This window comes from Microcoleus sp. D2_18a_B4 (assembly GCF_036702475.1).
In the GTDB taxonomy this organism is placed as follows: Bacteria; Cyanobacteriota; Cyanobacteriia; order Cyanobacteriales; family Microcoleaceae; genus Microcoleus.
Window position 1 is genome coordinate 1 of sequence record NZ_JAUBTL010000058.1, and the last position, 44867, is coordinate 44867.

Consider the following 44867-nt stretch of genomic DNA (forward strand, 5'->3'; position numbering starts at 1 on the left):
TTCCACAATAAAATTCACTCTTTGTGGAACAGGCATCTTGCCTGTTCATAAAAAGCTTATTGAGAATGGTGCAACATTTGAGTTTAAAGCAATCCGATCGAGTGTAGCGGGCCCTGACCCGTAATTAACTCTAGCAATAGTGCCACAAAACCAATCATCGCCACACGACCGTTCCAGACTTCCGCCCCCGTGGTCAAGCCCCACTCCCACTGCTCTTGAGGGTACATTTTCACTTTTTTGGAAGGGCGTATCACATCAGAGAATTTAACGCTGGGAGATTCGATCGACTCGATGACTAAATCAGCCAAGGCTTCAATAAACACCGGATGAGTATTCAGGGCGGGCACTCGGTAGAAATTTTCAATCCCCGATTCTTCGGCTAATTCTCGATACTCCATGTCAATTTCTTGTAGAGTCTCGATGTGTTCGGAAACAAAACTAATCGGAACTACCAACAAATCTTGGACTCCATTTTCTGCCAATTCGGTAATGGCGTCTTCGGTGTAAGGCTTGAGCCATTCCACCGGGCCAACCCGACTTTGATAAGCTAGAGTGTGTTCGTTCGATCGATCTAAATGTTCCATAATCAGACGAGTGCAATCTTCAATCTCGCGCTGATAGGGGTCTCCAGCCTCTTCTACGTAGCTGAGGGGGACGCCGTGGGCGCTGAAAAAGATGTGAACTCGATCGGGATTCGGATTGTGGTCTAGTTGTTGGGCTATCAATTCCGACATTGCCTGAATGTAACCAGGCCGCTGATACCAAGAAGGAATCGCGGTATATTGTATATCCTTGAGGGCAGGATCTTTGCCCCACATTTCTTCTAACTGCCGGAAGCTAGAACCGCTGGTGCTGATGGAAAATTGAGGATACAGCGGCAATATTGTCAAATGTTCGATGCGATCGCGCTTAATTTTGGCTATCGCTTCTTCGGTAAAAGGATGCCAGTAGCGCATCCCCACGTATACTCGAGCATCTTGTCCCTTGGACTGCAATCGTTCTTGCAGGGCTAGGGCTTGTTCCTCGGTAATTCGCCGCAAAGGAGAGCCGCCACCGATTTGGCGGTAGTTTTCCTGGGATTTTTGAAAGCGCAGGGTCGAAATCAACCAGGCGAGCGGTTTTTGCATCCACGGAAACGGAATGCGAATGATTTCCGGGTCAGCAAACAAGTTGAACAGGAAAGGACGGACATCCTCGATTTGATCTGGCCCGCCCAAGTTTAATAGCAATACTCCCACACGACCCATAGCGGTTACAGCTCTCCCATCGTCTCAGTTCTGTTACTTATCTTTATGATATAACTTAATAATATCTTAAGTCGATAGCAAGGTATACATAATTTTGACTATAGCAACAATTTTTAGAGATTTAAGTTATCGGTTTCAGTGTCTCTAGGATTGCGATCGCGTGTCTAGCTGCTTTGAGCGTAGGCGGCCATCCTCGTTTCGGTCACAACTGCCCACGAAAAATGTACCATCAGCCAATTATTATTTTGAAGATTTTGCCGACTGTCAGTTTGACAGGAGTACACAGCAGCGTTGTGATGCACGAAATGCAACGGGCGCAATTGCGACAAATCTTTCAGGAAGTATACCGCGTGCTTAAGCCCGGTGGTCTATTCATTTTGGTAGATATTCATCGACCCACAAATTCGGTATTTAGGCCAGGGTTGGCTGTATTTTTGTGGTTGTTGGAGACTGAAACTGACTTGGGGAGTTTGTTGATAGAGGGGGGATGGCGATCGTACAATTCCGAAGTAACTCCACAACCCAAACTTTATGCTGGCTGCTGCATTCAAGTAATCCAAGTTCAAAAGTCATTAGTCAGCAGTCATTAGTCATTAGTCATTAGTCATTAGTCATTAGTCATTAGTCATTAGTCATTAGTCATTAGTCATTAGTCAGTAGTCATTAGTCAGTAGTCATGAAGGATTAGCGATGAGTAGACCTTCTTGATTTTAAAAGTAAGAAGTCAGCAGTTATTTGTCACTAATTGGCGCGTCCATTACTAATGACTAATGACTGCTGACTAATGACTAATGACTGCTGACTAATGACTAAACAAACTTTTTCGCTTCTGCCAAAGCTGCCTCAAACTTGAGCAATACATCCTTTTCGGTGTGAATAGCTTTCTCTTGTTCCAGCAGCGGGCGGCCAAAGCGAAAAATGCCGTCCTGTTCTACGTGGTCTACATAAGGTAGCGTTTCTGGATGCGGCAAAAATTTTCTGCCGATTGGGTACGGCGTGTGGAAAGAAAAACTAAAATCGGGAAACTTGTCGCTCTTGATTTCTAGGTAGTAAAGGGAGTAATAATCTTTGGTTTCGCAGTACACACATTCGCGGCACTTATTTACAAGTTTGCGGTTCTGATAGAAAAAATCCCACTTATCCCAAAAGTAGCCATCTTTCATCATTTCCTGGTGGTCGTCGCACAGTTCGAGATATAATTTGTCAGAATCCGCCGGACGGTAGAAGTAAAGCATGGCGTAGGGCATTTCAATCAGTAACTTGACTGCTTGATTTTTTCGCTGATACCATTCCTGCTGGTGAGTTTCGTAGACTTCCTTATATTTAATTGCTTTAAAGCTGTTGAGCTGATTTTCTTTGGCCCAGCGCGACGCCCAAACAGTCCAGTAAGCTAGCTGGAAGGTTGCTGAAATTTCCGCCGAACCTTGTTCTTTCCAGTCGGCAATGATTTTTTCCCAAGCTGAACTAAAAGCTACCCGTGATTGTTCGTTTTCTTCAGGCTTTTCTGTATTGATTGGGGTGGGTATTTGGTGATTATTTTTAATCAGCCCTTTGGGTTCTTTGCGCCAATTATTAATATCGGTTGGCGTTAGACTTAAGATGAATCTTCTGTCGTGAACGGGATATTCTAAATGGATTCCTGATTTGCGGAAAGAGCGGTATTCTAAAATAGGGAGTTTGTCTTGTTCAATCCACTGCTGGCGTTCTGCTGGCGAACACTTGAGTATTGTTTCTAATTCAACGGGATCGACGGCTAATTCACTTTTGAAAGTCTCCCAAAATCTTTCTTGTTCGGCTGGATTTTCTTCCAGCAGGGATACAATTCGGTTGACGAGATGATCTGTTTGGTCTTGGCAATTTTCGGGAAGTCCTAAGAAGTCGAGGAGTTTGGTCTTGAGTATTCGTCTGGCTGAGATTAGCTCGGCTAACATGAGAAGCTCCAGTAGAGTCATGACTTGCGCCCTTGAACTGGCAAGATTTGCACAAGTCTTATATATCTTAATAGATTCTCTTGGGTTGTCGGCAATTGAAATGTCTGCGCGAGGGAAGCTATCCCCAACGCGCCTGCGGGCCCGTTGCGGTAGGGTATCGCCCAACCTCCGCCCCCTCCCTAAGCTAAAATACTCAAAACCAGGGCAAAAGACCGATCGACCTTTTGGCCTGATTGGCTAAAACTCATATGTTGCACCATTCTCAATTACTTGTTTGGGAACAGGCTTTTCGGCCTGTTCCACAAAATATAAATTTTCTTGTGGAACAGGCCGAAAAGCCTGTTACTGACAAGGGTGGGAGATATCAGCTAAAATCGATAATTGCGATCGGCAGTTAGATGTCAAAGCCGCTGGTACTGTCAACTTTAATCAATATTCAAGAACCAGCCCCCTTTCTATGAAGATTTGATGTAGATTGGGGCGATCGAGCCAATACTGGGTGACAACAGCTATGTTGGTTTTGCTATGGTTGTTAAGGCAAGTCGATCTGGCTGAGCACAACTCTTGCAAAACTCTACAGTCGGCTAACCAGTCCCCGCAGGTGGGCTTCGGTTTTAACTATATATTAGTTAATCTCAAAAAACAACGTCGTTTACCAAAGGATTCAGCAAGGAATCCTCAAGGAGTGAAAATCATGGTTCAGATTCAAGAAATTTCTCAAGTATCTACCCTGCACGCACCTGCAGCACCCAACGGAGTAGCCGCTACAGAATTGCGGCCTTGGGGCTCATTTACGACTCTAGAAGAAGGCCCAGGATATAAAATTAAGCGGATCGAAGTTAAGTCTGGACACCGCCTCAGCCTGCAAATGCACCACCACCGAAGCGAACACTGGATTGTCGTTTCTGGTACTGCAAAAGTTACTTGTGGCGAAACTGAACAAGTTCTGTTTACAAATCAGTCTACCTACGTTCCTCAGTGCACTTCTCACCGCCTGGAAAATCCGGGAGTTATCCCCCTGGTTTTAATTGAGGTGCAGAATGGCGAATATCTCGGAGAAGATGATATTATCCGCTTTCAAGACGATTATGCTCGTAATGAAAAGGCCAAGTAACTCAAGTTGCTAAAGATATAGCGGTAAGGTGCGCTGCGGCGCACCCTACATTCTCCGGGTAAAGTACAGGCCTAGGCGCACTCTACATTTTCAAAACTCAACATTACTTCCAAATTACCAATTACCAATTACCAATTACTGATAATGATTCATCTGAGCAAAACAGCAGCAACAGAAGTAACGCGCCTCAAGTCGAAGCATCCGAACCCCAATGCTTTATTTCGTCTGGGCGTGGAATCGAGTGGCTGCTCCGGTTTGTCTTATACAATGGCATTTGACGATGCGCCAGCCCCAGAAGACGCTGTATGCGAGTCGGAGGGAATTGAAGTTGCGATCGACCCCCAGCACTTAAAATATCTCAATGAGCTCACCTTGGATTATTCAGAAGACTTGATGGGCGGAGGTTTCCGATTTCACAATCCCAATGCCGCCCAAAGCTGTAGCTGTGGCAACTCCTTTTCGGCTAAGGAATAATCAATATGATGACACTCAAAGACTTAGAAAAAGTCCAAAAAACCTTCAAAGAAGCCGGTCAAGACTATCAAGTTGAACTAGAAAGCGGGAAGATTATCATTGTGGGCCCGTCAGACATTGTATCTAGTGAAATTGGCATTCGCTTGAGTGCCTTTCTCTTCGTTTGGGTGAATCCCCGCCGTTTGGGTCGAGTTTTTGACTCCGCAGGCGGCTTTATTTTACCTGATGCTAACCTTACAGCACCTGATGTTTCTTTTGTCCGAGCCGCACGTCTCAGGCAAAGTCCCCGTTATTTTGGAGAATTAGTCCCCGACTTGGTAGTAGAAATTAAATCACAGAGCGATCGCATTAAACCGCTAGAAAAAAAGATTCATAATTTCCTAGAACTCGGAGCGCAAGTAGGAATTTTGATCGATCCAGATGAAGAAACTGTAACAGTTTATCGTCAGGAAGGTGAACCAATTGTGTTAGGAAATCAAGATATTTTGACTGTCCCCGAACTTTTCCCTGGTTGGGAATTGCCAATTGCTGAACTGTGGCCGCCAATTTTTACTGAAGCAGAAACTCAAACTGAAGCCTAATAAAGTTTATGCAGGTTTTACATAGCCAGAAATGCGAAAAGCCTCTCTTCTCTTCCTCTGTGTCCTCTGCGCTCTCTGCGGTTAAATAATTCCTATGCAACCGTAAACGATATCAGTGCAATGGAAAAGCTTTCAATCAAGCTGGCGTACCGAGAATAATCCACTGCATTAACTGCTGCCACTCAGGAGATTGAGCTAATAAATCTGCATCGAATTCATTTCCCGCATCCTGCGAAAACTCGGCGAAAGCTTCCGCCCAATTAATTACTGTTTCCACAGGCAAATAAGGCGTATAATTCCAAGAACGCTGCAAAAACTCTACCATCTCAACAGAATGACCGGTGCGGTACAAATACCAAGCAATCCAAACTAAGGTACTGTACTTGATTTGCTTTTCCAACAAACGTATTTTATCCGGCAACTCGGGGCGGGCAAAAAAATTGTCCATGACTGCGGCGAGGGATTTAGCCTGCGGTAAACCTTTGTACATGGCGCTTTGTTCGTGCTGGCGGTAGCAAACAGTTACTTGCTGCAACCACTCTGCTTCGCATCCCATTAAGGCTAAACGCAGCACTAAATCTGTATCTTCCGCCGGGGGAAATCGAGGATCAAATCCGCCGGCGCGCTCTAACCACTGACGGCGAAATACCATCGCGCTCGGTAATACTGGTTTCCACCGCAGCCACATTTCTAAGTCTAATTTAGGTACGTTTTGCCAGGGTTTGACATCTTTTAGCGGTTCACCTATACTATTAACTAGACGCCAGCCGCTGTGAACTATTCCGAGATTGGGTCGCGCGGCAAATACAGCCATTTGTGCTGATAATTTGTCGGGAAAAAAGTAGTCGTCAGCATCGAGAAAGGCGATAAATTCTCCTCGCGCTAGCTGGATGCCGTGATTTCTGGCAATCGAAACTCCTTGATTTTGTTGGTAAATGTAGCGAATTCGATCGCCATATTTCTCTAAAACTAATCTAGTGTCATCTTTGGAACCGTCGTCTACGACAATAATTTCCCAGTTAGTATAGGTTTGGTGCAGAACGCTATCGACGGCTTGGCCGACGTAAGCTGCACAGTTGTAAGCCGGAATTACTACGCTTACCTGCGGGGTGCGATCGATCGTAACATTGCTCATAATTAATTATCTTAAATTCTATTGCGTCTTTATTTTACAATGAGCGTAGGGTGCGTCAGGAACTGACGCACCCAGCAAGGGGTTATTGTGTTCATTAATTTGGGTTCAAGAATTGGCCAGGGTAAGTTGTCGTGAATGGAGTAAATCTTGGGGGCGAATTGCTGAAGGGTGGCGATCGCCTTTTACCTTCAAATACTTGTCAGCTATTTGTAAAACCTGTTCGGGATTGGGCGGCTTGCTCAAAAAATCGGAAGCACCTGTCAATTTCGCTCGCGTGCGGTCAATTATACTGTCTTGACCTGTCAAAAACACGATCGGAGTTTCCCGAAAAGCCGATGTTTTTCGCAAAAAATTGCACAAAGCAAAGCCACTTGTCTTCGGCATCACCACGTCCATAAAAATTAAAGCAGGCTTCTGTTTGGAGATGATGCCCACTCCCTGCATCGGGTCTTGAATTTTTAGGACTCGATACCCCGCCGGCAATAAAATTTGCTCTAAAAATTCGCATACTGTCGGACTGTCATCGATACAAGCAATCAAAGGGCGACCCGGCCCTGCGATCGCCGCGGCCAGGCGCCACTGTTCTATAGGCGACGGCAAGTCTGGGACTGTTCGGAAATTTACTAAACCCTGCTTGATGTAATTAACTAAAGCGCGAGTTGCTACTGTCACGCACTGCTTTTTCTTAAATGCAATATCCCAAAGAGTATTCTCGCCGTTGAATACGTTAGCTAATGCGATCAAAGAATTAGAACTAAATCGATTTTCCTGTAAATGGGCCGACGCTTTTAAAAGTGGTGCTTGTTCTGGATCTACCAGCCACAAACCCATTGCTTTCCACTTCTGCCAAATTTCTTCTGTACAACACAGAACTTTCTCTACTTCTGTTAAAGACAGCAGCAAAGAAGAGGTAATTGTAGAAAAATATTTCTGGGACGGACGCCACTCCCGGCGCAAACCCGATTGACCGATCAGAGCAAATAACACTTCCGAAAGGCTGGTGTGGACGATCGCCCTAGCTTGTTCCAGACTCATTTCGCTGGCTGCTATCCCTCGCTGAAGCAGTTGATATTCCCACAGTTCTCCAGCATCGAGGTCTCTGAGATCCACTTGAAAGTTTCGACAGTGTTGCCCGATCGCCCTATACCAGCGCCTCGCTCTGTGCGCTCCTCCTGTGGCATAAACCAAACTACCCTGAAAAAAGTAAAGTTGCCACTGTTGTTCCCCTTGCTCTAACACCAGTTTCCCCGTTGCTTGTTTCTGGCTGAGTACAGCCAGAGTATGGGACAACATTTTGTATCCGATTGCGGTAGCAGACATATCAACTCGCATCCCCTGTACTCTGTTTGTACCATTATAGAGCTGCTGAGTTTTGAAAGATAACAGTAATATTACTGAATTTGGGTTAAGAAACACCACTAATTGTGCGAATTTAACCCTCTTAGGGAGTGATTCCCCTCGGTAGTTTTAGCCATGAGGATGTAACGCCTATTTGCACTATTAACTAATAACTAAAATACTATTTTTGACTAATAACTAATCGCCCTCGCTATCTGTGGGAGGTACTGGATCGTAACCCCCTGGATGAAAAGGATGACATCGCAAAATCCGCTTAACTGCCAACGAGCTGCCGCGGGCGGGCCCAAATCTTTCTATTGCTTCGATCGCGTATTGCGAACAAGTTGGTTGAAACCTACAGGCGTTAGGCAGGTAAGGAGAAATCCCCATTTTGTAGCCTCGGATTAATCCGATCAGCAATATTTTCACAATTTTTACCTCAGCGATTGATTAGATTTATAGGCCAATCTCGTCCCATACCGCTGTAAGCTAGGTGAATCGAGAGCATTCCCAGCGGTTAGAGTTCCGCCAACTTTTCCCGTACCAATTATACCTTTTTTCATTTTTATTTTAGATACTTAAAGCACAATTTGAGGAGATAATATGGTACTTGTCTCTGAGTTCGCTACTTGACCGATACCTAAAAAATTACCGTCTCGATCGTAAACCTGCAAGGGATAGGGAGGTTGGGGTATTGGGTTGCTACTTTCCTCCTCCGATCCGATCGGCGTTTCGGGAATCGGGAGGCGCTGTCCTTGAAACCAGCGTTTGGTATATTCAGGGGAAAGGACGATCGCACCTAAATGTCGCAAAACCGCCGATGGCAAAATCGGGCAGAATTTATTCTCCTGCAATTGCAGTTCCAATTCTTCAAAACTGAGACTTTCCTCGATCGAGAAACCGCTACTTTCGGTGCGAGTCAAACAAGCCAAAGTACCGCCTGCATTCAACATAGCGCCCAAATCCCGTGCGATCGCCCGAATGTAAGTACCCGCCCCGCAGGCGATCGACAAATCCAATTCAGGAAAATCCCCCGGCCGCCAATCCAAGATTTCCAGCCGAAAAACCTCGACATTCCTAGCAGCAACTTCGACAGTTTCGCCTTTTCTAGCTAACTCATAAAGGCGTTTTCCTCCCACCTGTACCGCACTAAAACTCGGCGGAAATTGCTCGATTTTTCCTAGGAATTTTGGGAGTGCAGCTTGCACTTGTTCCAAACTCAACTCCGGCACCGGTCGAGAATGGAGAATTTCTCCTTCTAAATCGTCAGTAGCAGTAGTTAAGCCAAAGCGAATTGTGCCTCGGTAAGCTTTATTGTGTTGGAGATATTGCAGCAGTCTGGTTGCTTTGCCCAGGGCGATCGGCAAAACGCCCGTCACAGCAGGATCGAGGGTTCCTCCGTGTCCGACTCGCTTGAGTTTCAATAGCCGGCGCACTCGCCCCACGCAGTCGTGAGATGTCATGCCCGCAGGTTTGTTGAGATTGAGAAAACCGTCAGTAGTCATTAGGAAGAAGGAAGAGGGAAGAAGGAAGAAGGAAGAGGGAAGAAGGAAGAAGGAAGAGGGAAGAAGGAAGAGGGAAGTTCGGCAACGGATTCGCTCGACGGATGTAACGGATGTAACGGATGTCAGGAAGAAGGAAGAAGGAAGAGGGAAGAAGGAAGAATGCAACGGGCAATTTATGTTATTTAACTGATAGAAGGAAGAGGGAAGATGGAGATGAAAAGTTTTGAGATTGCTTACCTTCGCCTTGCGAAAGCTAACGTTACTCGCAGCGCGGAAGCGGTTTTGAGTTAAAAAGTTCAGCATTAAAAACTTAAAACTAAAAACTACCCGCAAGCGGAATTATCAATTCCCCATTCCCCATTCCCCATTACCCATTAAAGAATAAAGTCTGCCTGACTGATAGAAGCGCGGGCAACTCCGAATAAAGTAGCGAGAGTTTCCTTGGTGTTTGTAAGCTGAATAATTGTACTCGGCGAAGTTCCGGCCCCAGCGGAAATGGTGAGTTCGGCAAAAGTAAGGCCGGCAGCCAAGCGAATTTGATCCGTACCATCAGTAAAATCTGTAATCAGATCCCCGTCTGCCAAACGCCCGATCGCAAAAGTATCATTCCCGGCGCCGCCAGTTAAAGTATCTGCGCCGCGATCGCCCGATAAACAGTCATTGCCGATGCCACCAAACAGCGAGTCATCGCCGGCACCCCCAAAAAGCGAGTCATCGCCCGCGCCTCCCAACAAAGTATCGGTGTCTTGGTTGCCAAACAGCAAATCATTACCCTCGTCGCCCAGCATTGAGTCAGCACCTTTGCCGCCGTAGAAAGTATCGTCGCCGGCGCCGCCCAAAACGCTGTCACGCCCTGCACCGCCGAACAGCAAATCATTGCCAACGTCGCCCAGCAGTGAGTCATCGCCGTCGCCGCCGTAGAGGGAATCGTCTGCGCCTAAGCCCAAAATGCTGTCAGGGCCACCCAAACCAAATATCAAGTTAGCGCCCGCAGTACCTCTGAGGGAGTCGGGGCCGCTGGTGCCGCGAGTGCCGCCAGGTGCCCCTCCGGGACTGGTACCGCCAGGTGCCCCTCCGGGACTGGTACCGCCGCTGGGGGTTGGGGTTGTGACGGGAATTGGTCGAATTGGCACTGCTGGTGGCATGATTCTGAAGATGGGTAGAAATTTGCAATTCTAACTTAACTTAAAAGCGGAAGCTATAAGCTCGCCAACCGCCGAGATGAGAAATATCGATCGCATCCGCCACAGCATAAGGTTCGCACAAAAAGCCCTGCACCGTGGAGCCGTCCTCCAACACCAGCGTACCAATTCCCAAGGGCGGGGGGATTTTAGCGACAAATCCGCCGAAAGCCGCGATCGACAACTCCCAAACTTCCACCTCGATCGCGCTACCGCCCTCTATCTGACGCACCAATCCCGGCTTGCCCAGAGCAGTACCCGTCAAAGCGTACAGCTTGTAAATCTGGCTGGTACGGCAGGCGCGAACCAAAATGCCTCCGAGTTCGATTAGTTGATAATTCAGCGGCTCACCGCTCAAATGAGCGCCAACCACGGCTATTTTGACTCGTTCTTCTGAGGGAGGTTTGGCTGCGATGGCGGGTTCCGGGACGGTTGGCAGCGGCAGACCGGTTGCGCCCAAAGTTCCCCCCAAGCGATCGTGGAAAGCAGATCCCAGGCTGCAGAGCGATAAATCGTGCCACGCAGGAGCCATCAGTGTCAATCCTGCGGGCAATCCGCTGCTTTGAAAGCCGCTGGGAACTGCGATCGCGCACAAATCGAGCAAATTCGCAAAGTTCGTGTAGCGGCCGAGATTGGTGTTGAGCGCGATCGGCTCGGCTGCAACTTCTGCCACAGTATAAATCGTGCCTGTCGTGGGAACAGCCAAAACATCCATTGACTCCCACTGAATTTCTGCTTGCTGGCGGAGTTCGGCCAATCGGTACGACGCGCGGTAGGCTGAGACGGCATCGTAGCGTTTGCCACCGCTGATAATTTGGTAGACGATCGGATCGATATCCTCTGGGTGCGCGTCGAGGAAATCGCCGATCGCGGCCAACCTTTCTGCTACCCAAGGCCCGCCGTAGAGAAGTTCGGCAGCATCTGCAAAGGGTTTGAAGTCAATAGGTGCGATCGTGCAGCCCAAAGATTGCAAGCGCGCGATCGCCTCCAGGTAGCGCTGTTCGGCTTCTGCATTCCCAAAAAATTCGAGTTCGCCGTCTCCGGGAACTCCCACCCGTAACCTGGATAAATCCGGCAAAACCTTCGTTTCAGGGTGGCGAGAAAACGCATCCTCAGCGTCAAAACCGCTGGCTACTTGCAGCACGGAGGCTGCATCCGCACAGGTGAGAGCGAACACAGAAACGCAATCGAGCGATCGCACTGCTGGCAGTAAGCCGCGAGTGCCGATCGAGCCGCAACTTGGCTTCAGCCCGACAATGTTGGTAAAAGCAGCGGGAACCCGCCCCGATCCTGCGGTATCGGTACCCAGAGCAAAACTCACCAATCCGGCCGAGACTGCTGCTGCGGAACCGGAACTCGATCCGCCCGGAATGTAGCGCCGATCGAACGGATTGCGGCAAACTCCATAAGGCGTGCGCGTTCCCACTAATCCTGTGGCAAACTGATCCATGTTTGTTTTGCCGATGGCGATCGCACCTGCCGCGCACAGGCGCTCTACGACTGCGGACGATCGCGCTGGAGTGCTAGCAAACGGAGGACATCCCGCCGTAGTTGGAACGCCCGCCCAATCGAGATTATCTTTGATCGCAAAAGGTATTCCGTAGAGTGGCAATTGTTGCGGGTCTAGGTTTTCCAAGGCTTTGGCGCGTTCGAGGGTTTCCGCCTGCGGTGCTAAATAAATCCATACTGCCGGATCTGCATAGCGTTCGATCCGATCGTACACGCTGGCGATCGCATCTGCAGGCGCGATCGAGCCGGTGCGGTAGCGATCGAGCAGTGAATGAATGTCGAGACTCTGACTGTAGTTAACTTTTTCCATAATGCACTATCAATTTCATCTAATATCAATTCCGGTTAGATCGGAATGATTAAACCACAGAGGGCACAGAGGACACAGAGAAAGAGAAGAGAGAGATGCATAATTCCGATGTCAACGGATTTGATATAACTCGATTTTCGATTTTCGATTTTCGATTGAACAAATGACTTCACAGGCTGCGTTTGGCGAGCGTTCGATTTTCGATTTTCGATTTTCGATTGAACAAATGACTCCAAAGGCTGCGTTTGGCGAGCGTTATTACAAATACAAGGTTAGTTTACCGCATTGTCGATCGTACTCGCATCCAGTTAGCGGGCAATCGAAGTATTTCTCAATAAATCTTCAACCCTGGCCTTGCGGGTTTCGTCTTTTTGTGCGACTAAACTTCGCGATTTCCAAGCGCCCGGTTTAATCTTCCCAAAACTTTAATTTGACAAATCTGAGAAAAACGGTTTTTTGTAACATTTTACACATTTTCGCATCAAGTTTGCTGTTAGGGTTTGAAACAGAGCAATCTAGTAAGATTGCACGCTACAGTATGCTTACCTTTAAAAAAGCTAAGTGCATTGCTGTTACCAACAGTCTTGAATAACTCCTTGGGTTGCAAACAGGACTTATAAAGACAAAAAACGAAAAATTTAACCGCTTCTAGGGTTCCGATTTGAATCAGTTTCTAAGTCAGCTTAGACAGTTCAAGTGCTGGTCCGAGAGAAGCAGACTGGTTGTCCCAATATTTTATTAATTTGAGGAGAACACTAGCCAGTTACACGGCGGGATAAAAGCCCGGGAGAAACGCGATCGGTCATCAAGACTCGGTTCGTTAGCTCTCGGGCTTTATCCTTGTATATCAGGGGGGTTTGCAGAAGCTAAGGAAGCCAAAGAAGGTGCAAAAGCTCGATCGACATATTCACCTCTAACCAGCAACCAGAATGTGCTATGAATATCCGATATTGCTCCCCAAAAATAACGCGATCGCCCTTATCCTACTGCGCCATATTTTTCATCACCTTGTTTTTCGCTGTCGGCTGCGTCAACCCGGCAATTTATATCAAAACCACCACAGAAAGCGAAGCAGCTTCTTCAGTAAGTGCTAACGCAGTTCGCCTCGGATTCAGCGCGTGGCCCGGCTGGTTTCCTTGGCAAATTGCCAAAGAGCAAAAGATATTTGAAGCTAACAATGTTGCTGTAGACTTAAAATGGTTTGACGGCTACTTAGAATCGATCAGCACCCTCACAGCAGGACAGATAGATGCTAACAGCCAAACCCTCGGCGATACAGTAAACTCTATATCGGGCGGTGCTGACCAAGTAATTGTTTTAGTCAACGACAACTCGACGGGAAATGACAAAGTGATTGTCGCCGAAGGCATCAATTCCGTTGCCGATTTAAAAGGTAAAAAAGTTGCAGCCGAAGAAGGTACAGTCGATCACTTTCTATTACTGTTAGGGCTGAGAAGAGCAGGTTTATCAGTGCAGGACATTCAATTTATACCGCTGGAAACTGGCAAAGCTGCGGCGGCTTTCGTAGGAGGACAAGTCGATGCGGTGGCAGTATTTGCGCCGTTTACCACGCAGGCATTAAAACGCTCGAACAGCAAGGAACTTTTTAGTTCAAAAGATTTTCCGGGGGCGATTTCCGACCATTTGGTATTCACGCGAAAGTTTATCGGCGAACACCCCGATCGAGTGCAAGCCCTGGTCAATTCATGGTTTGCAACATTGGAATACATGAAAGCAAATAAAGAGAAATCTTACGAGATTCTAGCCAACCGCGCCGGAGTTAGCGTCGAGGAATACAAAGAATATGAAAATGGCACTAAGATATTTACGATCGAGGAAAACTTGAAAGCCTTTCAACCGGGAAATGACATGACATCATTGCAGTTTGCGGCGGCCGAAATGACTAAATTTCTCGTCGATGTAAATTTAGCAAAAACCCAACCAGATATCAGCACATTATTTGACGATCGTTTTATAAAAGCTTATGCCGAAGGTAAAAGCTAAAAGGCATAATTTAGGATGGTGCAGACACAAACAACCGTAAAAAAAATACTTTTTATAATCCCCAAAATCTACTCCAATTACTCGACAAACCGTCCCGCAATTAAATCATGCCACCAAATCCCGATCCGCGATCGATCCAATCCCACCTCAAGCAAAAAAGCCTAAATCCCACCGTTTTCTGGCGGATTGCGGAAGAGATACCACAACCCCTCAATATTGGGTTAACGGTAACATCGATCGCACTGCCGCTGCTGGTGTGGTGGCTAGTAACAACCTTCGCCAACGTAGACCCCAAATTTTTGCCTTCCCCCGGCAAAGTTTTAGAGGCATTTGGTCGGCTGTGGAACACTCGCGAACTTTTGAAAGACACGGTAGCTAGTTTGTGGCGGGTGGGAGTGGGCTTTCTGTTCGCTTTGGTTTTTTCCATACCAATTGGCGTGCTGATGGGCAGTTTTGCCAGTATTCGTGCCTTGCTGGAACCCATGTTCGGCTTGATGCGATATATGCCCGCACCAGCATTCATTCCCCTATTAATTCTCTACTTGGGAATCGGCGAAGAACCCAAAATAATGCTGATATTTATCGGCGTCTTTTTCTTCAATTCGCTGATGGTAATGGATACAGTCAAGTTTGTTCCAAAAGACTTGATCGAATCTACTTATATGTTGGGCGGTAATCGCTGGGAAATCCTAACTCAAGTTATTTTTCCCCACGTTTTGCCGGGAATTCTTGATGCTAGCCGCATCAACTTAGCTGCGGCTTGGCAATTGGTAATCGTCTCGGAATTGATTGCGGCAACCGAAGGCTTAGGCCGCCGGATCAGCGTCGCAGGTCGATTTCTCCGAACCGATGAAATTTTTGTGGGGCTGATTGTCATTGGGGCGATCGGACTGACTTTTGACTTGCTTTTTCAATATCTGCTGCGGGTTTCTTGTAAATGGTCAAGCCAGAAACAGTAAGCAGATGTTGAAGGAACAAGGAAGAAGGAAGAAGGAAGAAGGCAGTGGTGTAAAATAAAATTGAAACCCACGCTAGATATCGTTGTTAGTCCTAAAATTTACAGATTTTGGGAATGAAAAAATCAATTTTTTACTTACATTACAGAGGATAAACTCATGTTTCTGCAAATCAACAACCTGCACAAAAACTTTGAAACTAAAAACGGTAAATTAGTTGTCCTCAAGGACATCAATATGAGCATCAAGCAAGGCGAATTTATCTGCGCCGTCGGCGCATCCGGTTCGGGCAAATCTACTCTTTTGAGGCAGATTGCGGGATTGGACAAGCCGACAACAGGGGAAGTGAAAATTGATGGCAAGGAAGTTGTTTCGCCTGGGCCGGATCGAGGTATGGTATTTCAGCATTACACTCTTTATCCTTGGATGAACGTGCAGGAAAATGCTGAGTTTGGCCTTAAACTTCAAGGCGTTTCCAAGAAAAAGCGGCGCGAACAAGCGAGCTATTATTTGAGTGTGGTAGGATTGACGCAGTTTGCTTCGTCGCTGCCGAAGGAATTGTCGGGCGGGATGAAACAGCGGGTGGCGATCGCCCGCGCCCTCGCTTCTGAACCTAAAGTGTTATTAATGGATGAACCTTTCGGCGCATTGGATATCCACACTAAAGAATCGATGCACGAATTCATGCTCGATTTGTGGCGTCGCACTCAGATTACAATCTTTATGATTACCCACGATGTCGAAGAAGCGGTTTTTCTTTCCAATCGAATTTATGCTTTGGGCGCTCGTCCCGGTACAGTAAGAAAGGAAATGTCGATTAATTTGCCCGATCGCACTCCCAGCATTAAACGCCACGCCAAATTCCACGATTACCGCGACGAACTCATGGATTTGATGCGGAAACACGGACAGGAAGCAGTTGCAATGGCTGCTTAAATAGAAATAGGTTTCTAGTTGCACTTTTTGCGCCTGCGCCAACAGTACAACGGCCAACTTAACTAAGTGGAAACTTAACATCTTGCACCATTGTCAATTACCTATTTAGGAACGGGCAAGATGCCCGTTCCACAATAAAATTAAGTTTTGTGGAACGGGCATCTTGCCCGTTCTTGAGAATGGTGCAAGATATCAGTGGAGATAAATATTACTTTGGGAGAGGGTGAGTTTTGCCACTACAAAATACTATTGTTTTGTTTCGCTGACCCCCCCAAATACATCAAGAGGAACTTATGGTGCAACTATCGATCGACCCAAACTCACAAATCGATTCAAGCCTCGTATTAATCGAAGAAACCGTACCGGGCGGCGCATACTGGTCGGGGGTCATCAAGCGGGGAAACACCCTGCGAATCACCGATTTAGAAGGCTCTCGCGGCGTTTCCATGCTGTGCTACAACGCCGACAATGCGATCGAACGTTTCAACGCAGCAGACACCGCCAAAATTCAATTCAACGCCTTTCTCAAACAAGGCATGGTGATCTACACAGACATGGGACGCATCCTATTTTCCATCACCCAAGACACCTCCGGCTGTCACGATTTGCTAGGAGGATGCAGCAACGCCATTAGCAATGCCAAAAAATACGGCGAAGGAGACTGGAAAAACTCCCGCGACAACTTCCTCAAAGCCCTAAGTCGGTGGGGATTGGGCAAAAAAGATATCATGCCCAACCTCAACTTATTTACTCGCATTGCCGTCCAACCAGACGGCACGATGGAGTTTCGCGAAGGCTGCGAGAAACCGGGTAGTTTTATCGATTTCCGATCCGAAATGAACGTATTGACCATTATCTCTAACTGCCCCCACATCCTGCATCCTGGTTCAACTTACGATCCTAAACCCATCCAAATTCAGATTGTGAAAACCCCCGCACCCGCACCAGACGACTTGTGCCGCACCGCCAACCCGGAAGCCGTGCGCGGCTTCATCAACACTGATGCTTTGTTCCTGCAATAAACCCGATTCCACAACTCAATTTTGTCCGCACCAATCGGCGTGAAAAATTCTGCAATTCCCTCACAAAAAGTGAACCATGACTGCAACTACTCAACAAATCCTCACTCCAGAAACAGCAATTTATAACGAAGTTTTACCCGCCAGACATCCCTGGTCTCGTGTCATCAAAAAAGGACAGATTCTCCGCATTGTAGATTTAGGCGGAAATCAAGCAGTAGATTTTTTAGTTTACAATGCCGATGACCCTTCCGAACGCTACAGCGCCCCCGATACGATCGTCAATCAAGGCAACATCTTTGTCACTACAAACAGCCAACTCCTTTCCAACGAAGGGCGAGCCATGATGACCATAATTGCTGACTCCTGCGGGCGGCACGATACCTCCGGCGGTGCCTGTAGCTGCGAAAGCAATTCGGTGCGGTTTGGACTAGATAAAAAATACCAGCACGCCTGTGTTGAAAATTTCCTCGCCGCAATTCTTCCATACGGTTTGGGTAAGCGAGATTTAGTCAGCAATATCAACTTCTTTATGAATGTTCCGGTTAGCGAAGATGGCACTCTTGAAATTGTTGACGGCATCTCCGATCCGGGAAGTACAGTTGATTTGCGAGCAGAAATGAACGCGCTGGTTGCTATTTCTAACTGCCCGCAAATGAACAATCCTTGCAATGCTTACAATCCTACGCCGATTCAGTTGATTGTTTGGGATGCGGTATAGGTTGTAGCTGCATACCCGCCAGAAACCGCCAGGGGTTTAAACCCCTGGCTAATAGCTAAAGTCCTCTAAAGAGGACTGAATAATCGATTGCCCATTAGCAATTATCCAATTATCAATTAGCAATTATCAATTAGCAATTACCTAAATGTTTAACAAAGTTTTGATTGCAAATCGCGGTGAAATTGCCTGCCGAATTATCCGCACGCTCGATCGCCTCGGAATTGCATCGGTAGCAGTATATTCTGAAGCCGACGCCCGCGCCAAGCACGTTTTCGCCGCCAGCGAAGCCGTTTGTATCGGTGCAGCCGCCGCAGCCGAGAGTTATTTGCGGTTCGATCGCATTCTCGAAGTTGCGCGCCAAACTAAAGCTCAAGCTATCCATCCGGGCTACGGCTTTTTGAGCGAAAATGCTGAATTTGCCGAAGCTTGTGCAAGCGAAAATATTGCATTTATCGGCCCGACTCCGGCTCAGTTGCGCTGCTTTGGATTGAAGCACACCGCGCGGGAAATAGCCGCTGCAAATCAAGTGCCGCTAACTCCCGGAAGCGAACTTTTAGCAAGTTTAGAGGATGCGGAAAAAGCGGCTGGGGCGATCGGCTATCCGGTGATGCTCAAAAGTACCGCAGGCGGCGGCGGCATCGGTTTGCAGGCTTGTTTTGGCGATCGAGATTTGGCAGAAGCATTTGAAAAAGTACAGCGTTTGAGTCAAAGCAATTTTAAACAAAGCGGCGTTTTTTTAGAGAAATATATTCAAACAGCTAGGCACATTGAAGTCCAAATCTTTGGAGATGGCAAAGGAAATGTCATAGCCTTGGGCGAGCGAGATTGTTCGGTGCAGCGGCGCAATCAAAAAGTAATAGAAGAAACCCCCGCCCCTGCTATTAGCGACGAACAGCGCCACCAGTTATACGGTGCAGCCGTGCGGTTGGGAAAAGCGGTAAATTATCAGTCAGCCGGTACTGTTGAATTTGTCTTTGATGTCGATGCGAAACAGTTTTATTTTTTGGAAGTCAACACGCGCTTGCAAGTTGAACACGGCGTTACTGAAGCTGTCAACAACATCGACCTCGTTGAGTGGATGGTAAAACAGGCTTCTGGAGATTTGTTTCCCCTGGAAGAGTACCGCTATCAACCGCAGGGACACTCAATTGAGGTGCGAATTTATGCGGAAGATGCCGGCAAGAATTTTCAGCCGAGTTCCGGGTTGCTGAATCAAGTTGCGTTTCCCGAAAACGTCCGCTGCGACAGTTGGATAGAAACCGGCACGGAGGTTACTCCTTTTTACGATCCGCTGCTAGCCAAAGTAATCGTTTGCGGCGATAATCGAACCCAGGCGATCGTAAAACTAAAAGCTGCTTTAGATGCTAGTGAAATAGCGGGAATAGAAACTAATTTAGATTACCTCCGCCAGATTTTGGACGATTCCCGATTCAGCCGGGGCGAACTGAACACGCGCTTTTTAAACACTTTTGAATACGCACCTTTAACGATCGATGTATTGGATGGGGGAACCTACAGCAGCATTCAAGATTATCCGGGGCGGATTGGCTATTGGGATGTTGGCGTGCCGCCTTCTGGGCCGATGGATCATCTGGCATTTCGATCGGCAAATCGTTTAGTAGGAAACCCCGAATCGACAGCAGGATTGGAATTCACAGCGACAGGCCCAACTCTGCGCTTTAATGCCGATACAGTTATTAGTTTGACTGGTGCAACTATGAAGGGAACGCTAAACGGCGAATCGGTGCCGTTTTGGAAAGCAATTCCCGTAAAAGCTGGCAGCATTCTCAAGTTAAAAGCCATTGAAGGCGGCGGCTACCGCACTTATTTAGCGGTCAAACACGGCTTTAATGTCCCCGATTATTTGGGCAGCAAATCAACTTTTGTACTGGGCAAATTTGGCGGACACGCGGGCCGCACGCTGCGTCCGGGAGATGTGCTTAAACTGCTTCAAACTGCAACTCTGGAAGCGGAATTATCTTTGCCCCCGGAACTAATTCCCACCTACAGCAATAATTGGGAAATCGGCGTTTTGTACGGGCCTCACGGCGCGCCGGATTTCTTTACTGAGTCAGACATCGAAATGTTTTTCTCTACAGAATGGCAGGTGCATTACAACTCGACGCGGACGGGCATTCGGCTGATCGGCCCGAAGCCCACCTGGGCGCGTCAAGACGGTGGGGAAGCGGGTTTGCACCCGTCTAACATTCACGATAATGCTTACGCGATCGGCACGATCGATTTTACGGGCGATATGCCTGTAATTCTCGGTCTTGACGGCCCGAGTTTGGGAGGCTTTGTGTGTCCTGCTACTATTGTGCAGTCGGAATTGTGGAAAATCGGGCAACTAAAACCGGGGGACAGCATTCGCTTTCACTGTTTGAGTTTTGCTGAAGCTTTGCAGCGAGAATTAGCACAAAATAGGCAAATTGCTACTTTTTGCTTGCCTGTTTTTGGGGAAAATGCGGAGGAATTGCCCGCAGTTCCCGCCTCTCCAATTTTGCACAAAATTCCCGAATCTCCGGGACAGGTTGCTGTTACTTACCGTCAAGCTGGGGATAAATATATTCTAGTTGAATACGGCCCGTTGGTGCTAGATTTAAATTTGCGTTTTCGGGCGCACGCATTGATGGAAAAGTTGAAAGCAAATCCGTTGCCTGGTGTGATCGAATTAGTGCCGGGAATGCGATCGCTCCAAATTCACTTTGAGAGCCGCCAGATTTCGCAACAGCAGCTAATGCAGGCGCTGATTGCGGCGGAGGCGGAACTTCCGGCGATCGAGGATTTGGAAGTGTCGGCGCGAATTGTGCACCTGCCTTTATCTTGGGAAGATGAATCGACGCTGTTGGCAATTGAAAAATATATGCAGTCTGTGCGATCGGATGCACCTTGGTGTCCCAGTAATATTGAGTTTATTCGCCGCATAAACGGGCTTGACAGCATCGAACAAGTCAGAGAAATTGTATTTAATGCTAGCTATTTAGTGATGGGTTTGGGAGACGTTTATTTAGGCGCGCCCGTCGCAACTCCCCTCGATCCGCGCCACCGTTTGGTTACTACTAAATACAATCCTGCCCGCACTTGGACTCCTGAAAATGCAGTTGGCATTGGCGGCGCGTATTTGTGCGTTTACGGGATGGAAGGGCCGGGAGGTTATCAATTTGTCGGCCGCACGGTGCAAATGTGGAATCGGTTCAAACAAACGGCGGATTTCCAGTTTGGTAAACCTTGGCTTTTACGCTTTTTTGACCAAATACGATTTTATCCGGTTTCTCATGAGGAATTGCACCGCTGTCGGGAAGAATTTATCGAAGGGAAGTTTAAATTAAAGGTTGAGGAAATCACTTTTAATTTGAGAGAATACAATGAGTTTTTGCATTCTATTGCTAACAGTGCGGCTGAGTTTAAAGCGCAGCAGCAGGCCGCTTTTAATGCAGAGCGCGATCGCTGGGCCGCCTCCGGGGAATTTGACGCTGAATCTGCAGCAGAATCCTCGGCGGATGTGGCTTCTGAAACAGCGGCGGAGGTTGTTTTGCCGATCGGCTGTGAGGCTGTTGTCGCTCACGTTTCGGCCAATGTTTGGCAGGTGCTGGTTAATGTGGGAGATGCGGTTGCTGAGGGCGATCGCCTGTTAATTTTGGAAGCGATGAAAATGGAAATTGCTATTACTGCTGATGTTGCGGGCACTGTTGCCGAGTTGTTTTGTGAAAAGGGGCAAACGGTGACAGCAGGACAAATTTTAGCGGCTGTTCAACCGAATTAATCCCTCTGTTGTCACTTCGGGGAAAGTAGAAGCCGTTGGATAATTGGGGGATGATTTTGATTGTTTTGTGGGATGGGATATCGTAGCCAGTCAGGTGTATTTTCACTGAAGGCGGGACACGCCACAAGAATCATCCTCTAATTGTGCAATGCTCGCTCATTTAATCAAGGTTTAGCAGCAGTTAGCCCTCCAAAAGGGTGGGATACATCCATCAAGCAGGCTAGTGGGCGATCGCCCCGCTATTTTCGGCGGCAGGCAGTTTTTCGGAAGGCTTAGCCGCTGTCAAGCGCAATGACAAATCTGGCTTCATCAATCAAGCTGGAAAGCTGGTCATTTAACAGGTTCGAGGTTCTGTTTAGGCTTTAAATTTGTTTAAACTCACATCTTGCACCATTCTCAAGAACAGGCAAGATGCCTGTTCCACAAAGAGTAGATTTTCTTGTGGAACAGGCCGGAAAGCCTGTTCCTAAAAAGCTTATTGACAATGGTGCAACATCTCAGTTTAAATCCCGTTAACTTAACTCCCGCAGCCCAGAATTGACGGGCAAACCATCCTGAAATACCAGCAATTCTCCCGGCTGAATTTGCGTCCAAACTTCGTTATCTGTCAGCGGAAAAGTGGCAATAACAGCCACGCGATCGCCCTCGTTGGTCAATTCCCGGAAATCGACTGTTACATCTTCGTCGATCGAGTGAGCGCTCGCAAAAGGTGCTTGTCGCACAATATAATGCAGATTAGTAGAACAGTGGGTGAATAAGTGTTCTCCATCGGAAAGTAAATAATTAAAAATTCCGTGTTCTGCCAAACTTTTAGTAATTTCCTCCAGTACCGGGTAAATTTCCGCTAAAGCAGGCTTACTTTGAGGAAAAGTAGAGCGTAGCTTTTCTAATATCAAACAGAATGCTTTTTCGCTGTCAGTTTTGCCAACAGGTTTGTAAACTCCGGCACGTTCTGGATTAAAATTTTCCAGATTTCCGTTGTGAGCAAACACCCAATAACGTCCCCAAAGTTCCCGAATAAAAGGGTGGCAGTTTTCCAGAGCAATTTCGCCTTGGGTAGCTTTGCGGATGTGAGCAATGACGTTAGTTGAATGAATGGGATAGCGGCGCACTACTTCAGCAACCGGAGAAGCAATCGCAGGTTTAGAGTCTATAAAAAGGCGACATCCCAAACCTTCAAAGAAAGCAATTCCCCAACCGTCTTGATGAACGTCTGTTCTGCCACCTCTTGCAGAAAAACCCTCAAAAGAAAAGCAAATATCTGTTGGAACATTGCAGTTCATTCCCAGTAATTGGCACATAGCTTTTAAATCTCTGGAGTTTGAATGGATGTCGCAGCTATTGGCAGCTACAGATTTGCGATGATAGTATTATAGTATGAATTGATTTAGCCTAATAAAAAACACACAATAATTTGGGATTGTCAACCATAATGCTACTTAAATTTAAAAAAATGCGTGAAGCCAAGCTATCCCGAACGCCCGTGGGAGCCCGTTGCGGTAGGGAATCGCGCAAAATTAAATCGCGTTCCCCGCAGAACAGTCTTCATCGTTCCCTTTGTCCTGCAATTTTTTTAATTAAATTCATGTAAGATTCAATTTGGTGGGGGAAAGTCTGAAAGTTGTTTGATATCCTTCAAAACTATTTGAGGCTTCCCTTTGTACTGTTCTACCTTCCCACTGACATACACATATCCCCGTCCCAGACCCGCATAACGTTTCTCAATTAGCCGCTTCAATGGAGCCATCTCATCAGTTTCAGCATCTGGTATCCACAAATCTAATTTATGATACACCGAACCAGCATAAATTAGAGCGCTGCCGCCGATCCATTTATTAATCCCAGCCTGCAAATCGCAGAAAATAGTAAGAGATTTAGCTTTCTCAGAAGCAGCTAATATTTTCGGGTAGTGCAACCTCAAAGAAAGCGCTCCTGCTGTTGCTTCCGACAACCGAAACTCTTCAACAATCGAGCCTCGCATCGACCACCAAGGCAGTAAGTTAGCATAGTTGCGAGAGGGGATTTTGGCATTGATAATCGGATTCCAAATCATCAGATTGTAAGCTTTTGCCGCCGATTCGGCCTCAGTCATTTGTCGGTGATACAATCTGGAGCGCCCGTATTTGACGAAGTAGGGACTCCAGCCTTCTTCAATCAGTTTAAGATTGTAATTTTCTCCGTCTTTATGTACGTAACAGAGGAGACGCCCGTAGTTGTCGCGGTGTTTTTGTAGAGCCACTTCAACCGCATCGTCTGTATCAAATTCTATGTCAATTTGAGCAAGTCCGCCATCTGCTGTCGCGAAGTATTTTTTAGCCATTTCCGTACCTGCTTTCCCCGCCGCAGTTACAGGTTTGGAGCCTCCCGGATGACTTTCTTCTGTATCGACGCAAATCAGGCGCAGAGACTCGGTTTTGCCGTTGAGAGAAATTTTGATGCTGTCGCCATCAACTACTTTAGTTATTTGTAGGTTCGGAATTCTGGTTGCCATATTTTGAACCCTGTTGCACTTGAGATTTCATACAGGTATCGGTTGAATCATACACGAGTTCGCTATCAATAGCAACTGTAATTTTTGTTGTTTGTATTAATATTTGTCAAGTGTGGCGTATTTTATCAAGTCGGGGAAAAAATCTCGAAAATCGGATTCTAATCGCTGATAGTTAGCTGTCAAATCTTCTATGCCGCTTGCCAAATTATTTGTCCGCTTGATTCGGGCCGACATTCTTGTAAGAGTGATGCCGATTTCGGCGATGTCCTGATAAGATGAAAGCAAGTCGCGGGCAATTATTGTTGGCAGCACCCGCTGGAGAGATTCAGGCAATATATCGCGGTTGTCTTGCAGGATTTTATAGACATGGCGAGAAAAATCTGGAAGCGGAATTTCTGAATATTCCAGCCAATTTTTAGCCAAGAAGTGGTCGTAAAACACGTCAATCAAAACTCCAGCAAACCTGCGCCTGTGGGAGCAAACAAGGCTTTTACTCGATCGCACTATTGGGTGAGAGTCGGTGTAGCTATCTACTTTGCGGTGCAAATCGATGCCTTTTCTAATTTCATCGGAATAAAGGTTGACAGCCGTTCCTTTGACAAAATCTCCTAAGAGGTTGCCAATCAGGGATTCTGGCGTGCCTTTTGATAAGAATAGATGAGCCAAATAATTCATTAACTACACAACTGCATAACCTGTATGAGGTCTGACATCAGCGGGATGAAAACCTAAAACAATGGAATCCTTGGAAATTCCAGCAGCTACAAGTTCTTTCGTCACGCCGTATTCTGTCTCATCTCGCTGTACCCAAATCTTATCATCAATAATATCTATATGAACCAAACAGCCGTGAATTCGTTTGGCTTTATCCCAGCCTAAAGTAACTAGCAGGTAACAATCAGATTTTTCATCAAACACGGCTTTACAAATTATATCGCCATGAGAGTAAGGAATTTTTGTGTAAGGTTCGAGAACTGTTTTAATGGTGGTTCTAAAGTTAGCTAAAGTATCCATTTTACGATCGCCTCTTGATTTGGGTCGAATACAATCAGCTTGAGCTTTTCATCTTCAATCATTAATTGACCGATCGGTTCTTCAAATAGAGATTCATAGGTGATATCGCGAACAGCCAGATAAAGCGTATGTTCTGGATAAGTTCTCTGAAGCACAGAGCGATAAATAGTAAATTGTCCGATCGCCTCTCTCAAGTCCTGCATTTCTGAATCGCTGACAAAGCTTTTGACTTCCACAGCAATTTTCTGTTCTCCTCGTTCTGCTGCGAGTACCTGTTTTGCTCCCAGATCCACATACATATCTTTTTTTCCCCATTTCAGATGGAGAGGATCGTGAGTAATTATCCACCCATCATTGATGAGAGATTTTTTGACTGTATTGTGGTACAGGTCTAAAGCAGGCATAGAACAACACGAGTAATATTAGACTTCATGGTTATATAATAGCAAATTATGATGCAATTATCTTAAACCGCAACTACAAGGAGAAAGAGTAATGGCTGTTCTAGAATGTGTAAAACCTGGTGCTAAACTCGGTCAAATTATTCTTGCCGTCGATCTGACTGTTGCCGGTGCTGTCGATCGCATTTTAGCAAAAATTCAAGACTTAGGATATGACCCAGAAATCCGCCATGTCAACTATCCGTCAGGAGTGCACGTCTTAGCAATTCTCAAAGATGAACAGCATTCTGAAGCAGTTAATGATGATTACTTGTTAGAGGATTGGCTACAGGTAAGGTCGCAAATTAACCCAGATGCGGTTCATCTGTGGCGCGGTAAATAAGCTGTTTTTAGTATATCCGTGAATCTTTGATAACAAAAGAGCGATCGCCTAACTGTAGTATGCAGGCTATCGCTGCTCCCACGCTCAAATATTGCTTGCGATCGATTGATGCTCGATCGTTTCACAATAGAAGCTTAAATCTTCGTAAACCAATTAGCATCCACTTCCACAGACTCAATCATTTTTATCTTGACACCAAGCCCCAACTCTTTTAGTCGTTGAACTAACTGCTCACCATCAATCAAATCTATTGGGGGTGCGCCATCTCGTGTTGCTTCTTTGACAGCATCTCTGGTAAATGTCCCAGTTGTAATGAATAAACCTTTGTCCGTTCGTCCCTGCATTGCCCCACGGAAGTCTCTAATTTGACTCGCCGTAACCGAACCCTGATAGCGCTTGCACTGAAACAGAACATGAAAGCTCAAGAAACCACTAATACGGGCAATACCTACACCATCAATTCCACCATCGGCGGACTTACCTGTAACCTGTACTTGTATAAAGCCTGATTCACGTAGTAGGCGCTGTGCCAAACGCTCAAATGCAGAAGGTTCTAGTGATAGCAATATTTGATGAATTTGTTGATGCCATGCAAGTTCTTCTAAAGTTTCAACAGCTTCAACATTTTCGTTTAAATTGTCTGGCGGCATCACCTTTTTCTTGTCTGTATCCCGAACCACCTTGACAATTTCTTTTGCATCCAGAATATCAAAATCTATAGATGTTGAAACTAAAGACCACACGCCACGTGAGGAATTTTGTAAAAGCCCGTATTTCTTCAAGTAAGTACGACTCCAACCAAGTCGATACTCAACAGCACTCTGGGATTTGTTTCCATGTGGGATATCCAGCACCTCGTTAGGTAAGTTGAGAATCTGGGCTACTCGGTCATAAATCTCTTCAGTAGTTCCCGATCCACCCAGCATTTGTAGAGCCTGAATTGTGGGCAAGAGCATTGAGTCAAATGTAGGGATTGAATGGGTAGCTCTGTTCATCTAAAAACTGTTGATATAATTTGCAAAACACTGCTTTTTTAATGAGAAACTGATGGCATCAAAATACTGACGGTCTATTGGCTGCTACTGTCATACATAATTTGCTAAATTGCGATCGGCTACATCTCTCGACGGAACGCTCTAATAGCTTCCCCAGCATCAGTTTCCGCCATCAAAATACAGCGTTTCATCAAATCGAGATCGAGGTTATTGAGTCCGGGTAGCTGACTGCGATCGCTATTTTCATAGCTACCATCTTGGAGATGATATATCTTCAGTAATCCATCTTCCCAAAACCAAACCTCTGGAACACCTAAAGCTTTATAGCGCTCTAACTTACTGATTCCTCCACTGGTAAAGACAACTTCGATCGACAAATCTGGAATTGGTTTTACACTCCCGATGCAATAAGATTCATCGGCTTGCACAGAGACAACTCCCGATCTTTCCTGCGTCATTGCCCCTGTGGGCTTGAAGAAAATTCCCTGTTCGACGAGAAAGGTAGTCACTAAGTAACCGATAACATGAGCAAAAGTTTCGTGGTCTTCTCCCGGCATCAGAATCTCGATCGTCCCATCATAGTAAAATAGTCGCACTCTAGGGGAGCCTTCAAAGCCTTTTTGGATAAATTTAAACCGTTCCCACATTCCATCATAGACAATGCGCTGATCTGTGGTTTTGCTAAGTAGTGGCGGCATCGCGATCGACTCCATTCCAGAAGTTGTCTTGATTGTAGCTCATATTTTTAAGGTTTTTGTAACCGCAGATAAACAACGTCTTTGTGAAGTCACGACAGCACCGAATATTCATCAGGAATAGGGCCAGTATATTCTATAGAAATTGACCGGACATCTTTAAATTTGGTCAAAGCTCGGTCTATTTCCTCTCGCTGCGGTGAATGAGCTAAGACTTCACCGCGAATCACATTCCATAAATCATCGGATTCAGTATCAGCAATTAGCACCCACTCGCGGGGATAGCGATCGCGTATTTCTGCCGCCGTCAAGATTTCCCCTGTGGGTTTGTAATCCGACCCATTGTTATTTTGAATCAGAACTTGAGAGGGCAGGTCGGTTTCTGCTTGAGTAATTTCTTCATTTAATAGTTGCCAAAGTCGGCGTTTTTCTTCGAGTTGGAGGGAGGCGATCGCATCTAGCAGGACTTGAAAAGGAATTTGCAACTGTACGGTTTCTGGGAGCATGGCGCGTCTCAACGGATGTTGAAGTATTTTCTATGATAACTCACTCTTGAATTAGCGGATAATAATACTAACTCAGATTTCTAGTTGGTAAACCGCAGATAAACACAGATGAACGCAGATGTAATCTTATCTGCGTTCATCCCCGTTCATCTGCCTACATCTGCGGTAGCAAAAATACCCCTAGGAATCAGCCCGCAATTTATCCAAAGCCGTTTTCTTTCAGAAGTAGTGTTGCAGCCTATTGAGAGCTATACTCACCAAATGTTGTCACATACCCCTTAACAGTAACTCCCATATCTAATTCCTCGTGATGAATCAGTAGGTTAGATAATTGGGCAATCAAAAATTCAATCTCGCGACGGTTCTCAAACTGGAGAAAAATACTGCTACCTTCACCCTTAATAATCACCGTTGGAATATCGCTGTCGTCTAACTGTGAATCAATATCTGGGATTATTTGTCTGATTTGCTCTTCAGTCCACATCTGACTCATTCCTCTATCTCCCGTTCAAAAATACAGCGGTATGACTTACCACTCTTATTGAGAATGACACCGCAGAAAGTGCAGCGCCCCTCGCCTCTTAATTCATTATACTCTGCCAACTCACGGCAGCGACGAATAGCAGCTTGCCGATCGCTAGTAGCAACGATTGTGTCTGCATCAAGCCAAACTTTATTTTCAGGGTTTTCTAACATTCCTACACTCTACATTGCCGTAAATATTGCATCATTGTCAATAAACCCAAAGAAACCCGGTTTCTGGCTATTGTGCAAGATTTCAATCGGTGCATCTCATTTTTCCAAATATATTCGTAGGGGAGTTCGGATTCCGGCAGTAAGTCTCTGCTTATAACTAATAAATTATCTGCGGGAATGCGAGTTCCTTTACAAAATTGGGATGCACCCGATTTCAATTATACCGAACAATTAAATCACAGATGAACGCTAATGTAATTATATCTGCGTTCATCTGCCTACATCTGCGGTTAAAAAATCCCCCTACGCACCTCCCCGCAACTTATCCAAAACAGTCCGATCTTCCAAAGTCGAAGTATCCCCAGAAACCTCTTGTCCCGCAGCCAAAGAACGCAGCAAACGCCGCATAATCTTCCCGCTTCGAGTCTTCGGCAAAGCATCAGTAAATCGAATTTCGCCGGGACGGGCGATCGCCCCAATTTCCTTAACAACGTGCTGCTTCAATTCCTTAGCCAATTCTTCGCTAGGTTGCTGCGAGTTGTCCAGCGTGACAAAAGCCACAATTTCCTCACCTTTAATCTCATCCGGTTTACCAACAACCGCAGCTTCCGCCACGGCTGGATGCGATACCAAAGCTGACTCGACTTCCATTGTGCCGAGTCGGTGTCCGGCCACATTAATTACATCGTCAACGCGGCCCATTACCCAGAAATAACCGTCTTTGTCCTTGTGCGCGCCGTCTCCAGCAAAGTACACAAACTCGCCATCTTTCGGGTGCAAATATTCCCAATAAGTGCGGCGGAAGCGATCGGCATCGTTGTAAAGTGTCCGCATCATTCCCGGCCAAGGATGTTTCACCACTAAATAACCGCCACTTTCGTTAGTGACTGGTTCGCCATCTTGGTCAACAACATCGACCACAATTCCGGGGAACGGTAGGGTTGCAGAACCGGGTTTTGTAGGAATTGCACCGGGCAAAGCGGTAATCATAATTCCGCCGGTTTCTGTTTGCCACCAAGTATCGACGATCGGACAATTCGACTTGCCAATTACTCGTTGATACCACATCCAAGCTTCAGGGTTAATCGGTTCGCCGACGGTTCCTAACAATCGTAAAGATGACAAATTGCGCGCGTTGGGCAAGTGTTCGCCCATTTTCATGAATGTTCTGATGGCGGTGGGTGCAGTATAGAAAACGGTGACGCCGTATTTTTCAATTACATCCCAAAAACAGCCAGGATTTGAAGGGCGAGGAGCACCTTCATACATTAAAGTTGTCGCACCGTTGGACAGCGGCCCGTAGACAATATAACTGTGTCCAGTAATCCAGCCGACATCAGCAGTACACCAGTAAACATCGGTATCTTGGAGGTCGAATATCCATTTGGTTGTCATGTGGGTATAAAGGTTATAACCACCGGTTGTATGGACGACTCCTTTCGGTTTGCCGGTACTCCCACTGGTGTAGAGTACGAACAGCATATCTTCGCTGTCCATCGGTTCGGCGGGACAATTTGCCGATGCACCTTTTTGCAAATCGTGCCACCAATGATCGCGCCCTGGTTCCATGTCAATTTTCTGTTTGGTGCGCTGAACTACGAGAACGTTGGTAACGCTGGGTGTGGCATTATTTGCTAATGCTTTGTCTACTTGTGTTTTGAGGCCGACGGCGGTATCTTTGCGGAAGCCACCGTCAGCGGTGATGACGAGTTTTGCTTGGCCGTCGTTGAGTCGATCGCGCAAAGCTTCTGCACTAAAACCGCCAAAAACAACGCTGTGTACTGCACCGATTCTGGCGCAGGCTAGCATGGCGATCGCAGCTTCGGGAATCATGGGCATATAAATGCCGACGCGATCGCCCTTTTGGACTCCCAATTGTTTGATGACGTTCGCCATTTGGCAGACTTCGCGGTGGAGTTGCGCGTAGGTGAGGGTGCGCGAGTCTCCGGGTTCGCCTTCCCAAATCAGGGCGGCTTTATTTTTGCGCCAAGTGGTTAAGTGGCGATCGAGACAATTGTAAGAAATATTAATTTTACCGTTGACAAACCATTTAGCCACAGGCGGCTGCCAGTCGAGCACGGTATCCCAGTTTTGGAACCAGTGCAATTCTTGGGCGGCAAGTTCTGCCCAGAATGCTTGGGGGTCAGCTTTGGCTTTGTCGTAGAGGGCTTGGTACTCTTCTAGGCTTTTGATGTGAGCTTTTTGGGAGAATGCAGCGGGCGGCTGAAATAGCCGTTTTTCATGCAGAATTGATTCGATGGTATCTTGCGACATTGCTTTTAACTTTAACTTCGGTTAGTCTTTTTAACTATTGTTTGCATAAGTGGGGGCAAAAGTATGTTTATTTTCCTTAAGACTTTGGGGAATTTTGTAAATGTTGGGACTGTATTAGAAATTATGGTAGCGGTAAATGGTCAATTCTATCTTGGTACTCATCATCAAACGCTCCTTCATAAATCAAAATCAGTTCCTCAATATTTTGACCAATACTCAGCTTGGAATTGAGGATGAAGATTCCTGGGATATGGCGATTTTGCTCTAAATGATCTGTTAAATGAACGGGCATAGAGCGGCGGTTGTTGGTAACAAGAATGAAATTGTGGATTTCGCACCAAATAAGAATTTCTGGATCGAGAGTGCCTTTGGAAGGTGCTGTTAGTTCTCCCACTGCTAGAACAACCACATCAGGATTACGACGGCGAATTTGGTTAGCATAGGCAGGATCGACATTTTCCTCAAAGAGATACTGGATTGCCATCAGCCTTTCTCCTTGCATCTCTTTCTGCTCTCAGTTTGCGGAGTTTTTCAGCCACTGGAGGAGGATTGCGACGCTGTTCTTCTCGCATTTTATCGCCCCATTCCAACCATTCGGTTATGTATTTACCGACTGTTTCTTTGTTGTGCAGGTAGTACAAAATGGTCGCATAAACTTGTTCGAGGGTGAGCGATGTATAAATGTTAGCGATTTCTTCGGGAGTTCGAGCGCGAAACAGGTATTCATAGAGAATGGTTTCGATGCCGATCCGAGAACCTTTGAGCCGAATATCATCTGGTCTGAGGAAGTTGAAATAGTCTTCAAGTTGCGTGGTTTGGTGGTTAGCTTCATGAGATTGCTTCTCTTTATTAATGTCTGTTCCTTCGGGAACCAGCACAATTACTTCGGCTCGGCTGTTGCGATATAACTTGAGCGGTTCACCAACGCACAATTGTCCGCGATCGTCGATCGTTGCCATCACTTTAATTGCTTTCATACAATCTACCCGATTTACAGGAGCGATATCTGGTATGATTATATCATAACAAATCCGATGGTAATGCTTTTAGAATTGACATTAACAGCCGATCGCACTAAAGCCATGACCCAAAATTTGGAAGCAAGTCAAATTTCTCTAAACGACGTTCGCCGCATTCTCAAATTGGAAAGACAAACAGGAGGAGGTTTTACTGATTTTTTCTCTCTGGAACCTCTGACGGGTTTTGAACAGCAGGAATTATTGCTAATCGGTAATCACTTTTGGCGTCATCTAGAAGCAGGGAAAGTTTCTGCAAAGCTGGTTAAATTTTTAGTGCTTTCACCGTTAATGAGATTAGCAGGATTTTTTGATATTCCGATCGTGCTAACAATGGAAGATAGCATCCCGATCGAGGTTGAGGATGGGGATACTTTAATTAAAGGGCGCTTGGATGTCTTAGCCGTAAATCAGCCGGATGCAGAACTCGCGGCGGCACAGTTTTGGATTTTGGTAGTGGAGGCGAAAAATAGTGCGATCGCACCTTTGACTGGTTTGCCACAACTCCTGAGTTATACTTATAAAAGTTTGCAGCAGCAATCGTCTGTTTGGGGATTGACGACGAATGGACGTAACTATCAGTTTGTGTATCTGACGCAGGGCAATCCTTGCACTTATCACATTTTACCGGAATTGAATTTGATTGACAAAGAGCGATCGCTCTTGTTGGCCCAAGTGTTGAAAGCTATTTGCAAGTTGCAGAATGTGCAGTTGCAGTTGGCTTAATCTCTGCGGTTAAAAGCTGTGCTTCCCCGTACTGCCTAGACCGATATTCTGTACCACTTTAGTCCTAATCGGCCTCTATCGTCGATGGCAACCAACTGTTGTGAACTTCTGTTGGGAACTGCTGGGAAATTTAGAAATCAAGATTTGTGAAAAAACTGCAATAGCGAGTGACAAAATACAAATTATTCTATACAATAATAAACGGTTAAACCCTGCAACTGAAGGTAAGAAAATGTCTGAACTTAGACAAAATCTAATTACCAGAGATTGGGTAATCATCGCCACCGAACGGGCGACAAGACCGGATCAATTCGCTAACCAAAAAAAGTGCCAAATAGTAGTGCCACCGCACCGCGCCGATTGCCCGTTTTGTGTGGGAAATGAGGAAGACGGAACCTTAGAAACTTGCCGTTTGGGCGATCGCACTGGCTGGAAAGTCAGGGCAATTTGCAACAAATATCCGGCCCTCTCCCCGACAGCAAAATGGATGAGGATATCATCGGGAATTCACCGCACGATGGCGGGAATCGGCGTTCACGAGGTAATTGTCGAACACCCGCGACACGATTTGACGACAGCTTTGTTGAGCATTGAAGAAGTTGCCAACATACTTTTAGTATACCGCCAGCGCTATGTAGAAATTAGAAAAAATCCCCACATTGAAACAATTATTATCTTCAAAAATCACGGGGAAACTGCTGGAACTTCTCTCGAACACCCCCACTCGCAGATAGCGGCGACGCCCGTTGTACCCAGTCAATTTCGCAGCCGCATCGACGAAGCTATTAGATATTTTGATGACACGGGAGAATGTCTGTTTTGCCGCACTTTGGAAGATGAATTAGCGGCGAGAGAAAGAGTGATTTGTGAGAGTGAACATTTTGTGGCTTTTATCCCTTACGCTGCACTTTCACCGTTTCACACTTGGATTTTTCCGCGCCGACATTCCTCTTCGTTTGATGAAATTACTGATGCGGAAATTACCGATCTTGCTGATACTTTGAAAACTGTACTGGCTAAGCTTTATTACGGATTGAACAATCCCGATTACAACTATAATATTCGATCCGTGCCGATCGCCCAAGGGGGAACAAAATACTTTCACTGGTATATCGCAATTATTCCCAGAGTCACCAAGCAAGCTGGATTTGAGTTGGGCAGCGGGATGTTTATCAATACTGCTTTGCCCGAAGAAAGTGCGGCGTTTTTGCGATCGATCGAAATTCCTAGCGACAGTAATTTCCCGCCCATCTAAAGTATCCTACATCACAATAGGTCAAATTTACTTCAAATTCGGGTGGAAATGCACGCAGCTACTCCCAGTTGCGAGTCTGTGTTGGGGGAGGAAACTGATATTATTTGAGATTTGAGATTTGAGATTAAAGAATTCGGCATAACGGATGATCTAATGGTTTAGATCATCGGCCTAAAGTTGGATTCTTTTTTAAACTGGTACAACTTACGCTCTCAAGTTATGAACGTACAAATACTTAGGGATTGTACCAAACTCACAATAAACTTTCGACATATTGCCAGCCGTCGTCGCTAAAAGTAGCTCTCAACATATCTCTAATTTTGGCATCGATCGATAATATCCCCTCACCCGATTCACCATTCTCGCCGATTTCGCAACTGTCATCAGACATATGTTCTTGGATGAGGGCCAGAGTATCGGCGAAATTAGCCAGAAAATAATGTTCGTGCACCCACGCTGTCGGATCTGGTATTGCTGCACTCCCAAAAGCTCGATCGACTAAATCTCTTTTGGCAACATCGTCAGTCTGGTTTTTCATCATAAAAATGGGTAGAAACCCCGTGCTTTTAGCACGGCTTTACATTTAATTTGAATCTCCTCGCGGGGAGGAGGGGTATGGTTGCCCCAAGGCGTGAGGTATGGTTGCCTCAAACTCCCATTTCTGGGGTAAAGTTAGCACGCGCCTTTGTTTAGTGAGCTTGCGCCGGCTAGCAACACTGTCGAGCGTGACCTTAAGACTGTTTAGTTGCAAGCGATAGAGCGGAAAACTAGCTTCGCATTCTCCGGTATCGTGACTCAAAAAACGTAGTCAGTAAAGACTTAGGCCCGTCAGGATGGCTTGTTAGATTTCTCTTTCAAGCCTCATGCCTTTAGACTGAGGTTCCTGACGTTGAGTTCGATTTAGGTAGATTTTGTCACTTATCCCATTTTAACCTTAATTGTCAACAGAATCGCGATCCCGATCGACCACCGCAGTGACAAATTTGTGTAGTTTGTGCGATCGCGATCCTAATTTTTTGGTCGATCGCGTGTTATTATACTCGCTCACACTCCGTGACCAATAATTTTCACCTCTGGTAAAATACACTTGGAAATCATTCCGTGAACTCCTTTTTGAGGATTGTTGACAGCCTGCGTAATCCGAAAATTTACCGATAGCGAACAGAAAACATAAGCATCTTCCTCTTGGAAACCTGCAAACTTTTGCAGCCAATAAACCGTCTGTTTTACCGCCAGCTCAAACGCTTCATCTAATGTTCTACCAAATCCCATAATCACAATATGAGTGGGCGTTTCCGCAAACGGAAATATCAGAAATAAATCCTTGCGTAAAATGATTTGAATAGTCCCATTCATCGAAGTTTCAATGGCCGTACCGTCAACTTCACCATCTCCTTGTGCCGAATGTCCGTCGCCAATGGACAGTAAACCGCCGCGCAGAAAAACAGGTAAAAATAACCGCGTTCCTGGTTGGAGTTCCTGATTGTCCATATTGCCGCCGTAGCGCTCTGGAGGAATAGAAGAACGGTTGATTTGTGCATTGGCAACGCCAATAATGCCAAAAAAAGGATGTAGGGGAATCCGAATGCCGCTACCTGCGGGAAATTCAGCAGTTTTTTGCTCTAAATCTAGCGGAATAAACCGCAATTTAGGTTCGGGGAAATACTCAGGCAAAGCTCCCCATCCGGCGCGAATTGCATTAAATCCTACGGGCAAACTTGGGTAAACATCCTCAATGTGAATTTCTAAAACGTCTCCCGGTTCGGCATTGTTAACATAAATCGGGCCTGTCAGCAAGTGGGGCCCCGGCCCAACTTTGCGGTTGGGGGGCAAATTCTGACAAATATCTAAAAATTCGGGGGTGAGAAATTCGGGCGGCGCTTTGTCAGCAACATAATATCCTGAATAGGTTTCGATATCGATGCGATCGCCCGAATCGACAGTTAAAGCAGGTTCGATATTCGGAGAAAAACCGCCCAAGTGTACGGTTTTGCAGTTGGCTTTGAGAAGGTGGCGAGTCATGGGATTTTAGATTTTAGAGTTTAGATTTTAGATTGAAGGAAGGGTGTTAAGAATGTTATATCGCAAGTCTCAATCATTTTTGAGAATTTTTTTTAATGAACCACAGAGGGCGCAGAGGGCGCAGAGAAAGAGAATTCAGAGATATAGCCTTTCTCAGTAAGATGAGGTGTTTTTGGGCATTGGGCATTGGGCATTGGCCAAACAGGAAGATTACCTTACTTTCCTGAGAACCGCTATAAGAAGATTTCCAAAAAGGGTGGAGGTTTCTTTTATCGGAGATATTCTACTAATTTCTTAACTTGTTGATAACCTGGGTAGTTTAAAATTTAAAGTGGGTGTCGCGGGTTTATATGTATTGGGGTGGGGAGTTCTGTTTGGCTGGTGCAACCCGCCCTTACAAACTAATGACTAATGAATTATGTTAACACCATTGCCCAACCAAGTAGGAAATCCCAAAGGTTATTCTCGCAATCCCTGGTTTTTTGCTGTTTTGATTTTGATTGTCCTCTTGCTAGGTTTCCTTATGCAATCTTATCTTAACAAACCTCAGCTTTTAACCGATCCGTTTTTGCAAGTCCCAACAGCAAAGTCGGTGCGAGTTCTCTGGTTTACCGAGTTTCCTGGTACTCGCAACACTGTTGCTTACGGCGAAAATTTGAATCAAGTTGTGACGGCAAATACTACCAAGCTAAGCCGCACTCGCGAAGACAAAGACTCGCGCATTTCCGATGAAATGAAACAAAGCATCATTGACAGCAATCCAATTGTCCGCGACATCTGGCGCCACGAAGCAGAAGTCTCCAATTTAAGGCCCGGTGCTCGCATTCCTTATCGAGTCACCAGCGAAAGAAAAGACGGCGCATCTGTCAGCAGCAAAGTTTTCACTCTTTCTCCGACACCAGCAGCAGGAGTTGCGCTCAAAATTCTCCTCACTTCCGACCATCAATTGATGCCTATGACAGCAGCAAATCTCCAGAAAGTAGCCGCAACAATTGGGAGAGTTGACGCGGTTTTCATGGCTGGGGATTTAATTAATATACCCGATCGCGCTTCCGAATGGTTTGACGACTACCGAGGCCGCGCCTTCTTTCCCACTCTGCAAGGTCGCGCATTTTCCGAACTCGACAAAAACGGCATCAAAACCGTTTACAGCGGCGGCGAACTGATCCAACACGCGCCTTTATTTCCCGCCATTGGCAATCACGAAATCATGGGTCGCTTTGCCACCAACAGCACACTCGGTGACCAATTTAATGATCCTTTTCCCCGCGCCGCTGCCGAGAAAATATACGCCCAACGTGCTGCCTCTTTGAATCCCAATAATGACTCTTCAGTGCGGGAAATATGGCTAAAAAACAATACTTTTAATAGCGATACCTATGACGAAATTTTCAATTTACCGGGAGGCAAGAATTACTATGCTGTGACTTTTGGGGACGTGCGGTTAGTAACTTTGTATGCTACGAATATCTGGCGGACTCCCAATTTAGATCCGCGTGCGAGAGGCAGGTATCGCGAACGGGACGAAGATTTTAATAATCCCGAAAAATGGGGATACGGACAGCATATTTTTGAGCCGATTGTCAAGGGCAGCGCTCAATATAATTGGCTGCAACAAGAGTTAAAGAGTTCGGAATTCCAGCAGGCAAAATATAAAATTGTGATGTTTCACCACCCGCCGCATTCTCTGGGTGACAATATTGTACCTGCTTATACTGACCCTGTGCAAATAGTCGATCGCGCTCTCGATGGCGAGATTAAAATGGTGCGTTACGAGTATCCGAAACAGCAAGATTATCTGATTCGGGATGTAGTGCCGCTACTAGAAACAGCGGGGGTGCAGTTGGTATTTTACGGACATTCGCACTTGTGGAATCGGTTTGTAAGTTCCAGCGGAATGCACTTTTTGGAGAGTTCTAATGTTGGCAACAGTTACGGTGCTTTTGCGGGGGAAAAGCGCCGATTTGTGCCGCCGGCATATCGGGAAGATTACAGCGCTATTGGAGACCCGAACGGATTGGAACCTGTGGTGCCGACTGTTGCGCCTTTGTTGGGGAAGGATGGGCGGCCGCTGCCGTATATTGATAGCAATGATATTACGGCTTTTACTATTTTTGATACGGGTAGTGGTGTTGTGAGTAGCTACTATTTTGATACGCGGAAACCGGAGTCGCAAGTGGTGAAGTTTGATGAGTTTAAGTTGAAAAATTCGCCATCTAGCTTAAAAATCCGTAAAAATTAAAAGCGATCGTTTTCATAATCGATAAATTAGTTACTCCTATGATAACTTAAGGCTTCTGACTTTTGCTATACTTAGGTATACTGTATCCCAATTAAACTTACCAAGTAGAGCGCGGTCATGCCTGAACTAAACCTCTTAGAAAAACCCGAAGAAGTAAGCTTTGATGAGGAAGATGAAGCTCTAGATTATGAGCTTGAATCTAATGGTAATTCCAAATCAGTCTTAGACGAAATTTCCGAAATAATTGTAGCTGGAAATGACTGGACGACAGCCACCATACTCGATCAACTTGTTCGTGACAATATTCAACTTAATCCAAGATTTCAAAGGCGAGATGCTTGGGATATAACTCGCAAAAGCAGGTTTATTGAATCTATTTTTCTAGGATTTCCCATTCCAGATATAGTTTTGGCTTCTCAAGATAAAAAACGCGGAAAATTTGTAGTTCTTGACGGCAAGCAACGCTTGCTTACGATTCTGCAATTTTATGGAAGGAGCGAAACTCCCAACGATAGTTTTGCTTTGAAAAACTTAGAATTTAGACCTGAACTCAATGGTTGTACGCATGAGGATCTAAAAAACGATCTTCTCCATAGTTCTGTACTTGATGCACTGGATAATCAAACTCTTCGTACTACATTGATTCGGAATTGGCATACAGAAAGTTTACTCTACAAAATTTTTCTCCGTCTGAATGTAGAAAATACTCCGCTATCTCCCCAAGAACTCAGGCAAGCATTGCATCCAGGTGATTTCATCAATTTTTTAGATGACGAATCAATTAAAAATCCGGCTTTAAGAAAAATACTTAAATCCCCAAATCCCGATCCTCGGATGCGCGATGTCGAATTATTACTGCGATATGTAGGATTCCACCATTTTTTATCCGATTATCGCGGTAATCTTAAAGTGTTCCTGGATATGACTTGCAAAAAGCTCAACAAGGATTGGAAAGAGAAAGAAACTGAGGTCAGATATACAGTTAGCCAATTTGAAAAGGCAGTGCAAACAACCACTACAATATTTGGAGAAGAAAATATATTTCGTGTGTGGTTGAGTAGTTCTAATAGTTACCGAGGCAAGTTTAATCGAGCTATTTTAGATGTAATGGTTTTTTATTTTTCAGATCCAGTTATTAGTGAAGTTGCTGAGAATAATCCGGCGGGTGTGCAAAAAGCTTTTAAAGAGTTATGTTCATCATCTAATAGCGAATTCAGAGAAGCTGTTGAGAAAAGCACAACTAGCATTCGCGAAACTCATACTCGTCTCTCACTGTGGGGCAAAGCTTTGTTAAAGGTTTTGGATGTAGAGTTTAATGTACCTGAACTCGTAGATAACCATATTATCTTTAACGGTTTGAGGTAAGTTATTAAGAGGTATGCCAAAATCCGTTAGATTTCGTACTCTAACCCAGCAGTTAAATAGGTTAAAAAAACAATTTTTTCCTAAGATTAATCCTCTAGGTTCATATTCCGAGCGGCAGCTAGCCTTAACTCTTGCCTACAGAGTTTTAGTTCATGCCGAAATTGAGGCTTATTTTGAGGACAGAGTTTGGGAAGTAGCCCTTAATGCTAAAAAGAAGTGGGATAGTCAGGGTAAGACTTGCCGTACTTTAATCGGCTTGCTTGGCTTTTCTGGTCAAATGATGGAAGCACCACCAGATACACTGACTCCAACTAAGGGAAGTAAAGCTTTGCCACCGGAAAAAATAAAAGTCAACAAAAAAATAGATTTAGCTATTAATAGTTTTAAGCGAAGTATTGACCAGAATCATGGCATCAAAGAAGCTAATCTTCTGGCGTTGCTTTTGCCAATAGGAATAGATACCGATGATTTAGAGCCTGCTTGGCTGGCTACCATGAATACGTTTGGGGAAGAAAGAGGTGTGGCGGCACATACTTCAGCTACATCCCCGAAAACTATTAGAAGCATAAATCCTATACATGAACTGCAGAGGGTAGAGCAAATTATTCAAGAACTTTTGAGGGTGGATGAGCTGATTAATAATTTAATGAGATAAATGAATAAACCGACACCAATTGTCAAGAGTTTAATCTTTTTGGTAGGCTTCTAGCCGGAACGGGCAAGATGCCCGTTCCACAATACTTTATTTTTTTGTGGCACAGGCATCTTGCCTGTGCTCAAACGGGCAAGATGCCCGTTCCACAATACTTTATTTTCTTGTGGCACAGGCATCTTGCCTGTGCTCAAACAGCTTATTCAGAATGGTGCAAAATTTCCGATTAAACCTTGTCTTTCGCAGGCGGAACCAAACCTGTTTTATTCAAACCCGCATCAATCTGCCTGAGCAATTTAAAATCATCTTCGGGTAAAGAATTAACAGGCGAGTGTTTTTCCAGAAATGAGAATGCTTGCCGAAATTCACGCGGCCGGGAGTCGATCGCACCATCGAAGTGACAAGGTACAATTTTTTCAAAGTCCCAACTCGCCACTTTATCCACCCAATCGAGAGTTTCCCTCGGCGCGCGGTTGAGAATCAAAGTCTGCAAAATCGGCGCCACAAACAACCGCCCTCCTCCCCGCAAAGCCTCAAACGATCGCTCCCAATGTTTTTTCCACTTGAACGGATATAACCCGAAATAAGCTTTCCTAGAGCGTTCTGGCGCTTCTCGTGCCTTGGCCAATACCTCCGACCACGGCGGCACTTCCAACACGCTGGGGCTAAAATACATGGCAAATAAGGCGATTCTCTGCCACCCTTTGCGCCGATTTTCGTGGGTGTCTGCCACCGTCTCCAAAGCGCTGTCTTTGGCGTGAAACAGCAGCGGGTACGAGTCGAGTTGGACGATCGCGGGCGGATTTTCGGGAATCGAAACTATGGAATCTGTTAACATCAGCGTGCGCGATCGTCTGTGAAATAACGCAACTTCAGCAAATCTGCCCAAACCGAGGTCCAGCGGGCCGAGAATTGCCCAGTCAAATTGATCGGCTAACGGCGTGTTGCTGCTGTCAAAGGGCAGTACAGACGTGCGTTTCGCCGGCAAACCCAGCCAACTCAGCGGCAAATTCACCGGGAAACTCCACTGCTGCGGGGCGACAAACACCTGCGCTTGGGGAAAACACCTCGCAAAGGGGCCGACAAAAACTTTGTGCTCGATGCCTGAAACCGTTGTCAGCAGGATGTACTTCACCTCGCCGTGCTCTGCTACTAACTCTTTTACCAAGCGGATGCACTCAGGAGTCGGTGCAACGGGGGCGTAGACGAGAAGGCCTTCGGGTTCTAATTTAATTACTGTCATCCGAATCGGGACGACTACGTAGAAAATGCCTTGTATTTGGTCAAAAGTCCAGATTGTATCCTTGACTATTTCCTTGCGGATGGTGCGCCGCTTGCTGTAGGGATAGAGGGGGACAACTGGCCAAAAGGCCCAAGAATAGTCCCGAGAATCAATCTGTGCTGATGTTGGTATGCCTTCGTCCTCTGCCACTCCGCGACTCCTTGCCGATTTTTTTGTACGTGCGTGCGATCGAACTGTTTTTATCTTATTTCACTCCTGTTGCGCGGATTCGAGGAGTTGAAAAGGGGTTATGGGCTATCGGGCTTTTGGAATACTCAAGCAAGAATTATGGATGGAGGCTAGAAACCCGGTTTCTACGAGTTTCGGGACCAGCCACGAGAAATAGAAGGAAGAAACCGGGTTTCACCAGGCTTGGGTGCGAGAACTATTAACTCAATCGGCGTAAGTCCCACGCTATAACGGTACTCCGTTTAGCGCGGGGATATAAGCCGAGCAAGGTCTGTGAAAAAGATCGACAATTCCCGGATTTTCTAACAGAAACGTGTAAGATATAAGTGGTTGCGACCCACCCACTCGACTGCAAACAATAGGTCACAGTAGCAGTAATATGCTTACCAAGGATAACTGCGAGAGAAAGGGGGAAAGAACAGACCGCTGGTTGGTAAGGTAACGCCCTGCTGTAAAAAATAAGCCATGTTTGTTGCACGAAGAAAAATTTTGCCTTGGGAAACAGGGCTTCTGCGTGGGTTCCCTACGAAGGGATAAAGGCTCCAAAGCCAGAGATGCTGTGTAAGACTCGGATCGTCTTCAGTGACGAATACTCGGTAACGGGTATTCCCAACAGAGCAATGGCAGATGAGACACGAAGCCCGAACTATAACGGTACTCCGTTTAGTTTGGGTATTTCACACCAACTGTTCAGGATCGATGCCTAGTTCCCGCAACCGCGCCGCTAGTCTTTCCTCTCGCTGTTGAGATTCTATGAGTTGCTGTTGAGCTTCAATTACTTGCTGTTGAGATTCTATCAGTTGCCGTTCCGCCGCCGTTGCTCTTTCACCCGGACTCAAAATCAACCCTCCTTGGGCCGTAAACCATCGCAACCACAAACGATTCATACTCTTATAAGTGCCTTGCCACCAACCTAAACTCAACTGCAACTCAGGAATAAATAACCGCCCATCAATTAATTCTGCAGGTTCATAGTGGCCTCCTACAAGATGAAAAGCTCGCAATTCATCCGTGTAGCGACTGAAAATAAAATAGTAAGGAATCCGCAAAATTTGTTCATAAACTTGCCACTTAGTCGGCGGTTCCCCAGCTTGTTGAACAGTCCGCCCTAAATCTTCATCTTCAGTGCCCGGCGATAGCAATTCCACCACCACAAACGGATTTACCCGTTCTTGCCAAACTACATAACTCAAACGCATATCGCGCCCTTGATAAAGCCTTGGCACACCCACCGCAGCAAACCAATCCGGGCGTTTATGCCAGCGCGGTTGTGTTGCATCGTAATACAAATTTAGGTCGCTGGCTGTAAAGACTTGTTCCGCATCCCATCCCGGCGGCAAAAACGTGAATTCCAAGAGTTGCGGCTGATCTAAATGAAATGTATCTGGCAAACCGGGCTCCTTTGGGTCTTCGCTAGGTAAATCATACATTGTTGGCAAACTCTGTCGGGGGTCTAAAGGCGGTTCAGCTTGAGCAGGCGGGTAAGTCGGGAATGTCATAATCAATTCTGAGGTTGCTTATCCTGATATGATTATAACCTTGTGAGAATGTCTTGCATTTCCAAAGAATTCCCATTAACTCTCAATCTCAAATCTCAAATCAAACCTCCAAAATCGATATGACTCAAAACTACCGCATCACTCTTTTACCAGGAGACGGCATCGGCCCTGAAATTATCGCTGTGGCGGTAGATGTCCTGAAACTTGTCGGTCAACAATTGGACATCGGCTTTGAATTTCAAGAAGCTTTAATGGGCGGCGCTGCTATTGATGCAACAGGCAATCCGCTACCCGAAGAAACACTGGAAAAATGCCGCAATTGCGATGCAGTATTGTTAGCAGCTATTGGCGGTTACAAGTGGGATAATTTGCCCCGCGAACAGCGCCCGGAAACTGGATTATTAGGACTGCGCGCCGGATTGGGATTGTTTGCCAATTTGCGTCCGGCGACTATTTTACCGCAATTGGTTGATGCTTCTAGTTTGAAACGGGAAGTTGTCGAAGGCGTGGATATTATGGTAATCCGCGAACTCACAGGCGGCATTTATTTCGGCAAACCGAAAGGTATTTTTGAGACGGAAACAGGCGAAAAACGTGGTGTCAATACGATGGCTTACACCGAGTCGGAAATTGACAGAATCGGGCGAGTCGCTTTTGAGACGGCCAGGAAGCGGGGAAAAAGGCTGTGTTCCGTTGATAAAGCGAATGTTTTGGATGTTTCGCAACTGTGGCGCGATCGTATTATTGCCCTTTCTTCAGAATACCCTGATGTCGAACTTTCTCACCTCTACGTTGACAACGCAGCCATGCAGTTAATTCGCTGGCCTAAACAGTTCGATACAATTGTCACGGGCAATTTATTCGGCGACATCCTTTCCGATGCGGCGGCGATGCTAACTGGTAGCATTGGGATGTTGCCTTCTGCTAGTTTGGGAGCAAGCGGGCCGGGGGTTTTTGAACCCGTGCATGGTTCCGCACCCGACATCGCGGGACAAGATAAAGCCAATCCCATCGCCCAAGTTTTAAGCGCGGCAATGATGCTGCGCTACGCCTTAAATCAGCCGGAAGCTGCTAATAAAATCGAGCAAGCCGTTGTCGAAGTTTTGGATCGAGGTTATCGCACTGGTGATATCATGTCAGAAGGCATGAAACTCGTTGGCTGTCGAGCGATGGGCAATGCTTTAATTGAAGTTCTGCAAGGTTGATCTCGCTTGTTACTCGTTCCCAGGCTCTGCCTGGTAACGCATTTCAGGAGGCTCTGCCTCCACTACAACAAGGCAAACGAGAGAGAATTTTGGAGGCAGAGCCTCCGGGTATTAATTACCAGGCAGAGCCTGGTAACTAGAAAACTAGGCAATTAATTCTTACTCGTTCCCAGGCTCTGCCTGGTAACGCATTTCAGGAGGCTCTGCCTCCACTACAACAAGGCAAACGAGAGAGA

General features: G+C 46.0%; 45 protein-coding genes and 1 riboswitch. Of the genes, 19 read left to right on the forward strand and 26 right to left on the reverse strand.

Going from position 1 to position 44867, the window contains the following annotated elements:
• Positions 1-83 precede the first annotated feature (83 nt).
• A complete protein-coding gene (hemH, locus tag QUB04_RS25940; protein WP_333288850.1) occupies positions 84-1247 on the reverse strand; it encodes a ferrochelatase in 1164 nt (387 codons plus the stop codon).
• Positions 1248-1468: 221 nt separating this feature from the next.
• Between hemH and QUB04_RS25945 the strand changes: the two genes are divergently transcribed.
• Positions 1469-1837: a methyltransferase domain-containing protein gene (locus QUB04_RS25945; protein WP_333288853.1), complete on the forward strand. Its 369-nt coding sequence runs from the start codon at positions 1469-1471 to the stop codon at positions 1835-1837.
• A gap of 219 nt (positions 1838-2056) precedes the next feature.
• Here the strand turns inward: QUB04_RS25945 and QUB04_RS25950 are convergent, their stop codons facing one another.
• Entirely contained in the window at positions 2057-3178 is a 1122-nt protein-coding gene (locus QUB04_RS25950) for a hypothetical protein (protein WP_333288855.1), read from the reverse strand.
• Between the two features lie 694 nt (positions 3179-3872).
• Here QUB04_RS25950 and QUB04_RS25955 point away from each other — a divergent pair.
• The 3 genes from QUB04_RS25955 to QUB04_RS25965 all read left to right on the forward strand — a co-directional run bounded on the left by QUB04_RS25955 (position 3873) and on the right by QUB04_RS25965 (position 5347).
• Positions 3873-4292, forward strand: coding sequence for a phosphomannose isomerase type II C-terminal cupin domain (locus QUB04_RS25955; protein WP_333106380.1), 420 nt, complete (start codon positions 3873-3875; stop codon positions 4290-4292).
• A gap of 144 nt (positions 4293-4436) precedes the next feature.
• The gene (locus QUB04_RS25960; protein ID WP_006630924.1) at positions 4437-4766 is read left to right on the forward strand and encodes a HesB/IscA family protein; all 330 of its coding nucleotides are present in this window, start codon (positions 4437-4439) and stop codon (positions 4764-4766) included.
• An 8-nt stretch (positions 4767-4774) separates the two neighbouring features.
• Positions 4775-5347: a Uma2 family endonuclease gene (locus QUB04_RS25965; protein ID WP_333288921.1), complete on the forward strand. Its 573-nt coding sequence runs from the start codon at positions 4775-4777 to the stop codon at positions 5345-5347.
• Positions 5348-5483: 136 nt separating this feature from the next.
• Here the strand turns inward: QUB04_RS25965 and QUB04_RS25970 are convergent, their stop codons facing one another.
• From QUB04_RS25970 to truB, 4 genes are all read right to left on the reverse strand, one after another.
• Positions 5484-6482: a glycosyltransferase gene (locus QUB04_RS25970; RefSeq protein ID WP_333288856.1), complete on the reverse strand. Its 999-nt coding sequence runs from the start codon at positions 6480-6482 to the stop codon at positions 5484-5486.
• A 105-nt stretch (positions 6483-6587) separates the two neighbouring features.
• Positions 6588-7802, reverse strand: coding sequence for a response regulator (locus QUB04_RS25975; protein WP_333288858.1), 1215 nt, complete (start codon positions 7800-7802; stop codon positions 6588-6590).
• Positions 7803-8018: 216 nt separating this feature from the next.
• Positions 8019-8249 carry a membrane protein insertion efficiency factor YidD gene (gene yidD / locus QUB04_RS25980; protein WP_333146905.1) on the reverse strand — a complete coding sequence of 77 codons (231 nt, stop codon included), beginning with the start codon at positions 8247-8249 and terminating at the stop codon, positions 8019-8021.
• Positions 8250-8398: 149 nt separating this feature from the next.
• Positions 8399-9325 (reverse strand): tRNA pseudouridine(55) synthase TruB, encoded by a 927-nt coding sequence (gene truB / locus QUB04_RS25985; protein ID WP_333288860.1) that lies wholly within the window; start codon positions 9323-9325, stop codon positions 8399-8401.
• On the opposite strand from truB, the gene QUB04_RS25990 reads away from it, so the two are divergent.
• Entirely contained in the window at positions 9282-9515 is a 234-nt protein-coding gene (locus QUB04_RS25990) for a hypothetical protein (RefSeq protein ID WP_333288928.1), read from the forward strand. The genes truB and QUB04_RS25990 overlap by 44 nt on opposite strands.
• Positions 9516-9699: 184 nt before the next feature.
• Here the strand turns inward: QUB04_RS25990 and QUB04_RS25995 are convergent, their stop codons facing one another.
• Positions 9700-10470 (reverse strand): calcium-binding protein, encoded by a 771-nt coding sequence (locus QUB04_RS25995; protein ID WP_333288861.1) that lies wholly within the window; start codon positions 10468-10470, stop codon positions 9700-9702.
• 40 nt (positions 10471-10510) lie between these two features.
• Positions 10511-12325, reverse strand: a complete 1815-nt coding sequence (gene atzF, locus QUB04_RS26000) for an allophanate hydrolase (protein WP_333288862.1) — start codon at positions 12323-12325, stop codon at positions 10511-10513.
• Positions 12326-12962: 637 nt separating this feature from the next.
• Positions 12963-13117: riboswitch (guanidine-I (ykkC/yxkD leader) on the forward strand.
• 144 nt (positions 13118-13261) lie between these two features.
• Between atzF and QUB04_RS26005 the strand changes: the two genes are divergently transcribed.
• The 7 genes from QUB04_RS26005 (at position 13262) to QUB04_RS32635 (ending at position 22062) form a co-directional block, all read left to right on the forward strand.
• Positions 13262-14329 (forward strand): ABC transporter substrate-binding protein, encoded by a 1068-nt coding sequence (locus QUB04_RS26005; protein ID WP_333288864.1) that lies wholly within the window; start codon positions 13262-13264, stop codon positions 14327-14329.
• Between the two features lie 107 nt (positions 14330-14436).
• Entirely contained in the window at positions 14437-15288 is an 852-nt protein-coding gene (locus tag QUB04_RS26010) for an ABC transporter permease (RefSeq protein ID WP_333288866.1), read from the forward strand.
• Positions 15289-15444: 156 nt separating this feature from the next.
• On the forward strand, positions 15445-16221 hold the full coding sequence (locus tag QUB04_RS26015; RefSeq protein WP_006630934.1) for an ABC transporter ATP-binding protein: 777 nt from the start codon (positions 15445-15447) through the stop codon (positions 16219-16221).
• Between the two features lie 293 nt (positions 16222-16514).
• A complete protein-coding gene (locus tag QUB04_RS26020) occupies positions 16515-17243 on the forward strand; it encodes an urea amidolyase associated protein UAAP1 (protein ID WP_333288868.1) in 729 nt (242 codons plus the stop codon).
• A gap of 76 nt (positions 17244-17319) precedes the next feature.
• Positions 17320-17961: an urea amidolyase associated protein UAAP2 gene (locus QUB04_RS26025; protein WP_333288870.1), complete on the forward strand. Its 642-nt coding sequence runs from the start codon at positions 17320-17322 to the stop codon at positions 17959-17961.
• A 145-nt stretch (positions 17962-18106) separates the two neighbouring features.
• Entirely contained in the window at positions 18107-21724 is a 3618-nt protein-coding gene (gene uca, locus QUB04_RS26030) for an urea carboxylase (RefSeq protein WP_333288872.1), read from the forward strand.
• A gap of 230 nt (positions 21725-21954) precedes the next feature.
• Positions 21955-22062, forward strand: a complete 108-nt coding sequence (locus QUB04_RS32635) for a WG repeat-containing protein (RefSeq protein WP_445301095.1) — start codon at positions 21955-21957, stop codon at positions 22060-22062.
• Positions 22063-22236: 174 nt separating this feature from the next.
• Here the strand turns inward: QUB04_RS32635 and QUB04_RS26035 are convergent, their stop codons facing one another.
• From QUB04_RS26035 to QUB04_RS26055, 5 genes are all read right to left on the reverse strand, one after another.
• Positions 22237-23025, reverse strand: coding sequence for a class II glutamine amidotransferase (locus QUB04_RS26035; RefSeq protein ID WP_333288874.1), 789 nt, complete (start codon positions 23023-23025; stop codon positions 22237-22239).
• A 293-nt stretch (positions 23026-23318) separates the two neighbouring features.
• The gene (locus tag QUB04_RS26040; protein ID WP_333288876.1) at positions 23319-24215 is read right to left on the reverse strand and encodes a thermonuclease family protein; all 897 of its coding nucleotides are present in this window, start codon (positions 24213-24215) and stop codon (positions 23319-23321) included.
• Positions 24216-24311: 96 nt separating this feature from the next.
• The gene (locus QUB04_RS26045) at positions 24312-24890 is read right to left on the reverse strand and encodes an ACP phosphodiesterase (RefSeq protein ID WP_333288878.1); all 579 of its coding nucleotides are present in this window, start codon (positions 24888-24890) and stop codon (positions 24312-24314) included.
• 3 nt (positions 24891-24893) lie between these two features.
• A complete protein-coding gene (locus QUB04_RS26050) occupies positions 24894-25229 on the reverse strand; it encodes a XisI protein (RefSeq protein ID WP_190740648.1) in 336 nt (111 codons plus the stop codon).
• Complete coding sequence (locus QUB04_RS26055) at positions 25217-25633, reverse strand: element excision factor XisH family protein (RefSeq protein WP_333202090.1); 417 nt, start codon at positions 25631-25633, stop codon at positions 25217-25219. Before QUB04_RS26055 ends, QUB04_RS26050 begins: the two co-directional genes overlap by 13 nt.
• Before the next feature lie 91 nt (positions 25634-25724).
• On the opposite strand from QUB04_RS26055, the gene QUB04_RS26060 reads away from it, so the two are divergent.
• Positions 25725-26012 (forward strand): hypothetical protein, encoded by a 288-nt coding sequence (locus QUB04_RS26060; RefSeq protein ID WP_333288880.1) that lies wholly within the window; start codon positions 25725-25727, stop codon positions 26010-26012.
• Between the two features lie 134 nt (positions 26013-26146).
• Here the strand turns inward: QUB04_RS26060 and QUB04_RS26065 are convergent, their stop codons facing one another.
• The 8 genes from QUB04_RS26065 to QUB04_RS26100 all read right to left on the reverse strand — a co-directional run bounded on the left by QUB04_RS26065 (position 26147) and on the right by QUB04_RS26100 (position 32155).
• Positions 26147-27007, reverse strand: a complete 861-nt coding sequence (locus QUB04_RS26065; protein ID WP_333288883.1) for a restriction endonuclease — start codon at positions 27005-27007, stop codon at positions 26147-26149.
• A gap of 119 nt (positions 27008-27126) precedes the next feature.
• A complete protein-coding gene (locus tag QUB04_RS26070) occupies positions 27127-27720 on the reverse strand; it encodes a Uma2 family endonuclease (RefSeq protein WP_445301093.1) in 594 nt (197 codons plus the stop codon).
• 74 nt (positions 27721-27794) lie between these two features.
• Positions 27795-28208, reverse strand: coding sequence for a hypothetical protein (locus QUB04_RS26075; protein WP_333288885.1), 414 nt, complete (start codon positions 28206-28208; stop codon positions 27795-27797).
• Between the two features lie 238 nt (positions 28209-28446).
• A complete protein-coding gene (locus tag QUB04_RS26080) occupies positions 28447-28701 on the reverse strand; it encodes a hypothetical protein (RefSeq protein WP_333104263.1) in 255 nt (84 codons plus the stop codon).
• Complete coding sequence (locus QUB04_RS26085) at positions 28698-28904, reverse strand: hypothetical protein (RefSeq protein ID WP_333104262.1); 207 nt, start codon at positions 28902-28904, stop codon at positions 28698-28700. Before QUB04_RS26085 ends, QUB04_RS26080 begins: the two co-directional genes overlap by 4 nt.
• Positions 28905-29207: 303 nt before the next feature.
• Entirely contained in the window at positions 29208-31178 is a 1971-nt protein-coding gene (gene acs / locus QUB04_RS26090; RefSeq protein ID WP_333288887.1) for an acetate--CoA ligase, read from the reverse strand.
• A gap of 121 nt (positions 31179-31299) precedes the next feature.
• Positions 31300-31662: a DUF5615 family PIN-like protein gene (locus tag QUB04_RS26095; protein WP_333288889.1), complete on the reverse strand. Its 363-nt coding sequence runs from the start codon at positions 31660-31662 to the stop codon at positions 31300-31302.
• Positions 31640-32155, reverse strand: a complete 516-nt coding sequence (locus QUB04_RS26100) for a DUF433 domain-containing protein (RefSeq protein ID WP_445301094.1) — start codon at positions 32153-32155, stop codon at positions 31640-31642. The genes QUB04_RS26095 and QUB04_RS26100 overlap by 23 nt, the downstream gene beginning before the upstream one ends.
• Before the next feature lie 57 nt (positions 32156-32212).
• On the opposite strand from QUB04_RS26100, the gene QUB04_RS26105 reads away from it, so the two are divergent.
• Both QUB04_RS26105 and galT read left to right on the forward strand, forming a co-directional pair.
• Positions 32213-32920 carry a restriction endonuclease subunit R gene (locus tag QUB04_RS26105; RefSeq protein ID WP_333288891.1) on the forward strand — a complete coding sequence of 236 codons (708 nt, stop codon included), beginning with the start codon at positions 32213-32215 and terminating at the stop codon, positions 32918-32920.
• A 232-nt stretch (positions 32921-33152) separates the two neighbouring features.
• Entirely contained in the window at positions 33153-34175 is a 1023-nt protein-coding gene (gene galT, locus QUB04_RS26110) for a galactose-1-phosphate uridylyltransferase (RefSeq protein WP_333288893.1), read from the forward strand.
• 253 nt (positions 34176-34428) lie between these two features.
• Here the strand turns inward: galT and QUB04_RS26115 are convergent, their stop codons facing one another.
• Together QUB04_RS26115 and QUB04_RS26120 are read right to left on the reverse strand one after the other, a co-directional pair.
• Positions 34429-34716: a hypothetical protein gene (locus QUB04_RS26115; RefSeq protein ID WP_333288895.1), complete on the reverse strand. Its 288-nt coding sequence runs from the start codon at positions 34714-34716 to the stop codon at positions 34429-34431.
• A 503-nt stretch (positions 34717-35219) separates the two neighbouring features.
• Positions 35220-36197: an acetamidase/formamidase family protein gene (locus QUB04_RS26120; protein WP_333288897.1), complete on the reverse strand. Its 978-nt coding sequence runs from the start codon at positions 36195-36197 to the stop codon at positions 35220-35222.
• A 418-nt stretch (positions 36198-36615) separates the two neighbouring features.
• Here QUB04_RS26120 and QUB04_RS26125 point away from each other — a divergent pair, with 418 nt between their 5' ends.
• From QUB04_RS26125 to QUB04_RS26135, 3 genes are all read left to right on the forward strand, one after another.
• The gene (locus tag QUB04_RS26125; RefSeq protein ID WP_333288899.1) at positions 36616-38439 is read left to right on the forward strand and encodes a metallophosphoesterase family protein; all 1824 of its coding nucleotides are present in this window, start codon (positions 36616-36618) and stop codon (positions 38437-38439) included.
• 117 nt (positions 38440-38556) lie between these two features.
• Entirely contained in the window at positions 38557-39804 is a 1248-nt protein-coding gene (locus QUB04_RS26130) for a DUF262 domain-containing protein (protein ID WP_333288901.1), read from the forward strand.
• Between the two features lie 13 nt (positions 39805-39817).
• Positions 39818-40459: a HEPN domain-containing protein gene (locus QUB04_RS26135; RefSeq protein WP_333288904.1), complete on the forward strand. Its 642-nt coding sequence runs from the start codon at positions 39818-39820 to the stop codon at positions 40457-40459.
• A 50-nt stretch (positions 40460-40509) separates the two neighbouring features.
• On the opposite strand, the gene QUB04_RS26140 is transcribed toward QUB04_RS26135, so the two are convergent.
• From QUB04_RS26140 to QUB04_RS26150, 3 genes are all read right to left on the reverse strand, one after another.
• Positions 40510-40635 (reverse strand): hypothetical protein, encoded by a 126-nt coding sequence (locus QUB04_RS26140; RefSeq protein ID WP_333145253.1) that lies wholly within the window; start codon positions 40633-40635, stop codon positions 40510-40512.
• Positions 40636-40682: 47 nt separating this feature from the next.
• A complete protein-coding gene (locus QUB04_RS26145) occupies positions 40683-41888 on the reverse strand; it encodes a DUF4336 domain-containing protein (protein WP_333288906.1) in 1206 nt (401 codons plus the stop codon).
• A gap of 716 nt (positions 41889-42604) precedes the next feature.
• The gene (locus QUB04_RS26150; protein ID WP_333288908.1) at positions 42605-43426 is read right to left on the reverse strand and encodes a Uma2 family endonuclease; all 822 of its coding nucleotides are present in this window, start codon (positions 43424-43426) and stop codon (positions 42605-42607) included.
• 119 nt (positions 43427-43545) lie between these two features.
• Between QUB04_RS26150 and leuB the strand changes: the two genes are divergently transcribed.
• Positions 43546-44631, forward strand: a complete 1086-nt coding sequence (gene leuB, locus QUB04_RS26155; protein ID WP_333043089.1) for a 3-isopropylmalate dehydrogenase — start codon at positions 43546-43548, stop codon at positions 44629-44631.
• The last annotated feature ends 236 nt before the right edge of the window (positions 44632-44867 follow it).

Bases quoted from the DNA above. Each gene is read 5' to 3' on its own strand.
- hemH (WP_333288850.1), bottom strand. From the start codon at position 1,247: ATGGGTCGTGTGGGAGTATTGCTATTAAACTTGGGCGGGCCAGATCAA.
- QUB04_RS25945 (WP_333288853.1), top strand. From the start codon at position 1,469: ATGTACCATCAGCCAATTATTATTTTGAAGATTTTGCCGACTGTCAGT.
- QUB04_RS25950 (WP_333288855.1), bottom strand. From the start codon at position 3,178: ATGTTAGCCGAGCTAATCTCAGCCAGACGAATACTCAAGACCAAACTC.
- QUB04_RS25955 (WP_333106380.1), top strand. From the start codon at position 3,873: ATGGTTCAGATTCAAGAAATTTCTCAAGTATCTACCCTGCACGCACCT.
- QUB04_RS25960 (WP_006630924.1), top strand. From the start codon at position 4,437: ATGATTCATCTGAGCAAAACAGCAGCAACAGAAGTAACGCGCCTCAAG.
- QUB04_RS25965 (WP_333288921.1), top strand. From the start codon at position 4,775: ATGACACTCAAAGACTTAGAAAAAGTCCAAAAAACCTTCAAAGAAGCC.
- QUB04_RS25970 (WP_333288856.1), bottom strand. From the start codon at position 6,482: ATGAGCAATGTTACGATCGATCGCACCCCGCAGGTAAGCGTAGTAATT.
- QUB04_RS25975 (WP_333288858.1), bottom strand. From the start codon at position 7,802: ATGTCTGCTACCGCAATCGGATACAAAATGTTGTCCCATACTCTGGCT.
- QUB04_RS25990 (WP_333288928.1), top strand. From the start codon at position 9,282: ATGCCCGCAGGTTTGTTGAGATTGAGAAAACCGTCAGTAGTCATTAGG.
- truB (WP_333288860.1), bottom strand. From the start codon at position 9,325: ATGACTACTGACGGTTTTCTCAATCTCAACAAACCTGCGGGCATGACA.
- QUB04_RS25995 (WP_333288861.1), bottom strand. From the start codon at position 10,470: ATGCCACCAGCAGTGCCAATTCGACCAATTCCCGTCACAACCCCAACC.
- atzF (WP_333288862.1), bottom strand. From the start codon at position 12,325: ATGGAAAAAGTTAACTACAGTCAGAGTCTCGACATTCATTCACTGCTC.
- QUB04_RS26005 (WP_333288864.1), top strand. From the start codon at position 13,262: ATGAATATCCGATATTGCTCCCCAAAAATAACGCGATCGCCCTTATCC.
- QUB04_RS26010 (WP_333288866.1), top strand. From the start codon at position 14,437: ATGCCACCAAATCCCGATCCGCGATCGATCCAATCCCACCTCAAGCAA.
- QUB04_RS26015 (WP_006630934.1), top strand. From the start codon at position 15,445: ATGTTTCTGCAAATCAACAACCTGCACAAAAACTTTGAAACTAAAAAC.
- QUB04_RS26020 (WP_333288868.1), top strand. From the start codon at position 16,515: ATGGTGCAACTATCGATCGACCCAAACTCACAAATCGATTCAAGCCTC.
- QUB04_RS26025 (WP_333288870.1), top strand. From the start codon at position 17,320: ATGACTGCAACTACTCAACAAATCCTCACTCCAGAAACAGCAATTTAT.
- uca (WP_333288872.1), top strand. From the start codon at position 18,107: ATGTTTAACAAAGTTTTGATTGCAAATCGCGGTGAAATTGCCTGCCGA.
- QUB04_RS26035 (WP_333288874.1), bottom strand. From the start codon at position 23,025: ATGTGCCAATTACTGGGAATGAACTGCAATGTTCCAACAGATATTTGC.
- QUB04_RS26040 (WP_333288876.1), bottom strand. From the start codon at position 24,215: ATGGCAACCAGAATTCCGAACCTACAAATAACTAAAGTAGTTGATGGC.
- QUB04_RS26045 (WP_333288878.1), bottom strand. From the start codon at position 24,890: ATGAATTATTTGGCTCATCTATTCTTATCAAAAGGCACGCCAGAATCC.
- QUB04_RS26050 (WP_190740648.1), bottom strand. From the start codon at position 25,229: ATGGATACTTTAGCTAACTTTAGAACCACCATTAAAACAGTTCTCGAA.
- QUB04_RS26055 (WP_333202090.1), bottom strand. From the start codon at position 25,633: ATGCCTGCTTTAGACCTGTACCACAATACAGTCAAAAAATCTCTCATC.
- QUB04_RS26060 (WP_333288880.1), top strand. From the start codon at position 25,725: ATGGCTGTTCTAGAATGTGTAAAACCTGGTGCTAAACTCGGTCAAATT.
- QUB04_RS26065 (WP_333288883.1), bottom strand. From the start codon at position 27,007: ATGAACAGAGCTACCCATTCAATCCCTACATTTGACTCAATGCTCTTG.
- QUB04_RS26070 (WP_445301093.1), bottom strand. From the start codon at position 27,720: ATGGAGTCGATCGCGATGCCGCCACTACTTAGCAAAACCACAGATCAG.
- QUB04_RS26075 (WP_333288885.1), bottom strand. From the start codon at position 28,208: ATGCTCCCAGAAACCGTACAGTTGCAAATTCCTTTTCAAGTCCTGCTA.
- QUB04_RS26080 (WP_333104263.1), bottom strand. From the start codon at position 28,701: ATGAGTCAGATGTGGACTGAAGAGCAAATCAGACAAATAATCCCAGAT.
- QUB04_RS26085 (WP_333104262.1), bottom strand. From the start codon at position 28,904: ATGTTAGAAAACCCTGAAAATAAAGTTTGGCTTGATGCAGACACAATC.
- acs (WP_333288887.1), bottom strand. From the start codon at position 31,178: ATGTCGCAAGATACCATCGAATCAATTCTGCATGAAAAACGGCTATTT.
- QUB04_RS26095 (WP_333288889.1), bottom strand. From the start codon at position 31,662: ATGGCAATCCAGTATCTCTTTGAGGAAAATGTCGATCCTGCCTATGCT.
- QUB04_RS26100 (WP_445301094.1), bottom strand. From the start codon at position 32,155: ATGAAAGCAATTAAAGTGATGGCAACGATCGACGATCGCGGACAATTG.
- QUB04_RS26105 (WP_333288891.1), top strand. From the start codon at position 32,213: ATGGTAATGCTTTTAGAATTGACATTAACAGCCGATCGCACTAAAGCC.
- galT (WP_333288893.1), top strand. From the start codon at position 33,153: ATGTCTGAACTTAGACAAAATCTAATTACCAGAGATTGGGTAATCATC.
- QUB04_RS26115 (WP_333288895.1), bottom strand. From the start codon at position 34,716: ATGATGAAAAACCAGACTGACGATGTTGCCAAAAGAGATTTAGTCGAT.
- QUB04_RS26120 (WP_333288897.1), bottom strand. From the start codon at position 36,197: ATGACTCGCCACCTTCTCAAAGCCAACTGCAAAACCGTACACTTGGGC.
- QUB04_RS26125 (WP_333288899.1), top strand. From the start codon at position 36,616: ATGTTAACACCATTGCCCAACCAAGTAGGAAATCCCAAAGGTTATTCT.
- QUB04_RS26130 (WP_333288901.1), top strand. From the start codon at position 38,557: ATGCCTGAACTAAACCTCTTAGAAAAACCCGAAGAAGTAAGCTTTGAT.
- QUB04_RS26135 (WP_333288904.1), top strand. From the start codon at position 39,818: ATGCCAAAATCCGTTAGATTTCGTACTCTAACCCAGCAGTTAAATAGG.
- QUB04_RS26140 (WP_333145253.1), bottom strand. From the start codon at position 40,635: ATGCCTGTGCCACAAGAAAATAAAGTATTGTGGAACGGGCATCTTGCC.
- QUB04_RS26150 (WP_333288908.1), bottom strand. From the start codon at position 43,426: ATGACATTCCCGACTTACCCGCCTGCTCAAGCTGAACCGCCTTTAGAC.
- leuB (WP_333043089.1), top strand. From the start codon at position 43,546: ATGACTCAAAACTACCGCATCACTCTTTTACCAGGAGACGGCATCGGC.